The organism is Rubrivivax sp. A210 (assembly GCF_904426505.1).
Taxonomy (GTDB): domain Bacteria; phylum Pseudomonadota; class Gammaproteobacteria; order Burkholderiales; family Burkholderiaceae_C; genus Rubrivivax.
The window spans coordinates 57,672-113,537 of record NZ_CAJGBN010000005.1 but is presented as its reverse complement, the minus strand read 5'-3'; the positions used below and the strand labels follow the sequence as shown (position 1 = coordinate 113,537).

At 69.6% G+C, this 55,866-nt stretch carries 53 protein-coding genes (2 of these 53 running past the window's edge); 30 read left to right on the top strand and 23 right to left on the bottom strand.

The features are described from left to right. From JMV16_RS06090 to JMV16_RS06050, 9 genes are all read right to left on the bottom strand, one after another. Positions 1–623: the 5' portion of a glycosyltransferase family 4 protein gene (locus JMV16_RS06090; protein ID WP_201493293.1), read on the bottom strand. Its footprint begins 559 nt before the window's first position; 623 of the gene's 1,182 nt are visible here — the first part of the coding sequence; it begins with the start codon at positions 621–623; the stop codon falls past the left edge of the window. Beyond that, positions 620–2,584: an asparagine synthase (glutamine-hydrolyzing) gene (gene asnB, locus JMV16_RS06085; protein WP_201493292.1), complete on the bottom strand. Its 1,965-nt coding sequence runs from the start codon at positions 2,582–2,584 to the stop codon at positions 620–622. Before asnB ends, JMV16_RS06090 begins: the two co-directional genes overlap by 4 nt. A gap of 2 nt (positions 2,585–2,586) precedes the next feature. Further along, positions 2,587–3,654, bottom strand: a complete 1,068-nt coding sequence (locus tag JMV16_RS06080; RefSeq protein WP_201493291.1) for a glycosyltransferase family 4 protein — start codon at positions 3,652–3,654, stop codon at positions 2,587–2,589. A 3-nt stretch (positions 3,655–3,657) separates the two neighbouring features. Beyond that, positions 3,658–4,269, bottom strand: coding sequence for a methyltransferase domain-containing protein (locus JMV16_RS06075; protein WP_201493290.1), 612 nt, complete (start codon positions 4,267–4,269; stop codon positions 3,658–3,660). After that, on the bottom strand, positions 4,269–5,216 hold the full coding sequence (locus tag JMV16_RS06070) for a glycosyltransferase family 2 protein (protein ID WP_201493289.1): 948 nt from the start codon (positions 5,214–5,216) through the stop codon (positions 4,269–4,271). Before JMV16_RS06070 ends, JMV16_RS06075 begins: the two co-directional genes overlap by 1 nt. After that, on the bottom strand, positions 5,213–6,448 hold the full coding sequence (locus JMV16_RS06065; RefSeq protein ID WP_201493288.1) for an O-antigen polymerase: 1,236 nt from the start codon (positions 6,446–6,448) through the stop codon (positions 5,213–5,215). The genes JMV16_RS06070 and JMV16_RS06065 overlap by 4 nt, the downstream gene beginning before the upstream one ends. Further along, positions 6,445–7,755, bottom strand: coding sequence for an oligosaccharide flippase family protein (locus tag JMV16_RS06060; RefSeq protein ID WP_201493287.1), 1,311 nt, complete (start codon positions 7,753–7,755; stop codon positions 6,445–6,447). Before JMV16_RS06060 ends, JMV16_RS06065 begins: the two co-directional genes overlap by 4 nt. 48 nt (positions 7,756–7,803) lie before the next feature. After that, positions 7,804–9,018: a Wzz/FepE/Etk N-terminal domain-containing protein gene (locus JMV16_RS06055; protein ID WP_236580382.1), complete on the bottom strand. Its 1,215-nt coding sequence runs from the start codon at positions 9,016–9,018 to the stop codon at positions 7,804–7,806. A gap of 169 nt (positions 9,019–9,187) precedes the next feature. After that, a complete protein-coding gene (locus JMV16_RS06050) occupies positions 9,188–11,602 on the bottom strand; it encodes a polysaccharide biosynthesis/export family protein (protein WP_201493286.1) in 2,415 nt (804 codons plus the stop codon). Positions 11,603–11,821: 219 nt separating this feature from the next. Here JMV16_RS06050 and JMV16_RS06045 point away from each other — a divergent pair, with 219 nt between their 5' ends. Both JMV16_RS06045 and JMV16_RS06040 read left to right on the top strand, forming a co-directional pair. Further along, entirely contained in the window at positions 11,822–12,943 is a 1,122-nt protein-coding gene (locus JMV16_RS06045) for an MraY family glycosyltransferase (RefSeq protein WP_201493285.1), read from the top strand. Between the two features lie 9 nt (positions 12,944–12,952). After that, complete coding sequence (locus JMV16_RS06040; RefSeq protein WP_201493284.1) at positions 12,953–14,428, top strand: DEAD/DEAH box helicase; 1,476 nt, start codon at positions 12,953–12,955, stop codon at positions 14,426–14,428. A 10-nt stretch (positions 14,429–14,438) separates the two neighbouring features. On the opposite strand, the gene JMV16_RS06035 is transcribed toward JMV16_RS06040, so the two are convergent. Together JMV16_RS06035 and JMV16_RS06030 are read right to left on the bottom strand one after the other, a co-directional pair. Beyond that, positions 14,439–15,200 carry an SAM-dependent methyltransferase gene (locus JMV16_RS06035; protein WP_201493283.1) on the bottom strand — a complete coding sequence of 254 codons (762 nt, stop codon included), beginning with the start codon at positions 15,198–15,200 and terminating at the stop codon, positions 14,439–14,441. Then, entirely contained in the window at positions 15,197–15,799 is a 603-nt protein-coding gene (locus tag JMV16_RS06030; protein ID WP_201493282.1) for a Maf family nucleotide pyrophosphatase, read from the bottom strand. Before JMV16_RS06030 ends, JMV16_RS06035 begins: the two co-directional genes overlap by 4 nt. Before the next feature lie 40 nt (positions 15,800–15,839). Here JMV16_RS06030 and JMV16_RS06025 point away from each other — a divergent pair, with 40 nt between their 5' ends. From JMV16_RS06025 to nagZ, 23 genes are all read left to right on the top strand, one after another. Beyond that, on the top strand, positions 15,840–16,469 hold the full coding sequence (locus JMV16_RS06025) for a glutathione S-transferase family protein (protein WP_201493281.1): 630 nt from the start codon (positions 15,840–15,842) through the stop codon (positions 16,467–16,469). Between the two features lie 5 nt (positions 16,470–16,474). Further along, complete coding sequence (locus JMV16_RS06020; protein ID WP_201493280.1) at positions 16,475–17,038, top strand: YceD family protein; 564 nt, start codon at positions 16,475–16,477, stop codon at positions 17,036–17,038. Between the two features lie 207 nt (positions 17,039–17,245). After that, entirely contained in the window at positions 17,246–17,428 is a 183-nt protein-coding gene (gene rpmF / locus JMV16_RS06015; RefSeq protein WP_201493279.1) for a 50S ribosomal protein L32, read from the top strand. A gap of 153 nt (positions 17,429–17,581) precedes the next feature. After that, on the top strand, positions 17,582–18,628 hold the full coding sequence (plsX, locus tag JMV16_RS06010; RefSeq protein ID WP_411565011.1) for a phosphate acyltransferase PlsX: 1,047 nt from the start codon (positions 17,582–17,584) through the stop codon (positions 18,626–18,628). After that, entirely contained in the window at positions 18,625–19,623 is a 999-nt protein-coding gene (locus tag JMV16_RS06005) for a beta-ketoacyl-ACP synthase III (RefSeq protein WP_201493278.1), read from the top strand. Before plsX ends, JMV16_RS06005 begins: the two co-directional genes overlap by 4 nt. A 20-nt stretch (positions 19,624–19,643) precedes the next feature. Continuing rightward, positions 19,644–20,582: an ACP S-malonyltransferase gene (gene fabD, locus JMV16_RS06000; RefSeq protein ID WP_201493277.1), complete on the top strand. Its 939-nt coding sequence runs from the start codon at positions 19,644–19,646 to the stop codon at positions 20,580–20,582. Continuing rightward, complete coding sequence (gene fabG, locus JMV16_RS05995; protein ID WP_201493276.1) at positions 20,579–21,334, top strand: 3-oxoacyl-ACP reductase FabG; 756 nt, start codon at positions 20,579–20,581, stop codon at positions 21,332–21,334. Before fabD ends, fabG begins: the two co-directional genes overlap by 4 nt. Before the next feature lie 84 nt (positions 21,335–21,418). After that, the gene (gene acpP / locus JMV16_RS05990; RefSeq protein WP_201493275.1) at positions 21,419–21,658 is read left to right on the top strand and encodes an acyl carrier protein; all 240 of its coding nucleotides are present in this window, start codon (positions 21,419–21,421) and stop codon (positions 21,656–21,658) included. 7 nt (positions 21,659–21,665) lie between these two features. Continuing rightward, the gene (fabF, locus tag JMV16_RS05985) at positions 21,666–22,910 is read left to right on the top strand and encodes a beta-ketoacyl-ACP synthase II (RefSeq protein WP_201493274.1); all 1,245 of its coding nucleotides are present in this window, start codon (positions 21,666–21,668) and stop codon (positions 22,908–22,910) included. Between the two features lie 3 nt (positions 22,911–22,913). Continuing rightward, on the top strand, positions 22,914–23,333 hold the full coding sequence (locus JMV16_RS05980; protein ID WP_201493273.1) for a hypothetical protein: 420 nt from the start codon (positions 22,914–22,916) through the stop codon (positions 23,331–23,333). Further along, entirely contained in the window at positions 23,326–23,934 is a 609-nt protein-coding gene (gene rpoE / locus JMV16_RS05975) for an RNA polymerase sigma factor RpoE (RefSeq protein WP_201493272.1), read from the top strand. Before JMV16_RS05980 ends, rpoE begins: the two co-directional genes overlap by 8 nt. A gap of 42 nt (positions 23,935–23,976) precedes the next feature. Then, positions 23,977–24,648 (top strand): sigma-E factor negative regulatory protein, encoded by a 672-nt coding sequence (locus tag JMV16_RS05970; protein WP_201493271.1) that lies wholly within the window; start codon positions 23,977–23,979, stop codon positions 24,646–24,648. Then, positions 24,648–25,670 carry a MucB/RseB C-terminal domain-containing protein gene (locus JMV16_RS05965; RefSeq protein WP_201493270.1) on the top strand — a complete coding sequence of 341 codons (1,023 nt, stop codon included), beginning with the start codon at positions 24,648–24,650 and terminating at the stop codon, positions 25,668–25,670. The genes JMV16_RS05970 and JMV16_RS05965 overlap by 1 nt, the downstream gene beginning before the upstream one ends. Positions 25,671–25,712: 42 nt before the next feature. Next, positions 25,713–27,185 (top strand): DegQ family serine endoprotease, encoded by a 1,473-nt coding sequence (locus JMV16_RS05960; protein WP_236580380.1) that lies wholly within the window; start codon positions 25,713–25,715, stop codon positions 27,183–27,185. 525 nt (positions 27,186–27,710) lie between these two features. Next, entirely contained in the window at positions 27,711–29,519 is a 1,809-nt protein-coding gene (lepA, locus tag JMV16_RS05955; protein WP_201493269.1) for a translation elongation factor 4, read from the top strand. Between the two features lie 8 nt (positions 29,520–29,527). Further along, positions 29,528–30,496, top strand: coding sequence for a signal peptidase I (lepB, locus tag JMV16_RS05950; protein ID WP_201493268.1), 969 nt, complete (start codon positions 29,528–29,530; stop codon positions 30,494–30,496). A 35-nt stretch (positions 30,497–30,531) separates the two neighbouring features. Further along, positions 30,532–30,897 (top strand): DUF4845 domain-containing protein, encoded by a 366-nt coding sequence (locus JMV16_RS05945; protein WP_236580379.1) that lies wholly within the window; start codon positions 30,532–30,534, stop codon positions 30,895–30,897. Between the two features lie 5 nt (positions 30,898–30,902). Beyond that, a complete protein-coding gene (gene rnc, locus JMV16_RS05940; RefSeq protein ID WP_201493266.1) occupies positions 30,903–31,607 on the top strand; it encodes a ribonuclease III in 705 nt (234 codons plus the stop codon). A gap of 10 nt (positions 31,608–31,617) precedes the next feature. Then, positions 31,618–32,538 carry a GTPase Era gene (gene era / locus JMV16_RS05935; protein ID WP_236580378.1) on the top strand — a complete coding sequence of 307 codons (921 nt, stop codon included), beginning with the start codon at positions 31,618–31,620 and terminating at the stop codon, positions 32,536–32,538. Further along, positions 32,525–33,307: a DNA repair protein RecO gene (gene recO, locus JMV16_RS05930; protein WP_201493264.1), complete on the top strand. Its 783-nt coding sequence runs from the start codon at positions 32,525–32,527 to the stop codon at positions 33,305–33,307. The genes era and recO overlap by 14 nt, the downstream gene beginning before the upstream one ends. An 81-nt stretch (positions 33,308–33,388) precedes the next feature. Continuing rightward, positions 33,389–34,213, top strand: coding sequence for a pyridoxine 5'-phosphate synthase (locus JMV16_RS05925; protein WP_201493263.1), 825 nt, complete (start codon positions 33,389–33,391; stop codon positions 34,211–34,213). Then, complete coding sequence (gene acpS, locus JMV16_RS05920) at positions 34,210–34,626, top strand: holo-ACP synthase (protein WP_201493262.1); 417 nt, start codon at positions 34,210–34,212, stop codon at positions 34,624–34,626. The genes JMV16_RS05925 and acpS overlap by 4 nt, the downstream gene beginning before the upstream one ends. After that, a complete protein-coding gene (gene nagZ, locus JMV16_RS05915) occupies positions 34,623–35,690 on the top strand; it encodes a beta-N-acetylhexosaminidase (protein ID WP_201493261.1) in 1,068 nt (355 codons plus the stop codon). The genes acpS and nagZ overlap by 4 nt, the downstream gene beginning before the upstream one ends. 72 nt (positions 35,691–35,762) lie before the next feature. Here nagZ and JMV16_RS05910 read toward each other — a convergent pair whose 3' ends face one another. Next, positions 35,763–38,756: a ribonuclease E/G gene (locus JMV16_RS05910; protein ID WP_201493260.1), complete on the bottom strand. Its 2,994-nt coding sequence runs from the start codon at positions 38,754–38,756 to the stop codon at positions 35,763–35,765. Between the two features lie 621 nt (positions 38,757–39,377). On the opposite strand from JMV16_RS05910, the gene JMV16_RS05905 reads away from it, so the two are divergent. The 5 genes from JMV16_RS05905 to asd all read left to right on the top strand — a co-directional run bounded on the left by JMV16_RS05905 (position 39,378) and on the right by asd (position 43,336). Continuing rightward, the gene (locus JMV16_RS05905) at positions 39,378–40,295 is read left to right on the top strand and encodes an RluA family pseudouridine synthase (protein ID WP_236580385.1); all 918 of its coding nucleotides are present in this window, start codon (positions 39,378–39,380) and stop codon (positions 40,293–40,295) included. A 7-nt stretch (positions 40,296–40,302) separates the two neighbouring features. Next, the gene (locus JMV16_RS05900; RefSeq protein WP_201493258.1) at positions 40,303–40,965 is read left to right on the top strand and encodes an HAD family hydrolase; all 663 of its coding nucleotides are present in this window, start codon (positions 40,303–40,305) and stop codon (positions 40,963–40,965) included. After that, positions 40,958–41,392: a Rieske (2Fe-2S) protein gene (locus JMV16_RS05895; protein WP_201493257.1), complete on the top strand. Its 435-nt coding sequence runs from the start codon at positions 40,958–40,960 to the stop codon at positions 41,390–41,392. Before JMV16_RS05900 ends, JMV16_RS05895 begins: the two co-directional genes overlap by 8 nt. A 3-nt stretch (positions 41,393–41,395) precedes the next feature. Further along, positions 41,396–42,400: a S49 family peptidase gene (locus tag JMV16_RS05890; RefSeq protein ID WP_201493256.1), complete on the top strand. Its 1,005-nt coding sequence runs from the start codon at positions 41,396–41,398 to the stop codon at positions 42,398–42,400. Positions 42,401–42,487: 87 nt separating this feature from the next. Continuing rightward, positions 42,488–43,336 (top strand): archaetidylserine decarboxylase, encoded by an 849-nt coding sequence (gene asd / locus JMV16_RS05885; protein WP_201493300.1) that lies wholly within the window; start codon positions 42,488–42,490, stop codon positions 43,334–43,336. 61 nt (positions 43,337–43,397) lie between these two features. On the opposite strand, the gene JMV16_RS05880 is transcribed toward asd, so the two are convergent. The 11 genes from JMV16_RS05880 to JMV16_RS05830 form a co-directional block, all read right to left on the bottom strand. Then, complete coding sequence (locus JMV16_RS05880) at positions 43,398–44,414, bottom strand: hypothetical protein (protein ID WP_201493255.1); 1,017 nt, start codon at positions 44,412–44,414, stop codon at positions 43,398–43,400. A 174-nt stretch (positions 44,415–44,588) separates the two neighbouring features. After that, positions 44,589–47,948 (bottom strand): BTAD domain-containing putative transcriptional regulator, encoded by a 3,360-nt coding sequence (locus tag JMV16_RS05875; RefSeq protein WP_201493254.1) that lies wholly within the window; start codon positions 47,946–47,948, stop codon positions 44,589–44,591. A gap of 156 nt (positions 47,949–48,104) precedes the next feature. Then, on the bottom strand, positions 48,105–48,767 hold the full coding sequence (gene ureG, locus JMV16_RS05870) for an urease accessory protein UreG (protein WP_201493253.1): 663 nt from the start codon (positions 48,765–48,767) through the stop codon (positions 48,105–48,107). Between the two features lie 40 nt (positions 48,768–48,807). Continuing rightward, a complete protein-coding gene (locus tag JMV16_RS05865; RefSeq protein ID WP_201493252.1) occupies positions 48,808–49,293 on the bottom strand; it encodes a hypothetical protein in 486 nt (161 codons plus the stop codon). Between the two features lie 99 nt (positions 49,294–49,392). After that, positions 49,393–50,082: an urease accessory protein UreF gene (locus JMV16_RS05860; protein ID WP_201493251.1), complete on the bottom strand. Its 690-nt coding sequence runs from the start codon at positions 50,080–50,082 to the stop codon at positions 49,393–49,395. Beyond that, positions 50,083–50,709 carry an urease accessory protein UreE gene (ureE, locus tag JMV16_RS05855; RefSeq protein WP_201493250.1) on the bottom strand — a complete coding sequence of 209 codons (627 nt, stop codon included), beginning with the start codon at positions 50,707–50,709 and terminating at the stop codon, positions 50,083–50,085. Between the two features lie 29 nt (positions 50,710–50,738). Beyond that, a complete protein-coding gene (locus tag JMV16_RS05850) occupies positions 50,739–51,461 on the bottom strand; it encodes a phosphatase PAP2 family protein (RefSeq protein WP_201493249.1) in 723 nt (240 codons plus the stop codon). Beyond that, entirely contained in the window at positions 51,458–53,011 is a 1,554-nt protein-coding gene (locus JMV16_RS05845; RefSeq protein ID WP_201493248.1) for an ArnT family glycosyltransferase, read from the bottom strand. Before JMV16_RS05845 ends, JMV16_RS05850 begins: the two co-directional genes overlap by 4 nt. Continuing rightward, entirely contained in the window at positions 53,008–54,615 is a 1,608-nt protein-coding gene (locus tag JMV16_RS05840; RefSeq protein ID WP_201493247.1) for an ArnT family glycosyltransferase, read from the bottom strand. Before JMV16_RS05840 ends, JMV16_RS05845 begins: the two co-directional genes overlap by 4 nt. Next, positions 54,615–55,655, bottom strand: coding sequence for a glycosyltransferase family 2 protein (locus JMV16_RS05835; protein WP_201493246.1), 1,041 nt, complete (start codon positions 55,653–55,655; stop codon positions 54,615–54,617). Before JMV16_RS05835 ends, JMV16_RS05840 begins: the two co-directional genes overlap by 1 nt. Next, positions 55,652–55,866, bottom strand: the 3' end of a protein-coding gene (locus JMV16_RS05830) for a lysylphosphatidylglycerol synthase domain-containing protein (RefSeq protein ID WP_201493245.1). The gene runs 727 nt beyond the window's last position; only the last 215 of its 942 coding nucleotides appear in the window; its start codon lies beyond the right edge, outside the window; the stop codon is at positions 55,652–55,654. The genes JMV16_RS05835 and JMV16_RS05830 overlap by 4 nt, the downstream gene beginning before the upstream one ends.

Sequence of the window (55,866 nt, the reverse complement as noted above, 5' to 3'; positions counted from 1 at the left end):
CGGTCGCCAAGCGCCGCACCCAGTTCGCCGGACAGAGACAGCCGCGCGTCCTGCACCGCCGCGGGCGATGGCAGGTCGAACTCCTCGAGATCGACGCCCGACCCGTTGGTCAGGATGGCCTTGGCCGGGTTGACGATGCCGTTGTCGACGAAGTAGGCCAGATCGTCCGGGTTTTGGAAGAAGACGTGGTGTGCGAAACGCAGCGCGAAGCGGTACTGGGTGACCAGCGCGAAGCGCAGAATGCGCGATTTCAAGTCGTGGTTGGTGAACAGCGTGCCCAGGCCGGTGATGGTCACCAGACGCGCCCGCACACCGGCCATGCGGGCGGCGAGGGTGCCGTAGATCGCCGGCTTGTGTGTGAAGCTGTGGACGACGTCGGGCGCTTGGCGGCGCAACGCCTGCCGCAGCGCCCACAGCAACCTCAGGTTGCTGCCCAGGCCGACACTGTGGCGCCCGAAGTCCAGCGCTTCGGGCACCATTCCCAGGCCCTCCAGCTTCTCGAAATAGCGGCTGCGGTCGGCGATGGCATGGACCTGGTGACCACGCGCGACGGCGGCTTGGACGATGGGCTTGCGGAACACGTAGAGCGCACCGTCGGTGTTGCAGATCATGCAGATCTTCATGCGACCAGCGCCTTGTGGCTGCGCACCCACTCCTGCAGCATCAGCAGGTTCCACAGCGATAGCGAATGGTTGCGCGTGCCGCTCAGGTGCTCGGACCACAGGCGCTGCACCGGTGCCGGTTCGAGCAGGCCGTCGCGGCGCAGCGCTACCGGGTCGAGCAGGGCATCGGCCCAGGGCTTGAGCGGGCCGCGCAGCCAGGCATCGATGGGGATGCTGAAGCCGCGCTTGGGCCTTTCGAGCAGCGCCCTGGGCACATGGCGTTCGCACAGGCGGCGCAGCGCCCACTTGGTCTGGCCGTCGCGCAGCTTGCAGTCCAGTGGCAGGCGCCAGGCGTATTCGTAGACACGGTGGTCGAGGTAGGGCGCGCGCGTCTCCAGCGATACGGCCATGCTGGCGCGGTCGACCTTGGCCATGATGTCATCGGGCAGGTAGCCCACGGCGTCCAGCGCCATCATCATGGGCACGGCTTCCATCGCTGCGAGTTCGGCCTGGGGCTGGCTGAAGAGGGTGGGGTGCTCGCGCCCGCCCACAACGTAGGCCTCGGGATGCTGCTCGGTCGAGACCAGGCGGCGGAACAACTCGTCGGCGCTGGGACTGTCCATCGCCACCGCACCCTTGTGGACCTTGTCGCCGAAGCCGGCGAAATGGCGCGCGCCCGGGATGAAGGCGCGCAACCGGTCCCAGCCGGCCGGCGATACCGCGCCCAGCGCTGCACCGGCGGCCCGGCGCAGCGGCCGAGGAATGCGGCTCAGGCGGCGCCACATCGACGCCGTGACACGGTAGCGTGTGTAGCCGCCGAAAAGCTCGTCGGCGCCGTCACCCGACAGCGCCACCGTCACCTGCTGGCGCGCCAGACCGCTGACCAGCAGCGTGGGGATCTGCGACGAATCGGCGAAGGGTTCGCAGTAGGCGCTGGCCAGCCGGGGCACGGTGGCCAGCGCATCGGCGGCGGTGACGCGCAGTGCGGTGTGGTCGGTTCCGAGGTGGCGGGCCACCGCCGCAGCGTGCTCCGATTCATCGTAGCGCGCATCGTCGGAACCGATGGTGAAGGTGCGCACCGGCCTGCTGCTGAGCGACTGCATCAGCGCCACCACCGTGGTCGAGTCGATGCCGCCCGAAAGAAAGGCGCCCAGCGGCACATCGGCCATCATCTGGCCCGAGATGCTGCGCCTGAGCACCTGTTCCAGCCCGTCCACCGCCTCGACGGGCGTGACACCCAGCGGCTGCTGCGACGCCGTGCGCGCCACCTCCAGCGCGTTCCAGTAGCGCCGCGGTGGCGTCTCGGCCCCGGCGGCGGTGACGCGAAGGATGCTCCCGGGCAACAGCTTGCTCACGCCCAGGTTGATCGACCATGGCGCTGGGATGTACGAGTGGCGCAGCAGCAGGCAGACCGAGCTGCGGTCGATTTCGCCGGCGAAGGCGGGATGCGCGGCCAGCGCCTTGAGCTCGGAGCCGAACAGGAAGGTCCTGCCCGCCCCCGACCCTTGCCAGCCGTAGTACAGCGGCTTCTCGCCAAGCCTGTCGCGCACCAGCGCAAGTTCGCGGCGCTGGCGATCCCAGACGGCCAGCGCGAACATCCCCACCGTGCGTTCGATGGCGGCGTCCAGTCCCCAGGCGTCGATGGCGGCCAGCAAGCTCTCGGTGTCGGAGTGGCCGCGCCACGCCGGGGCCTGGCCTAGCGCCTGCAACTCCGCACGCATCTCCAGGTGGTTGTAGATCTCGCCATTCAGCACCATCGTGTAGCGCCCACTGGCGGCGACCATGGGCTGGGCACCCGCAGGCGAGAGGTCGACCACCGACAGCCGCCGATGGCCCAGGCCGATGCGGTGCTCGAGGTCGAACCAGACGCCGCTGGAATCGGGCCCGCGGTGGGCGATGCGGGTGGCCATGCGCTCGAGCAACTGTGAGCAGGCCTCGGCCCCCATCGGAGCGCCGCCCAGAAAGCCGGTGATGCCGCACACGGTCAGGCCTCCCCAGCACGCTTGAGCAGTTCGCCCAACCTGGGCCCCACCGCCTGCAGCGAGTAGTCCCGGGCCACGCGGTTCCTGCCCGCCGCACCCAGGCGGTCGCGCAGCGCTGGGTCGACGATGAGGCGCTCGAGGGCGACGGCCCACTCGGTGGCGCTGGAGACCAGGAAGCCGGTCTCGCCTTGTACCGTGACGTTCACGTTGGCCCCTATGGCGGAGGCCACGGTCGGCAGACCGCAGGCCATGTACTGGATGAGCTTGTAGGCGCACTTGCCGCGCTCCCACGGGCTGTCGAAGAGGGGCATGACGCCGATGTCGCAATCGCCGATGGCTTGCGCCTCGGTCTCGGCCGACCAGGGCAGGGCCTCCACCGGCACACCCGGCAGGTCGACCGGATGGGCGCCGATCACGCGCAGCACAAAGCGGTGCCGCGTGGCCAGGCTCGCCAGCGGCGCGGCCAGCAGCGACAGGTATTGCCCGGTCGAGGGTGAGCCGATCCAGACGATGCGCAGCGGCCCCGGGTCTTCCGGCGCCCGCGGCGCGCGCGCTGGATAGCGGTCGAGGTCGACCACCGTGGGCAGGGTCTCGACCCAGCGTGCGCCAGCCGCGCGGGCGCGGTCGCCCAGGTATTCGTTGCCCACCACGACCAGGTGCGCCCGTGCCATCAACTTGTCGACGCGGCGGCCGAACAGGCGGCGCACCCAGGCCGAACCGTGGCGGTCGTAGTTGTGGAAGATCGCGTCGTCGAAATCGAGCACGTAGGGCCGGCGCATCAGGGTCAGTTCCAGCCAGGCCGGCAACCAGGGCAGGGCTTCCTTCTCGATCCACAGGAGTTCCTGCCCGCGGCGGCCCAGCAGGGCGATGCTGCGTCGCAGGTAGGCGCGCAGCAGGGTCAGCGTGCCATAGCCCGCACCGGCGTACTTGCGGCGCAGCAACTCGTCGTCGATGAGCGGGTTGACGCGGCAGTGCAGGCCCTGCGCCTGCAACTGCGGCAGGAACTGCAGCATGCGCAGGCGCGACGAGGCGCCGAGCCGGTCAAAGCGGGGCAGTACCAGGAGGTTCATCGTTCACTCGCGGACCAGCAGGTACCGAACCTCGTAGCAGGGAAAGAGGTAGCAGAAGTTCTCTTCGTACAGCTCGCGCATGTAGTTGCACGAGTTGAACAGGCTGCCGACCAGGCGCTTGATACCCCAGCGGACCGGAAAGCTGCGTGACGACTTGAAGATCAGGTCGACCCGCCTCACGGCCATGGTCGACTGATAGCCGTAGGTGGGTACCTGGCGCGTAAAGGGCGAGCGCTTGGCGTAGTAGGCGAAGGTGTAGAGCCCGAAAAAGCTGCGGTGCGTGGGGTCGGAATAGAAATAGGGGTTCGAGAAATGCGGTGCGACGAACTCGATCGTGCCGACGGGCCTGACCACGCGCGACAGCTCGGCGAGCAGCCGCTCGACGTCCGGCACATGCTCGATGAAGTGATAGGCATAGACGCCCTCCACGCTGCGGTCGGGCAGCGCCGCCAGCGCCTCGTAGACGTCACCGACGAGGTCCACGCCGGGGTAGTCGAGCAAGTCGATGCCGATCGCGTTGGGGTTCTTCTTGCCGTTGCCGCACCCCAGTTCCAGCGTCACGGGGGCGGTGGCCGATGCGCGCCCGAGCACGCCGCGTTTGTCGAACAATGGCATCAGGTCCTCCGCAGGCAATCGGCAAGCAGCCGCCCGTAGGCCACGGCCGTGTTCTCGATGTCGCTCCAGGAGCGGCGCAGCAGGCCCTGCGTCAGACGCAGCGGCAGTTCCACGGCCGTGAGCAGCAGCACGGCCGCCACCTCGGGTGCGCTGAAGTGCTTGCGTGCGTACAGGAAGCGGCTGCGCAGCGAATAGAACAGGCGCGCCGCCTTCACCCGCTCGGAAGAGCCGCCGCCCTTGTGGAAGGCGCTTGCCGTGGCCAGGAAGTACGAGGCATGGCCAAGTTGACGTGCGCGCAGCGACAGGTCCACCTCCTCGAAGTAGACGAAGAAGCGCTCGTCGAAGCCGGCGCAGCGCTTGAACAGGTCGCGGCGGATCAGGAAGAAGGCGCCGATGACCTGATCCACGGGCCCGCTGCCGCCAAGCTCTGCGGCGTCATGTAGGTGGGCCGGAAACGCGCGTGGCCAGAAGCGCGAGATTCGCAGCACGCTTCCCACCATCACGCGCAGTGTCGGGAAGCGCGCCGCCGAGGTCGACGGCAGGCCGGCCTCGTCCACCAGGCGCACGCCGCAGATGCCCACGTCGGCGTGGATCGGATCCTGCATGAAGCGCATTGGCTCGACCAGAGACGACCCGAACAGCCGGGTGTCGGGGTTCAGGAACAGCAAGTAGTCTGCCTTTAGCCCAGCGGCGCCCTGGTTGCAGGCGGCAGCGAAGCCGCGGTTGGCGGCATTGCGCTGCACGCGCAGGGGCAGGCCACAGGCCTCTATGCCTTGCATCGAGTCGTCGCTGGATGCGTTGTCGACCACGACCACGTCTTCCAGGGCGAAGTCCGGGGTCACGGCCGGGCTGATCGAGGCCAGGCACTCCCGCAGTTGGTTGCGGGTGTTCCAGTTGACGATGACGATGGCCAGCGAGGGGGGACGGGTGGGAGGCGGCGGCATCATGAGGGGGAAATGGCCGGTGGCTGGCGGCGGGTCAGCATCAGGCAGATGAGGAACAACTGGATCCAGGTGGCCACGGTCGAGAAGTGCGTTTCCTGGAATCCGACCTGCAGCAGCGGCAGGTAGGAGATGACCAGCAGGATCAGGAGGAACTCGCGTCGCCGGTCGGCCGCGGCCGCGCGGAACAGCCAGCCATGCACGGCGCCTAGGAACATCGGCAGCAGCACCACACCTGCCCAGCCGAAATCGAGGATGTAGTGCAGATAGATCGTGTAGAGATTCGTCAGGTGTGGGACCGGTATGAATTCCTGTACCAGGCTCGGCGGTGGAGGGCTCATGCCCAGGGCGGCGGCGACCGCGTGGAAGATGCGGAAGGTGTTGCTGCCGTGTTCTTCCCCGAAGGGCGAGACCGGATTGTCGGCGATGAACACCGAGAGGGCCGGAATCGAACTGAACAGGTAGTCGGCCAGGTTTAGCAGTGCCTCGCCGGCGTCGTCGTCGGCCTTGCCCAGCGCTCGGCCCATGATCCAGAAGACCGCGAACATCAGCGCCGTGATCGATGCCAGCAGCGTGGCCAGGCGCCGGCGCTGGCCGGCCGGCGGCCCGGCCAGGACATAGGCCATGCCCGTGAGCAGGAAGACGAAGACCACGGGCCCCCGCCCGGTGGACAGCACGGCCATAGCCAACGAGGCGATCAGGAAGAACACGCACAGCAGCTTGTGTTTGAGGCTGGCGTGACCGCGGATCCACAGTACCTGCAGCGCGAGCAGGCCGCTGAGCGCCAGCGGGCTGCCGTACTTAGACAGTCCGTAGATATCCTCGCCGTCGATCGAGATCAGCTTCCTGGCATAGACGAGCCCGATGTCGAAGTCGAGCCCGGCGGTCAAAGTGGAAAAAACGTTGTGTTGCGCCCACAGTGAGAGGGCGACGACAACGGCGACGATTTCGAACCGGCGCGTGCCGACGGGAATGCTCCGCGGCGCGGCGCTTGGCCGCGGCGCAGCATACGCCGCGAACCGGATATGCGTCCCCGTCGTGAATGCCAGGCAGCCCAAGATGACGACGGTCATCGCCTCCAGTGACAACGGCACGAACCGTTCCGAGAAGAACAACAGTCCCGTGATCTGAAACAGCCATATTCCTGAATAGACCACCGCCGGGTGCAGCACGCTGCGCGAGACCAGATAGCTCGTCAGCGTCCACGCGAGGACGACGGCCCAGACGGCAGGGATCATGGGTGCCCCCCCGGCCGGGGTTCGCCTGCCATGGCCATGTCCGGCGGGGCGAGTGCCAGCAGCAAGGCGTCCAGCACCATGCGGCCTGACCAAGTCATGGCCGCACCCAGTACGCCGTACTGCCCTATCAGAAGGTACAGCGTGATCACGAAAAGTGGAAGCTCGACGACGTGCAACTTGGCGGTGACGTCGGCGCGGCCCTTGGCGTGGAGCCGCGCGTAGTACATGGACCCGATCGAGTTGGCAAAGACGCCGATGCACAGGATCTGGCCCACGAGGACGGACTCGGCAGGCAGCCGCGGGCCAATCCACAGCGGCAGCACCGTGGGCAGGGCGAGCGCGATCACCACGGTGATTGCCAGCATCAGTGTCACCACCCGCCGCAGCCAAACCCTGAACACCACTGCGGCCTCGGCGGGGGCCGACTGGTAGAGCGCCGACAGGTTCGGGAAGGCGACGCTGGAAATGGCTCCGGTGACCACGAGCGACTGTGTCACCACCTCGAACGGGATGGTGTATGTCGCGACCGCCTGTGTCGAGATCAGGTTGCCTATGAAGAAGCGATCTGACTGCGTAATCAACGGGCTGACGATGCAACTTAGCGTAAACCAACCCCCGAAAGAAAGCATCTGCCGCCGGAGATCGACCGCCGCGGCGAGATCGGCGCTGGGATCGATGACGGCCAAGTGCCTTTTCAGGTGGGCATTGGCCAGCCTTCGGTAGGCGTAGAGTGCGAGCAACCTCGACAGCAGCAGGCTGCCGACGAGCGCGGCCAGATGTTGCGTGTAGAGGGCGATGCAAAAGGGCCCCAGGAAGTTGGCGACGCCCAGTCCGATGCGCACGAGGCTGATGCCGCGAAACTGTTCGAATGCCTCGTTGACGCCCCTGTAAGTGGCCATCACCACCTGCGCCGGGATGGTCAGCGCCAGCAAGCATGCCGACAGCGTGACCTCCGCGTCTAACGCCGTAGGGTATCGGATGTGGCGGTGCAGGCCCGAGGCCACCGCAAGGGCCAGCAGGGCGGTGCCGACCAGTCCGGCGCGCAACGACATCCTCAGCGCGATGCGCAGCACCAGCGGCACCTGGTCTGTCCGCCCGCCGCCTCTCATGCGGGCGATGGTCAGGGTGGCGGCGCGTCCGATGCCAAGGTCGAACAGCCCGGCGAATCCCATCAGGCCCCAGGCCAGTCCGAGTAAGCCGAAGCGATCCATACCGATGGCTTCGATCAGCGCTGGCAGGGTCAATGCCGCCACTGCTAGCGGCGCCACCAGACCGGCCAGGCTCCAGGCGACGTTACTCGGGCGCATGGCTCGTGCCTGCGGTCCGGGAGGTTGAGGCGAAGACGCCGGCCCGCATCACCCGGGCCGCTGCCCCTGCAAGCGCATGGAGGCACGGATGCGCGTCATCTTCTCCGCGTTGGCCGTGTCGGCCGCTGCGCGGCGCCAGAGATGCCGCGCTACCAGATAGCCGAGCGTCAGCATCAAGGTCGCCAGTGTTACGGTCACGGCCGTCAACGCGCGCTTGGGGCGGCTCTTGCGTTCGGGCGGCCGCGCGGCATCGATAACCTGTATCAGCGGGCCCTCGCGGCTCTCGTCCACGCGCGCTGTCTCGAACTGCCGGGCCATCAACTCGAAAAGGGTCTCCTCGTACTTGAACTCCCGGTACTTGCTGACGTAATCGGGGCCCGACTGGGGCGTGCCAACCTGCTCCACCTGGGCTAATTGCGTCCGCAGGCCTTGCAAGGCCGAAGACTGGAGTTGGACCTCGCGCGCACCCTCCTTGAGATAGCTACGCAGCACCGTGAGATTGACTTCCGCTGCCGCGATCTCAGCTCTCAGGCGTGCAAAACTGTCGGCCGCAGCCTTGGGTTCCGTCTTGATGGCGCCCTGTGAAAAGCCGCTGGCTTGCAGGGCCTGCTGTGCAACAACGAGGCGCTGCTTGCTGCGCTCGAGTTGCTCGCCGAAGAACTTGCGCCGCTGCTGGGCCTCGGTAAGGGCGAGTTCGGTGCTGACGCGCCTGAGTTCGTCGACGTGGGCATTGGCCAGGTCGGCTGCCCGCTTGGGGTCTTCGTCTTCCACGTCGACCGTTATCAGACCGTCCTTCTTGCCAAGCGCGATCTGTACGCTCTTCAGGAGCTTTTCACGCACCTGGTATTGGTAGTCGCGCCGGTAGACCTGCTTGAGATTGAACTTCTCGATCAGGCGGTCCATCACATTGCTGCTTTGCAGCAGGGTCGCGTAGAGGTCTGCTGGGCTCTTGAGGCCGCCACTCCCGCCGGCGATGCCGGCCAGCGCGCCCAGCGACAGCAGGGCCGAGGCCGAGGCGCTCTGCTGCTGCTGCGGGGGCAGGAAGCTGGTTCGCGCGGTGAAGGTGGGCGTGATGGCGTAGGTGGCCAGCAGCGCCGCGATGCCGGCGAGCAACGGCAAGACGATCAGCAGCTTCCAGTTCTCGGCCAGCAGCAGCAGCAGGTCGAGGATTGATATCTCGGCCGGTTCGGGCTCGCCGGCTGGCGCCGCGTCTGTTGGGGAAGGGGTGTCATTCATGGCATGGCTCGCGGCCTTCGGGCCCATCGATTTGTCGCCCCTTTTGTTCGGGGCCTGTCATGGGGCTGCGGCCCTTGGGCGGCGGTGAATGTGGGCTGCGCTTCTGCCCGGCGCAACGACTGGGGAACCGTCGACACGCCGGCCTTCAAGCCGCATGCGTGTGGTGCAGCCTGTCCGCATGCCCGTGCAAGCTGCCTCATCTCCCCAGCGTGTGGATCGCGGCCGCGGTGAGGCCGAAGTTCGAGAGCACCAGGGTCCAGTCCTTCAAACCGCGGACGAAGGCGCTCCAGGGCGTCTCCAGATCGAGCTTCTCGGGCACGATGATGGTATCGCCCTGAGCCAGTTCCATCGATTCGAAGCTGCGCGACAGCCAGCTTTCGTCGCGGTGGTGGACGATGCTGCCGTCGGCGCGGAAGACGAAGGCGTTGTCGGCGTCGGCGACCGGCTCCAGCCCCGCCGCCAGCAGGTACTGGTTGACCGTGCGACCGGGCCGCCACAGCAGCGCGTTGCTGTTCAGAACCGCGCCCACGGTGTAGACGAAGCCGGAGGCGACGGGAACGTGGATGCGGTCGCCGTCCTCGAGCGGTAGATCGGGCATCTTGTCGATGGAATCTATCGAAGGCACCAGCTCGAGCGCGATGCGGCCGCTGGGCTCCAGGTTACGCAGGCGGGCCAGCTGAGTCTGCCGATTCTGTTCTTGCGCCGCAAGCAGGCGCTGGGCCGAACCGTTGTCGTTGGTCGTGGCCATGTTCGCGGCGCTGCGGTTGGCGGCGCGGGCGAGCGTGGATTCGAGCCGCAAGACCGCGTCGTTCAGTGACTGACGCTGCATCGCGCGGGTCGATTCCCGCGTGAACACGGTGCCGAACAAATAGGCCTGGGGCGTCAGCCCGCCAGCGCGTTGCAGCGCCGAGCGCAGTGTTTCATTGGGCCCGATCTGGTAGACGCCGGCGACGTTCACCTCGCCCGAGACGCGGACCAACCGAGTCGCCTTCTCGCGGGGCACGGGGATGTCCTTGACGCCGAAGACCGTGACCACGTCACCCGGCTTGAGTTCGAGGTTATGTTCAGGGTCGCGTGCCAGCACGGCCCGCCCGAGGTTGAAGGGCAGCAGCACGGTGCGCAACGCGGCAGCGTCCAGGCGCTCGACGACGGCGTAGTCCCAGTTGATCTCGGAAAGCAGGTTCTTGACGTCGCCGGCGGCCCGGTCCAGGCTGATGTTGGTGCCCGACTCGAACTGCACCAGCATGTTCTTGCGAATGAAGTAGTCCTGCTGGATGAGCGCTTCGCGTTCCGGAATCAGGTCGGAGATGCGCATCTCCGGCCGATAAGCGTGGCGAAGAGGGGCCGCCACGTTGCCACGCAGGGTGACGGCATTGGCGAACTGCGGCTTGATCTTGAACAGGGTGACGATGTCACCGTCGCGCAACGGTGTTTCCAAGCCGGCTGCATCCAGGGCCCTTTCCTCGATGGTTCGGGGCCGTAACCGTTCGGCACTGTCCACGCGCTCGAGCTGCACCTTGTGCAGGCTGGTCATCGCGCGCAAGTTTCCCGCGTAGGCGAGCACGCGCGAAAGAGGCTCCTGTGCGCTGGCGAGTTCATAGATACCGGGCTGGTCGGTGCTTCCCAGCAGGGCGATGCGAGGGCCCGCCGGCGGAATGACGATCACGTCGCCCGGCAACAGGCGAGCGTCGCCCGTCTTGTCGCCATCGGCAATGAAGCGGTAGAGGTCCAGTGTGGACACCAGCGTGCCGTTGCGGCGCAACTGGATGCCGCGCAGGCTGCCGGTGATGGCAGGCCCCCCCACCTCGAACAGCGCGCTCAGCAGCGTCGACAGGCTGGACACCGTGTAGCTGCCGGGGCGCCTGGCTTGGCCGACGACGAAGATCTGCATCGAGCGCAGTGCTCCAAGCGTGGCGCTGAGTTCGAAGTTCTTGTAGACGCGCGCCACGCGCTGGCGCAGGACCGATTCGAGGTCTGCAGCGCGTGTGCCGGCGACCCGGAAGGTGCCGACGCGGGGCAGGAAGATCTGGCCGTTGCGGTCGACCACGGGCCGCAGTTCGCCATCGACGGCGCCCCAGATCTGCACCAGCAACTCGTCGCCGGGGCCGATCACATAGTCCACCGGGACGGGAACATTGGTGAGCGGGGGATACCGGCGTGCGCTGAAGAGGTCGTAGCCGTGCAGGGACGGCCTCTGGCCACTCGCTTCCAGGACGAAGCGCTGGAATTCGGTGAGCTTGGTGTCGTTTGGCTCGGGCTCGGCCCGGGTGGGTGCCGGACTTTCACCCTGATCGGCCTGCGGTTCGGCCTCGGGCGCAGGTCTCTCCTGATTGGCGCGGCGGCGCGGCGACTCGAGGCGGAATGCGCCCGGTGCAACACGGGTTGGGCCTTCCGCAAAGGCTCCATTCATCGACGAAGCAGCACCGATCTGATCCAGGGGAGCCTGTTCCCTGGCCGGAGATGGCGACTGCGTCAGTGCAACGGAAGTCTGTGCCGAAGCTGCAGCGGCAATGGCGAGCAGCAGGCCACAGCACAGGTTGAGAGGAGTCTGCATCCTGGTGCGTTGGGATTGGCGGGACGAAGCGAATGAAGTTGGGCCGGAGGCGGCCATGACCGGGTGCAGTCGCCCGGCAGGCAAGGGACGCGCAACCTAACAGTCGGCGGGTTGGCTCTTGCCGGTGAAGTGCATCAGAGTATATCGAACGGCCCGCCCGCCCCCGCCCGCCAGAGCCGCCGGGCATGCACCCGCCGTGGCGGGCCGGCGGCTAAGCTTTCAATCCTTGATCAGACGCAGGTATTTAGCAATGTCGCGTCGCTACAATCGCGCCCCGTGCAAACCCTGATCGTCGCTTTCTTCATCTCGGCCCTGCTGACCGGCTGGGTCGTGCATGCCCTGGGCCGGGCCGACAGCGCGACGCTCGACCACGATGTCAGCGGCCCGCAGAAGTTCCACGTCCGCGTCGTGCCCCGCGTCGGCGGTGTCGGCATCCTCTGCGGCCTGTTGGCAGGGGTGCTGCTGCTTGCGTGGCAAGTACCGGGCGCGTTGCAGGTGGGTGCGCTGCTGCTCGTCTGCGCGGGCCCGGCCTTCCTGGCCGGCCTGATCGAAGACCTCACCAAGCGGGTGACGCCGCGCCAGCGCCTGCTGGCCACCGCCGTCTCTGCCGCGCTGGCCTTCTGGCTGCTTGGCGCCCAGATCACGCGCAGCGACATCCCGGGGCTCGATGTCGTGCTGGCCCTGACGGTGGGCGCCTTCGCGGTCACGCTGGTGGCGGTGGCCGGCATCGCCAACTCGGTGAACATCATCGACGGCTTCAACGGTCTGGCTTCGATGTGCGTGGTCATCATGCTGGCGGCCATTGCCTATGTGGCCTTCCAAGTCGACGACGTCGTCGTCGGCACGCTGGCTCTGGCCGGCATCGGCGCCGTGCTCGGCTTCTTCGTCTGGAATTTCCCCGCCGGGCTCATCTTCCTGGGCGACGGTGGGGCCTATTTCCTCGGCTTCTACGTCGCCGAACTCTCAATTCTGTTGCTTACGCGCAACCCCGAGGTCTCGCCGCTGTTCCCGCTGCTGGTCTGCATCTACCCGGTCTTCGAGACCCTGTTCTCCATCTACCGGCGGCGCTTCATCCGCGCCGTGCCGCCGAGCATGCCCGACGGCATCCATCTGCATTCGCTGATCTATCGCCGCCTGCTGCGCTGGGCCGTGGGTGACCGCAGTGCCAAGGCGCTGACGCGCCGCAACTCGATGACCTCGCCCTTCCTCTGGGCGCTGTGCATGATCTCGGTCGTGCCCGCGGTGCTGTTCTGGGACAGCTCGGCAGTGATGGCGCTGGCGTTGGCGGTTTTTGCCATTGGCTACGTGGCACTGTACTGGCGCATCGTGCGCTTCCGGTCGCCGCGCTGGCTGCGCCGACTGGCCAGCCGGCCCATGCCCCTGGCGCCGCGGCGATAATCGCGGCACATGACCGAAACCCCCACCGAAGCCGAAGCGGCACCCGTCGAGCAGCCTGCGCCGCTGTTCAACACCCTGGCGCTGGACGCCAAACTCCTGCGTGCGGTGGCCGAATCCGGCTATACCGCGATGACGCCGATCCAGGCCAAGGCCATCCCCCTGGTACTGGACGGCCGCGACATCATGGGCGCGGCCCAGACCGGCACCGGCAAGACCGCTGCCTTCACGCTGCCGCTGCTGCAGAAGATGCTGCGCCACGAGAACGCCAGCATGTCGCCGGCCCGCCACCCTGTGCGCGCCCTGGTGCTGGCGCCGACGCGCGAACTGGCCGACCAGGTGGCCGACAACGTCGCCAAGTACGCCAAGTACACGCAGCTGCGTTCCACCGTCGTCTTCGGCGGCATCGACATGAAGCCGCAGACGCTGCAGCTCAAGGCCGGCGTCGAGGTGCTGATCGCCACGCCGGGCCGCCTGCTCGACCACATCGAGGCCAAGAATGCGGTGCTCAACCAGGTCGAGTACGTGGTGCTCGACGAAGCCGACCGCATGCTCGACATCGGCTTCCTGCCCGATCTGCAGCGCATCCTGTCCTTCCTGCCCAAGGAGCGCCAGACGCTGCTGTTCAGCGCCACCTTCTCGCCCGAGATCAAGCGCCTGGCCAACAGCTACCTGCAGAACCCGCTGCTGGTGGAGGTGGCACGGCCCAACGCCACGGCCACCAATGTCGAGCAGCGCTTCTACAGCGTCACCGACGACGACAAGCGCGCCATCGTGCGCCAGATCCTGCGCACCCGTGCGTTGACCCAGGCCCTGGTCTTCGTCAACTCCAAGCTGGGTGCGGCGCGCCTGGCGCGTTCCTTCGAGCGCGACGGCCTCAAGACGCAGGCCCTGCACGGTGACAAGAGCCAGGACGAGCGGCTCAAGGCGCTGTCGGCCTTCAAGGCCGGCGAGGTCGACCTGCTGGTGGCCACCGACGTGGCGGCGCGTGGCCTCGACATCACCGACCTGCCGGCGGTCTTCAATTTCGACGTGCCCTTCCACGCCGAAGACTATGTGCACCGCATCGGCCGCACCGGCCGCGCCGGCGCCTCGGGCCTGGCGGTGACGTTGGTGACGCGCGACGATGCGCGCATGGTGGGCGACATCGAGCGCCTGATCAAGAAGAAGATCGATCTTGAGCCTTTCGAGCTGGAAGATGATCGCCCGCTGCGCCGTCCGCCGCGCCGGCGTGACGACGAAGAGGCCGAGCGCGCCCCGGTGCGCGACCGCGATACGCCGGTCTATGTCGCCGAGCGCCCCCCGCGCCGCGCCACGCCCGCCTCCGATCCCTTCTTCGACAAGCCCTATGAGCCGCCCGCGGCCGGCGGCGATGCGCCCGCCTGGGAAGCCACGGTGCGCGCCCCGGTGCCGGCGCCGACGCGCGGGCTCTCACCCAATATCCGGCCCAAGAAGAAGGTGGCCTCGCTGCTGGGCGGCGGGCACTAGCCTTTCTGGTCTAGCCGGCGAGAAGGCAGAACACCGCCGGCAGCTTGTCCGGCAGGGCCTGGGGCCGTGCCCGCCAGGCCGAGACGCGATCACTTCGCGTCCAGCCCGCTACCAGCGTCAGGCCGCAGCTGATGGACAGGCGAGTGGCCGGCGCCAGCGCTTCCAGCGCCGTGGCCAGCAACGCCGCGTTGCGATAGGGCGTCTCGATCAGGATCTGGGTCTGGCCCAGCCGGCGCGACAGCGCCTCCAGCTCGCGCAACCTGAGCGCGCGTGCAGCCGGCTCCTGGGGCAGATAGCCGACGAAGGCAAAGCTCTGCCCGTTCATGCCGCTGGCGGCCAGGGCCAGCAGCAGTGAACTCGGCCCCGGCAGCGGCAGCACCGTGAGGCCGGCCTCGTGCGCCGCTGCCACCAGCAGGGCGCCAGGGTCGGCCACCGCGGGCAGGCCGGCCTCGGAGACAAGGCCGATGTCGTGGCCGTCCAGCGCCGGCTGCAGCAGCGCCGCCCATTCGGCCGCCGGCACCGCCTCGCGGCTGCCCTTGCGCGGGCGCGGCAGCTCCTTGATCGCGATCTGCTGCAAGGGCAGGGCGAGCGGAAAGTGGGCGCCGACGCGCTTGAGCAGGGCGCGGGCGCTGCGCGCGTCCTCGGCCACCCAGTGCGCGAGCGCCGCCGCGCGCTGCATCACGCCGGCGGGCAGGATGTCGGCCAGCGGCACCTCGTCGGCGCCGAGGTCCAGCGCATTGGGCATCAGCACCAGGTTGCCGCGGCTCGTCATGGCTGCGTCGCCTGCAACGGGTCAAGCCCGGCTTCGCGCAGCAGCTGACAGGTGCGTATCAGCGGCAGGCCCACCAGGGCCGTGGGGTCGTCGCTCTCGATGGCTTCGAGCAAGGCGATGCCCAGGGTCTCGCACTTGGCGCTGCCGGCGCAGTCATAGGGTTGCTCCAGGCGCAGGTAGGTTTCGATCTCGGCATCGGTCAGTTCGCGAAAGCGCACCGCCACCGGGGCCAGCAGCACCCGGCTATAGCCGGAGTCGCCCTGCACCACGGCCACCGCAGTCTGGAAGCTCACCTTGCGGCCGCGCATCAGGCGCAGCTGCGCGGTGGCGCGCTCGTGCGTGCCCGGCTTGCCTATGGGCCGGCCATCGAGCTCGGCCACCTGGTCGGAACCGATCACCACGGCCTCGGGCCGCTGGGCCGCCACCGCCTGCGCCTTCGCCAAGGCCAGGCGCAGGGCCAGCGCTGCCGGGGCTTCCCCCGCCAGCGGTGTCTCGTCGACCTGGGGCGAGACCACCTCGAAGGGCAGGCGCAGGCGTTCGAGAAGTTCGCGCCGGTAGCGCGAGGTCGAGGCCAGGATGAGGGGCGGGGATGTCGGCATCACCGGATTGTCAACGGATCGGCTCGCTACACTGCCAGGCATGTGGACCTTGTACGGATCGAACGGCTCGGGCTCGGCAGCGGTGGAGATGGCGCTGCAGCGCTGCGGCGTGGCCTGGCGCCTGATGCATGCCTCGAGCTGGGAAGATGCCTCGGCGCGTGGCGAGTTGCGCGCCGCCAATCCGCTGGAGCAGATCCCGACCCTGGTGGCCGACGGCGGCGCCGCGCTCACCGAGAGTGCCGCCATCCTCATCCACCTGGGCCTGGCCTACCCGGCCTCGGGCCTGTTGCCTGCCGACGCGACCGCGCGTGCCCAGGCCCTGCGCGGCCTGGTCTTCATCGCCGCCAACTGCTATGCCGCCATCGGCGTGATCGACTACCCCGAGCGCTGGTGCCTGGACGGCGATGCGCCGCTTCACGACAAGGTGCGTGCCGGCGCCCGTGCGCGCCTGCATCGCTACTGGGAGATGTTCGCCGATCTGTTCGGCGCCGAGCCCTTCCTCGGCGGCCCCGAGCCGGGTGCGCTGGACCTGCTGGCGGCGGTGGTCTCGCGCTGGTCAGGTGCGCGTGCGCATCTGAAGGCACAGAGGCCGGCCTTCCACGCGACGCTGGCCCGCATCGAATCGCATCCGGCGCTGGCGCCTGTCGTCCAGCGCCACTGGCCGGGCTGAACACCATGAGAGATCGCCGCGACCCCACCGCGCTGGACATTGCCGCGCTCTGCCGCGAAGGCGAGGCCCTGGAAGGCCGCCTGGCGCTGACGCCGCTCGAGCGCCTGACCGGCAGCCTGTTCGGCGCCGTGGCGCCAGGCGCCGAGGCGGCCTGGTCGGCCCAGGCGAGCCAGGAGCCGGTGGCCGGCGGCGAGCCCGAGCGCTGGCTGCACCTGCAGGCGCGGGCCGAGGTGCGTCTGCAATGCCAGCGCTGCCTCGAGGCGCTGCAGCAGCCGCTGGAGGTGGACCGCCGCTACCGTTTCGTGCGCGACGACAAGCTGGCCGAGCAGCTTGACGAGGAGATCGAGGACGATGTGCTGGCGCTGCCGCCGCGGCTGGATCTGCTGGAGCTGATCGAGGACGAGCTGATCCTCGCCCTGCCCATCGTGCCGCGCCACGAAGGCGAATGCCCGCGCCCGCTGCCGCAACCGGCGGCGGTGGCCGAAGTGGCGGCGCCCAACCCCTTTGCCAAGCTGGCCGAACTGCGCCGCCCCGCACCTGCCGCCGATTCCGACGACGGGGCAAAGTGAGCCGCCCTGCCTGCCGGTGCTATACTGGTGGGCTTTGCGAAGGACGCGGCCGGCTGGCCTGCAGTTTCTTTTCGCATCCACCAGCGTTGGGTCGGCGTGTTCCCCTGTCGCTGCAGGCACCGATTGCGGCCGGCCACCGGCCGCGCTACTGTCGGCCCCGTCCTGCGGCGCACCGTCGTCAGCGCGCCCAGACTCCAGGAGATTTTCATGGCCGTCCAGCAGAACAAGAAGTCGCCTTCCAAGCGTGGCATGCACCGCTCGCACAATGCCGTGGCTGCGCCCGGCACCGCGGTCGAGTCGACCACCGGCGAAGTGCATCTGCGCCACCACATCAGCCCCACCGGCTTCTACCGCGGCCGCAAGGTTCTCAAGACCAAGGTCGACGCCTGAGCGGCAGCAGCGCTTGCGCGTTGATGGCTGCTGCAGTCGCGCGCATGCAGGCCTGGGCCTTCGGGCCCCTGCAGGTCGCGCTGATTGCCCCGAGCACTGAACACCGTGGCCGTTGACTTGGCGCGGGACGCGGGCACCTTGCCCCTGTCCACGGTGCGCATCGCCGTCGACGTGATGGGCGGCGACCACGGCGCACCCGTCGTGCTGCCGGCCTGCCTGGCCTTCCTTGAAAAGCATCCCCAGGCCGAATTGGTGCTGGTCGGCTCGGCGGCCGTGCTGGCGCCGACGCAGACCTGGGCGCGCTGCACCACGGTCATCACGACCGAGGTCGTGGCCATGGACGACCCGGTCGAGGTGGCGCTGCGCAAGAAGCGCGATTCCTCGATGCGCGTGGCCATCAACCAACTCAAGAGCGGTGCTCACGCCTGCGTCTCGGCCGGCAACACCGGCGCGCTGATGGCGCTGGCGCGCTTTCTGCTGAAGACGCTGGACGGCATCGACCGCCCGGCCATCGCCACCGTGCTGCCCAACCGACTCGACGGCCACACCACGGTGCTCGACCTCGGTGCCAATGTCGACTGCACGCCCGAGCACCTGCTGCAGTTCGCCATCATGGGCAGTGCCCTGGTGGCGGCGGTCGAGGGCATGGCCGAGCCCAAGGTGGGCCTGCTCAATATCGGCGAAGAGGCCATCAAGGGCAGCGAGACCATCAAGCGCGCCGGCGAACTGCTGCGCGAGGCGGGCGAGCAAGGCCTCATCAATTTCGTCGGCAACGTCGAAGGCAATGACATCTTCAAGGGCACGGCCGATGTCGTGGTCTGCGACGGCTTCGTCGGCAACGTCATGCTCAAGACCACCGAGGGACTGGCCTCGATGCTGAGCGACTTCATCAAGCAGGAGTTCATGCGCGGCCCGCTGTCCAAGCTGGCGGCCGTGATTGCGTTGCCGGTGCTCAATCGATTCAAGCGCCGCGTCGACCCGCGCCGCTACAACGGTGCTGCATTGCTGGGTCTGCGCGGACTGGTCTTCAAGAGCCACGGTTCGGCCGACGCGCTGGCCTTCGAGAACGCCTTGGCGCGGGCGTATGATGCCGCGCGCAACCGGCTGCTCGACCGCGTCCATGACCGCATCGGCGCGGCCCTGCAGTCCCGTCCGCGGGACGCCACGCCGGGTGACACCGGCGCTCAACAAGCCGCATGAACCAGCCCTCGCCCACCGCGCCCCGCTACGCCCGCATCACCGGCACCGGCAGTTACCTGCCGCCGCGGCGGCTGAGCAATGCCGACATGACGGCCCTGCTGGCCGAACGCGGCGTCGAGACCAGCGACGAATGGATCGTCGAGCGCACCGGCATCCGCGCCCGCCACTTTGCAGCCGCCGGCGTGTGCAGCAGCGACCTCGCCGTGCATGCCTGCCGCCACGCGCTCGAAGCCGCCGGCCGCAGCGCCGACGATGTCGACCTCATCATCGTTGCCACGTCGACGCCGGACATGGTGTTCCCGTCCACCGCCTGCTTCCTGCAGCACAAGCTCGGCATCAGCGGGTGCCCCGCCTTCGACCTGCAGGCAGTGTGTGCCGGCTTCGTCTACGCGCTCACGGTGGCCGACGCCATGGTCCGCGCCGGCAGCGCCCGCTGTGCGCTGGTGGTGGGTGCCGAGGTCTTCTCGCGCATCCTCGACTTCAATGACCGCGGCACCTGCGTGCTCTTTGGCGACGGCGCCGGCGCCGTCGTGCTCGAAGCCAGCGACGAGCCTGGCATCGTCGCCACCGACCTTCATGCCGACGGCCGCCACAGCGGCATCCTGTGCGTGCCGGGCACGGTTTCCGGTGGCCAGGTGCTGGGCGATCCGCTGCTCAAGATGGACGGGCAGGCGGTGTTCAAGCTCGCCGTGGGCGTGCTCGAAAGCGCGGCCCGTGCGGTGCTCGAGAAATCCGGCCGCAGCGAGGCCGACATCGACTGGCTGATCCCGCACCAGGCCAATATCCGCATCATGCAGGGCACGGCGCGCAAGCTGAAGCTGCCGCTGGAGCGCGTCGTCGTCACCGTGCACGAGCATGGCAACACCTCGGCTGCCTCGGTGCCGCTGGCGCTGGATGCGGCGGTGCGTGCCGGCCGCGTCAAGAAGGGTGAGACCCTGCTGCTCGAAGGCGTGGGCGGCGGCTTCACCTGGGGCGCGGTGCTGGTCGACTTCTGAGCCCACTCCCGTTCAAAGCCATGCATCCATTCGCTTTCGTCTTTCCCGGCCAGGGCTCGCAGTCCGTCGGCATGCTCGACGCCTGGGGTGACCACCCGGCCGTCGTCCAGACCCTGGCCGAGGCCGCTGCCGCCTTGGGCGAAGACATCGCCGGCCTCATCCGCCAGGGCCCGAAAGAGGCGCTCGAACTCACCACCAACACCCAGCCGGTGATGCTGACCGCGGCCATCGCCTGCTGGCGCGCCTGGCGGGCCGAGGGCGGCCCTGAGCCGGCTGCGGTGGCCGGCCATTCGCTGGGCGAGTACAGCGCCCTGGTCGCCGCGGGTGCGCTGACGCTGGCCGACGCGCTGCCCCTGGTGCGGCTGCGCGCCCAGGCCATGCAGCAGGCGGTGCCGGTGGGCGCAGGCGCCATGGCCGCCATCCTGGGCCTGGACGCGGCCCAGGTGCGCGCCGGCTGTGCCGAGGTCGCGGCGGCCACCGGCGAGGTCGTCGAGCCGGCCAATTTCAATGATCCCAAGCAGACCGTCATCGCCGGCAGCAAGGCCGGTGTCGATGCCGCCTGCGACAAGCTCAAGGCCATGGGCGCCAAGCGGGCGCTGCCGCTGGCGGTGTCGGCGCCCTTCCATTCGTCGCTGATGAAGCCGGCGGCCGAGGTGCTGCGCGAGCGTCTGGTGGCGGTGGCCATCGCCACGCCGCGCATCCCGGTCGTCAACAACGTCGATGTCGCCGCGCCAGCCGAACCCGACGCCATCCGCGATGCGCTCTACCGCCAGGCCTATGGGCCCGTGCGCTGGGTTGAACTGACGCAGGCGCTGCGAGCGCGCGGCCTGGCCCACATCTTCGAGTGCGGACCGGGCAAGGTGCTCTCGGGCCTGGTCAAGCGTGTCGATGCCAGCATCGTCTCGACCACCGTGCTCGATCCGGCCAGTCTGCAGCAGGCCAAGGAGTTGCTGGCATGAGCGAGGTGCAGGCAGTTCAACCCGCCCAGGTGGCCCTGGTCACTGGCGCCTCGCGCGGCATCGGTCGCGCCATCGCCAAGGCGCTGGCCGAGGCCGGCCTGCGTGTCGTCGGCACGGCCACCAGCGAGAGCGGCGCCGCCGGCATCGGCGAGGCGCTGGCCGCCTTTGCGGGCTGCCGCGGCATCGTGCTCGACGTGACCGACGCCGCCGCGCTCGACGCCACGATAGAAGGCATCGCCAAGGAAATGGGCGGCCTGCATGTGCTGGTCAACAACGCCGGCATCACGCGCGACACGCTGTCCATGCGCATGAAGGACGAGGACTGGGACGCGGTGGTCGACACCAACCTCAAGGCCGTGTTCCGCGCCTGCCGCGCCGCCACCAAGCCGATGATGCGCCAGCGTTACGGCCGCATCGTCAACATCACCTCGGTGGTGGGCGTGAGCGGCAATGCCGGCCAGGCCAATTACGCCGCGGCCAAGGCCGGCGTGGCCGGCATGACGCGCTCGATGGCGCGCGAACTCGGCGCGCGCAACATCACCGTCAACTGTGTTGCGCCCGGCTTCATCGCCACCGACATGACCGAAGGCCTGCCCGAAGCCGCCCGCGCCGCGATGCTGGCCAGCATCCCGCTCGGCCGCCTCGGCAGCGCCGAGGAAGTGGCGCACGCGGTCGCCTTCCTGGTGTCACCCAGGGCGGCCTACATTACCGGCACCGAGTTGCACGTCAACGGCGGCATGGTCATGAGCTGAGCGCCGCGAGGTGCCAAGTTTTCCGGCGCCCGCCCGGCCGGTAGAATCCCGGGCTGTTTTTCCGATCCCACTCCTGGAGGAGTCATGAGCGATATCGAAGCGCGAGTCAAGAAGATCATTGCCGAACAACTCGGCGTTCCCGAGTCCGACGTCACCAACGAGAAGGCCTTCGTGGCCGACCTCGGTGCCGACTCGCTGGACACCGTCGAGCTGGTGATGGCCCTCGAGGACGAGTTCGGGATCGAAATCCCCGACGAAGAGGCCGAGAAGATCACCACCGTGCAGTTGGCGATCGACTACGCGGTCAACAACCAGAAGGCCTGATCCCGCGATGACCAGGCGGCGCGTCGTCGTCACCGGCCTGGGCCTCATCAGCCCGGTCGGCAATTCCGTGGCCGAGGGCTGGGCCAATGTGCTCGCCGGGCGCAGCGGCATAGCCCCCATCACCAAGTTCGATGCGACGGCCTTTTCGTGCCGCTTCGCGGGCGAGGTCAGGGATTTCAAGATCGAGGACTACATCCCGGTCAAGGAAGCCCGCCACATGGATGCCTTCATCCATTTCGGCATGGCCGCCGCGATCCAGGCGGTGCAAGATGCCGGCCTGCCCAGCGGTGATGCGCTCGACGAGCCGCAGGCCGAGCGCATCGGCGTGATGGTCGGCTCGGGCATCGGCGGCTTGCCACTGATCGAGCAGACCGCGGGCGAGTACCTTGAGCGCGGCCCGCGCCGCATCTCGCCGTTTTTCGTGCCGGCCTCGATCATCAACATGATCTCGGGCCACATCTCGATCAAGTACGGCTTCACCGGCCCCAATCTGGCGGTGGTGACGGCCTGCACGACCGGGCTGCACTGCATAGGCCAGGCCGGGCGTTTGATCGAGTACGGCGACGCCGACGTGATGATCGCTGGCGGCGCTGAGAGCACGGTCTCGCCGCTGGGCGTGGGCGGCTTCGCGGCGGCGCGCGCTCTGTCCACGCGCAACGACGATCCCACCACGGCCTCGCGGCCCTGGGACAAGGGGCGTGACGGCTTCGTGCTCGGCGAAGGCGCCGGCGTGGTGGTGCTAGAAGAATACGAGCACGCCAAGAAGCGCGGCGCGAAGATCTACGCCGAGCTGGTCGGCTTCGGCATGGGCGCCGATGCCCACCACATGACGGCGCCCAATGTCGACGGCCCCAAGCGCTCGATGAAGGGTGCGCTGCGCAGTGCCGGGCTCGACCCGTCTGCGGTGCAGTACCTCAATGCCCATGGCACCAGCACGCCGCTGGGCGATGTCAACGAGACCAATGCCATCAAGCTGGCCTTCGGCGACCACGCCAAGCGCCTGGTTGTCAATTCCACCAAGTCGATGACCGGCCACCTGCTCGGCGGCGCCGGCGGCATCGAGAGTCTGTTCACCGTGCTGGCCATCCACCACCAGGTGTCACCGCCCACGATCAACATCTTCGACCAGGATCCCGAGTGCGACCTGGACTACTGCGCCAACCAGGCGCGCGAGATGAAGATCGAATACGGCATGAAGAACAATTTCGGCTTCGGTGGCACCAACGGCACCTTGATCTTCCGGCGCGTCTGAGCCGTGTACGCGGCGCCCCCGGTCAGCGTGCATGGCACCGGCGGGCCTGCGTGGCGTGCGCTCAGGGTGGGGCTGCCGGCGCTGGCCGCCGGCGTGTTCTGTGCCTGGGCCCTGGCGCATGCCGAGCTGCCTCCGCTGTGGGCCGCGCCTGTGGCCTTGGCGGTGGCCGTGCTGGCCTGGTGGCGCACCGCTCCCGTGAGCCGCAGCCTGGCCTGGGATGGCAGCCAATGGCTCGTCGATGGCCATGCGGTTGAACTGCAACTGATGATCGATCTCGACCGCTGGCTGCTGCTGCGCGTGCGTGCAGCGGATTCGGGCGCGCGCTGGATGGCCTGCACCGCAGGAGAGGTCGGCGCGCACTGGCCGCTGCTGCGTGCGGCGCTGCATGCGCGCTTGAGCCCGGTGCCGGCTGCGCATGTCTGAGTCGGATGCCGATGCCCTGCTGGTCGAGCGCGTCAAGCTCGGCGATGTGCGGGCCTTCGAGATGCTGGTCGTCAAGTACCAGCGCCGCATCGAGCGCCTGATCGGCCGCATGGTGCGCGATGTCGACCTGGTGCAGGACATCGCCCAGGAGAGCTTCATCCGCGCCTACCGCGCGCTGCCGCAGTTCCGCGGTGAGAGCGCCTTCTACACCTGGCTCTACCGCATCGCCGTCAATACCGCCAAGAAGGCGTTGATGGACATGAAGCGCGACCCGCTGGTGTCGGAATCGGCCCTGCGTTCCGATGACGAAAGCGATGAAACTTCACGCGTCGAGAATGAACTAAGCGACGGCGAGACACCCGAAGCCCTGCTCGCCAGCAAAGAAGTGGCTGCCGCCGTGAACGCGGCCATCGAAGCCTTGTCCGATGACCTGCGGCAGGCGATCACGCTGCGCGAGATCGAAGGCCTCAGCTACGAAGAGATCGCCGAACTGATGAACTGCCCGATAGGAACCGTGCGCTCGCGCATCTTCCGCGCCCGTGAAGCGATAGCCGCCCGCCTGCGGCCCTTGCTCGACACGCGCGGCGGCGAACGCTGGTGAAGTCCTGCCATCCTGCCTTGCCCTCTGCCGAACTGCATCGCCATGAAGTCCACGCCCAAGAGTCAAACGACCACCGCCGACGCGCCGCATGAGGTGATCCCTGCTGGCGAAGACCGCCAGTTGCTCTCGGCACTGGCCGATGGCGAGGCTGCGGCCCTGCAGCGTGCCTGCGCCCTGTGGAAGGGCGACGCCCAGGCGCGCCAGACCTGGCATGCCTACCACCTGATCGGCGATGTGATGCGCAGCGAAGAGCTGTCCTCCAGCCCGGCGCGCGACGCTGCCTTCCTCGAGGCCTTGCGGGGCCGCCTGGCGAAGGAGCCGGTCTTCATCGCGCCGGCCGAGGCCGGCGTGGTGCTGGTCAACCGCGGCGCCGCGGCGCCGCGGCGCCAGCGCTGGCTGCTGCCGCTGGCTGCGGCGGCCGGCTTCGTGGCCGTGGCCGGCGTGCTGGTGGTGGTGCGCATGGCGGGCAGCGAAGGGCAGGGCGTTGCGCCGACGATGGCCGCGGCGCCGCCCAGCGGTGCCACGCTGGTCAGCGCCGATGCGCAGCGCGCGCCGACCCTGCCGAATGCCGGCGGCGCGACAGTGATCCGCGATCCTCGCCTCGACGAATTCCTGCGCGCCCACCAGTGGGCGCGCGGCGGCATGGCGGTGGCCGCACCCGGTGGCGCGCTGCGCCGCGTGGAGGCCGTGGGCAATCCCGTCGTCGACCGTTGATGCGCCTGCACCTTCTTCGCGGGCTGCTCTGCCTGGCCTGCACGGCCGGCTTGTTGCCAGCAGCCTGGGCCCAGCAGGGCGGCACTGTGGCCGCCCAGGCGTCGGCCCCCGCAGCGGACGCGCGGGTTTGGCTCGCGCGCATGCAGAGGGCCGCCAGCACCGCCAACTACCAGGGAACGATGGTCTTCAGCAGCGGCAGCCAGTTGTCGAGTTCGCGTGTCTGGCACTTCCGCCTGGGTGAACAGACTTTCGAGCGGCTGGAGGCGCTGGACGGGCGCCTGCAGCATGTGCTGCGCCACAACGACCAGGTCCAGACGATCTGGCCGCAGACGCGCGTCACCGTGCTCGAAAGGCGGGAGACGATTGCCGGCTGGACGACCACGCCACAGGCCGTGGACCCCCAGGCCATGGAACAGTACGAGGTCAGGCGCCAGGGCCAGTCGCGCATCGCCGGGCGCGATGCCGCCGTGCTGCTGCTGGAGCCGCGCGACGCGCTGCGCTATGCGCAACGCCTGTGGGCCGATCTGGCCAGTGGCCTGATGCTGCGCGCCGATGTGCTGGGCAATGGCATGCCGCGGCCGGTGCTCGAATCCACCGCCTATTCCGAGGTCGAGATCGGCGTCAGGCCCCAGCCCGAACTGGTGCTGGGTGCGGCGCGGCGGCTCGAGGGCTACCGCGTGCTCAAGCCGATGATCCAGCGCACCACGCTGGAAGCCGAAGGCTGGGCGGTGGTGCGGCCGGTGGCGGGCTTCAAGCTCGCCGGTTGCGTGCGCCGCGGCCTGGCGCCGGCCGGCGGCGAGGAATCGGTGCTGCAGGCCGTCTTCACCGACGGCCTCACCCATGTCTCGGTCTTCGTCGAGCCCATGCAGCCGCAGCCCAACCGCAGCGAATCGCAGGCCCAGCAGGGCGCCACCGCCACCATCGCCACCCAGCGCGGCGAGCACTGGATCACCGCCGTCGGCGACGTGCCGCCGGCCACGCTCAAGCTTTTCGCCGACGCCCTCGAGCGCCGCCGCCCCTGACCCTCCCGCTGCCCCAATCCGTTTCGCCATCGAGTCCATCGCATGAAGCCTACTGTTGCTCTGTCCAAGAACTCTCCCTGGGCCCGCCGCGGGGCCCTGATGCTGGCCGCGCTGCTGCTGGCGGCCACGGCCCTGCTGTCGCTGCCCGGCCATGCCCAGACCGTGCAGTTGCCCGATTTCACCGAGCTGGTCGAACGCGTCGGGCCCTCGGTCGTCAATATCCGCACCACCGAGAAGCGCGCCGGCGGCAATGCCGCCGGCGAGACCGACCCCAACATCGAGGAGTTCTTCCGCCGCTTCGGCATCCCGATGCCGGGCCGCCCCGACCCGCGCCGTGGCAACCCGCGCAACAACGAAGAAGAAGCGCCCCAGCAGCGCGGCGTCGGCTCGGGCTTCATCCTCAGCGCCGACGGCTACATCATGACCAATGCCCATGTGGTGGATGGCGCCGATGAGGTGATCGTCACCCTCACCGACAAGCGCGAGCTCAAGGCGCGCATCATCGGCGCCGACAAGCGCAGCGATGTCGCCGTGGTCAAGGTCGAGGCCAGCGGCCTGCCCTTCGTGAAGATCGGCGACGTCAACCGGCTCAAGGTCGGCGAGTGGGTGATGGCCATAGGCTCGCCCTTCGGCCTGGACAACACCGTCACCGCCGGCATCGTCAGCGCCAAGCAGCGCGACACCGGCGACTTCCTGCCGCTGATCCAGACCGATGTCGCCATCAACCCGGGCAACTCGGGCGGGCCGCTGATCAATCTGCGCGGCGAAGTGGTCGGCATCAATTCGCAGATCTACAGCCGCTCGGGCGGCTTCATGGGCATCAGCTTCGCGATCCCCATCGACGAAGCCCAGCGCGTGTCCGAACAACTGCGCGCCAACGGGCGCGTCATCCGCGGTCGCATCGGGGTGCAGATCGGCCCCGTCAGCAAGGAAGTGGCCGAGTCCATTGGGCTGGGCCAGCCGCGCGGTGCGCTCGTCAACAGCGTCGAAAAGGACGGCCCGGCCGACAAGGCCGGCGTCGAGGCCGGCGACATCATCGTCAAGGTCGACGGCCGCGCGGTCGAGAAGTCGGGTGACCTGCCGCGCATCATCGGCGGCCTCAAGCCGGGCTCCAAGGCCACGCTGCAGATCTTCCGCCGCGGCGCCGCCAAGGATCTGGGCGTCGGCATCGCCGAGTTCGAGGCCGACCGGCCGAACCGCCGCGCCGCCGCCGACCCCGCCACCCCGCCGGCCACCGCCAAGAGCGTGCTCGGCCTGACGGTTTCCGACCTGACCGATGCGCAGAAGAAGGAGTTGCGCGTTCGAGGCGGCGTGCGCATCGATGCCGTCGACGGCGCCGCGGCCCGCGCCGGCCTGCGCGAGGGCGACGTGATCCTGTCGCTGGACAACGCCGACGTCGTCGACAGCCGCCAGTTCGCCGCCGCCACCGCCAAGGTCGAGAAGGCCAAGTCGGTCAGCGTGCTGGTGCGGCGTGGCGAGTGGACCAACTACTTCGTCATCAGGCCGGGCAAGTAAGGCCGTTCCGACCCGGCGTCGCAAGTTGACTGCGGCGTCGGGTCTTTCCACCTGGCGGGATGACGGCTTGTCATATTGCTGCGACGCAGCATGCAAATCCTGATGGCAAAGTTGGTGATCACTAGCTTCAAATCGGTGACTCGCTGGATTACCTTCCGGGCCGTCTAGAATCGCCGCCGGCGGCCCCATTTTCCGTTGTTGCTTGAAGCAAGTCGGGGTTCGCAAGTCCTGCGCCAGGTTGGTGTCAGCCTGTTGACAATCTGTTGATAACTTCCGCCTGTCTGATTGCTGCAACGGCCGGAAATCAAGCAATGACGCGGCTTCCCGGCCGATGCTTTGTTCTACAATGGGTGCCCAACAAGCAGTTGCCAAACGTTCTGTTGGAAGGCGCGTCACCCATTTGGACGCGCCTTTTTTTTAGCCTCGGCGCGGCCTCTCGGGCCCCCGCATTGCCTTGCGATGCGGGCCTGCGCCGAAGCGGCTGAGCCTCCTGGCCGGCCACCCGTTGCCTAGTCTGATCACGCCGTGAACCACATCCGCAATTTCTCCATCATCGCCCACATCGACCACGGCAAGAGCACGTTGGCCGATCGCATCATCCAGCGCTGCGGCGGCCTGAGCGACCGCGAGATGGAGGCCCAGGTGCTCGACTCGATGGACATCGAGCGCGAGCGCGGCATCACGATCAAGGCCCAGACCGCGGCGCTGAACTACACCGCGCTCGATGGCCAGACCTACCAGCTCAACCTCATCGACACGCCCGGGCACGTCGACTTCAGCTACGAGGTGAGCCGCTCGCTCTCGGCCTGCGAAGGCGCGCTGCTGGTGGTCGATGCCTCGCAGGGTGTCGAGGCGCAGACGGTGGCCAACTGCTACACCGCGCTCGAACTCGGCGTCGAGGTCGTGCCGGTGCTCAACAAGATGGACCTGCCGCAGGCCGACCCCGAAAACGCCAAGCGCGAGATCGAGGACGTGATCGGCATCGACGCCGAGAACGCCATCCCCTGCTCGGCCAAGACCGGCATGGGCCTGGACGAGATCATCGAGGCCGTCATTGCGCGCATGCCAGCGCCGCGCGGCAAGCCCGACGGGCCGCCGCGGGCGATGATCATCGACAGCTGGTTCGACAACTACGTCGGCGTCGTGATGCTGGTGCGGGTGGTCGACGGTTCGCTCAGCCGCGGCGAGCGCATCCGCATGATGGCCACCAACACCGTCTACGGCATCGAGCAGATGGGCGTGTTCACGCCCAAGAGCCAGGCGCGCGAATCGCTCAAGGCTGGCGAGGTGGGCTTCGTGATCTGCGGCATCAAGGAGCTGCAGGCGGCCAAGGTGGGCGACACGCTCACGCTCGAGAAGAAGCTGCCCAACAACGCCGGCCCGGCCAGCGAGCCGCTGCCCGGCTTCAAGGAAATCCAGCCCCAGGTCTTTGCCGGCCTCTACCCGACCGAAGCGAGCGAGTACGACCAGCTGCGCGACGCGCTCGAGAAGCTCAAGCTCAACGATAGCAGCCTGCGCTACGAGCCCGAAGTGAGCCAGGCCCTGGGCTTCGGCTTCCGCTGCGGCTTTCTCGGCCTGCTGCACATGGAGATCGTGCAGGAGCGGCTGGAGCGCGAGTTCGACCAGGATCTCATCACCACCGCGCCCAGCGTCGTCTACGAGGTCGAGCTGAACGACGGTACGGTGCTGATGGTGGAGAACCCGAGCAAGATGCCCGACCTTGGCCGCATTCGCGAAATCCGCGAGCCCATCGTCACCGTACACCTGTACATGCCGCAGGACAGCGTGGGCCCGGTGATGACGCTGTGCAACCAGAAACGCGGCGTGCAGCTCAACATGAGCTACCACGGCCGCCAGGTTCACCTCACCTACGAGCTGCCGCTGGCCGAGATCGTGCTGGACTTCTTCGACAAGTTGAAGAGCGTCTCGCGCGGCTATGCCAGCATGGACTACGAGTTCAAGGAAAACCGCGCCGCCGATGTCGTGAAGGTCGACCTGATGATCAACGGCGACCGCGTCGATGCGCTGTCCATCATCGTCCACAAGGCGCAGAGTGTGTTCCGTGGCCGCGCGGTGGCGTCCAAGATGCGCCAGCAGATACCGCGCCAGATGTACGACGTCGCCATCCAGGCTGCCATCGGCGCCAACGTGATCGCACGCGAGGACGTCAAGGCGCTGCGCAAGAACGTGCTGGCAAAATGCTACGGTGGCGACATCACCCGCAAGAAGAAGCTTCTCGAAAAGCAGAAGGCGGGCAAGAAGCGCATGAAGCAGATCGGCACCGTCGAAGTGCCGCAAGAGGCCTTCCTCGCCATTCTCCAGGTGGACGATTGAACCCCGCAATGAGCACCCTCACCGCCGCGCTGTACGGCGCCCTGGCCGTCTACCTGGGCGGCTGGTTCCTGAACTACTGGACCGGCAACTTCTCGCTGCTGCTCTTCATGCTGACGCTGGTCACCAGCTTCTTCTGGCTGGCCGAGCGCTTCCGCTTCCGGCCGGCACGCCTGGCGGCGGCGGATCAGCTGGAGCAGAACGACAGCGCGCGCCGCGCCGAACTGGCGCGGCTGGGCATCGAGAAGGTCGACGGAGATGTCGCGCAGGCGCGCGAGAAGCTGCTGATGCAGCCCTGGTGGCTGGATTGGACGGCCGGGCTCTTTCCGGTGATCCTGGTCGTCTTCATCCTGCGCTCCTTCCTCTTCGAGCCCTTCAAGATTCCCTCGGGCTCGATGGTGCCGACGCTGCTGGTGGGCGACCTCATCCTCGTCAACAAGTTCCACTACGGCGTGCGGCTGCCGGTGATCAACAAGAAGATCATCGACAACAACGCGGTCAAGCGCGGCGACGTGATGGTCTTCCGCTACCCGGTGGACCCGCGGCTGGACTACATCAAGCGCGTCGTCGGCCTGCCCGGCGACGAGGTGGCCTACCTCAACCAGAAGCTCAGCATCAACGGCAAGCTGGTCGAGACCGTGGCGCAGGGCGAGCACTACGACGACGACAGCCTGAGCTACAGCCCGATGTACCTCGAGAAGCTGGGCGAGGCAGAGCACAAGGTTCGCGTCGACACCAGCCGCAGCGCCTGGTACGGCCCCGATCCCAAGCGCTTCCCGATGGCCGAGAACTGCCGCTACTCGCCCGAGGGCGTGGTCTGCAAGGTGCCGCCCGGCCATTACTTCATGATGGGTGACAACCGCGACAATTCGCAGGATTCGCGCTTCTGGGGCTTCGTGCCCGACGAGAATATCGTCGGCCGGGCCTTCTTCGTCTGGATGAACTTCGGCAATCCGGGCCGCATCGGCCCCTTCCATTGACCCGGCGGGCGCCCGCTTCCATGAAACGCAACCCGATGGCAAAGCACTCCCTGCGGCACGGCCAGCGCGGCATCACGCTGTTCGGCCTGATGTTCTGGGCCTTTCTGGTGGCCTTCTTCGCCTATTTGCTGGTGCGCACGCTGCCCACGGTGAACGAGTATGTCACCGTCCAGCGCCTGGTCGAGAAGATCGCCGCCAGCCAGCCGTCCACGGTGGCCGAGGCGCGGGCTGCCTTCGACAAGCAGCGCGATGTCGAATACTCCATCGCCTCCCTCACCGGCAAGGACTTGCTGATCACCAAGGAGAACGACCGCGTCGTGATCAGCTACGCCTACGACAAGGAGATCCCCATCTACGGATCGGTCTACCTGCTCATCAAGTATGAAGGGCGGTCGAAGTAGGCACCATGGACAAGCGCCTCGATGCGCTGCAACAGCGCCTGGGCTATCGCTTCGGCCAGGCCGGGCTGCTGCAGCGCGCGCTCACCCACCGCAGCTGGGGCGCCGAGCACAACGAGCGGCTCGAGTTCCTCGGCGACGCGGTGCTGAGCCTGGCGGTCTCGGGCCTGCTCTACGAACGCTTCTCGGGCAGTGACGAAGGTGATCTGACGCGCGTGCGCGCCCACCTGGTGCGCGAGGACAGCCTGCACCGCGCGGCGCTGATGCTGGGCCTGCCCGAGGTGCTGCGCCTGTCCGAGGGCGAGGCGCGCGGTGGCGGCGCCCAGCGGCCGTCCATCCTGGCCGACGCGCTCGAGGCCATCATTGGCGCTGTCTTCATCGATGGCGGCTGGGAGCCGGCGCGCTCGCTGGTGCAGCAGGTCTTCGGCGAGATCATCCAGGCCACCGAGGCCGAGAGCTGGACCAAGGACGCCAAGACCGAGCTGCAGGAATGGCTGCAGGCCCGCCGCATCGCGGTGCCGGCCTACCGCATCGTCGCCACACGCGGCCAGGCGCATGCCCAGACCTTCGAGGTCGAGTGCGCGGTGGCCGCGCTGGCGCTCACCGAGACCGGCGAGGGGCGCTCGCGCCGCGCCGCCGAGCAGGAAGCGGCGCGACGCCTGCTCGATGCGCTCAAGGCCAGCGACCGCCCCGGCGGCCCGCTGCGCTCCTGACGAGGCAAGCATGAACGACACCACTCCCGCCGCCGGCGCCCCCCAGCGCTGCGGCCTCGTCGCCATCGTCGGCCGCCCCAATGTCGGCAAGAGCACGCTGATGAATGCGCTGGTGGGGCAGAAGATCAGCATCACCAGCAACAAGGCCCAGACCACGCGGCACCGCATCACCGGCATCCGCACGCGGGGCCCGGCGCAATTCGTCTTCGTCGACACGCCGGGCTTCCAGGACAAGCACGCCGCGGCGCTGAACCGGACGCTCAACCGCACCGTGCTGTCCTCTCTCGGCGATGTCGACGTCGTGCTCTTCGTCGTCGAGGCCGGCCGCTTCGGCCAGCCCGACGCCAAGGTGCTGGCGCTGCTGCAGGCCGAGTCCATGCAGGGCAAGCCGGTGCTGCTGGTGGCCAACAAGCTCGACACGCTGGCGCGGCGCCAGGACGTGCTGCCTTGGCTGAAGCAGATGCAGGAGCGCCAGGCCTTCGCCGAGTTCGTGCCGATGTCGGCCACACGCGAGGCCGATGTCGAACGCCTGCTGGGCATCGTCGAGCCCTACCTGCCGCAGCAGCCCTGGCTGTACGAGGAAGACGCGCTCACCGACCGCAGCGAGCGCTTCCTGGCCGGCGAGCTGATCCGCGAGAAGCTGTTCCGTCTCACCGGCGACGAGCTGCCCTATGCCTGCACCGTGGTGATCGAGAAGTTCGAAGAGGAAGGCAACTTGCGCCGCATCGCCGCCAGCATCGTGGTCGAGCGCGACGCCCACAAGGGCATGGTCATCGGCGAGGGCGGCGAGCGCCTCAAGCGTATCGGCAGCGAGGCGCGGCAGGAGCTCGAGCGCCTGTGGGACGCCAAGGTCTTTCTCGAGCTGTGGGTCAAGGTGCGCTCGGGCTGGGCCGACGACGAGGCCCATCTGCGCAGCTATGGCTACGAGTAGGGCGGCGCCGCAGCTGCTGTCCTATGTGCTGCACCAGCACGACTGGAGCGAATCGAGCCTGATCGTCGAGCTGTTCACGCGCGAGCGCGGCCGCGTCGTCGTGGCCGCCAAGGGCGCCAAGCGGCCGACCTCCAACTTCCGCGCCGTGCTGCTGCCCTTCCAGCCGCTGCACGCGCTGCTGGGCCGCACGCCGGCCGACGAGCAATCCGAGGTGCACACGCTGCGCGGCGCCGAATGGGCCGGCGGGCGCCCGTTGCTGGGCGCGGCGGCGATGTTCTCGGCCTACTACCTGAACGAGCTGCTGTTGCAGCTGCTGGTGCGCCAGGACGCCCACCCGGCGCTCTTCGACGCCTATGCCGACACGCTGGCGGCGCTGGCCACGCGCGCCGAAAGCGGCGAAGAGGCGGCGGTGCTGCGCGCCTTCGAGCTGATCCTGCTGCGCGAGCTGGGCTGGCTGCCCGAGCTGGCGCTGACCACCCAGACCGCCGAGCCGCTGCGCCCCGCCGGCCGCTACAGCCTGCACCCCGAGGCCGGGGTCTGCGCGGCTGCCAACGCCGGCGGCCTGGCCGGCGCCGACTGGGTGCTACTGGAAGCGGCCCTGGCCCACGGCAGCGGCGAGACGCTGCGCCAGGCCTGCGCCCCCGTGGCCGGCGCGCTGCGCGCGCCGCTGCGCGAACTGCTCCACCACCACCTCGGCCACGACAGGCTGCGCACGCGCCAGGTGTGGCGCGGCGTGCAGCGCCTCAACGAGATTCCTCGACCCGCCTGAAATGACACGACCCCCACGCTCACTTCGTTCGCTGCCCCCCGAGGGGGCGATCAGTACCCTCGGAACGGCCGGGCGGTACTGATGAATCCCCTGATCGCCCCCGAATCCGGCGCCGGACATCGCAGCGGACGCTGCGCGCTCTCGGTCAATCTCAACAAGGTGGCCTCGTTGCGCAACACGCGCCACCTGGGCATCCCCAGCGTGTTGCGCGCCGCCACGCTGTGCCTGGAGGCCGGCGCCGACGGCATCACCGTCCACCCGCGGCCCGACGAACGCCACATCCGCGCCGGTGATGTGTACGAGGTGGCGGCGCTGCTGCGCCAGTGGCCGCAGGCGGAATACAACATCGAGGGCAACCCCTTCCACAACCTGATGGACTTCGTGCGCGCGGTGAGGCCGCAGCAGTGCACCTTCGTGCCCGACAGCGAAGGCCAGTTCACCAGCGACCACGGCTGGGATCTCGCCGCCGACGGCGAACGCCTGCGCCCGCTGATCGAAGAAGCCCACGCACTGGGCGTGCGCGTCAGCCTCTTCATGGACCCGCTGCCCGCGGCGATGGTGCTGGTGCGGGCGGTCGGGGCCGACCGCGTGGAGCTCTACACCGAGCCTTACGCGGCGGCGCATGCCGCTGCACTCCACGGAACGGCCGCCCATGGCCAGCCGGGGCAAGGCGAGCAGCTGGCGGGTTTCGCCGCCGCCGCCGCCGCCGCCCAGGCCCAGGGCCTGGGCGTCAACGCCGGCCACGACCTCAATCGCGACAACCTGGCCGACTTCCTGCGCGCCGTGCCGGGCGTGCTCGAGGTCTCCATCGGCCACGCGCTGGTGGCCGACGCGCTCGAGCTCGGCCTGCCCGCGACCGTGCGCGACTACCTGCGCTGCATCCGCCAAGGCCAGGGGCCGGCGTGATCGTCGGCATCGGCACCGACCTCTGCGACGTGCGCCGCATCCAGGCCACGCTGGAGCGCCGCGGCGAGCGCTTTCCCGAGCGCGTGCTGGGCCCGGCCGAGTTGCGCGTCTTCCAGGCCCGGCGCGAGCGCACGCCGGCGCGCGGCGTTCGCTTCCTGGCCACGCGCTTCTCGGCCAAGGAGGCTTTTTCCAAGGCCATCGGCCTGGGCATACGCAGCCCCATGCAGTGGCGCGCCTGCGAGATCCTCAACGAGCCCAGCGGCAAGCCCTTCATCCGCCTGCACGGCGAACTGGCGGCCTGGTTCGAGGCGCGCGGCCTCGTCGCCCATGTCAGCGTCACCGACGAGACCGACTACGCCTCGTCCTTCGTCGTCGTCGAAACCCGCCCCGCAACCCCCGAGGCCATTCCATGACCGAACACGCCTCACACGCGCCCGTGGTGCTGGACATCGCCGGCACCAGCCTCAGCGCCGCCGACAAACGCCGGCTGCGCCACCCGCTCACCGGCGGTCTGATCCTGTTTGCGCGCAACTGGGAGAACCGGCGCCAGCTCACCGCGTTGACGGCCTCCATCAAGAAGCTGCGGCCCGATGTGCTGGTGTGCGTCGACCACGAAGGCGGCCGCGTGCAGCGCTTTCGCAGCGACGGCTTCACCGCGCTGCCGGCCATGCGCGTGCTGGGCGAGATGTGGATGAGCGACCCGCTGGCCGCCACCGATGCCGCCAGCGCCGCCGGCCATGTGCTGGCTTCTGAGCTGCGCGCCTGCGGCGTCGACCTCAGCTTCACGCCGGTGCTCGACCTCGACCACGGCGGCAGCAGCGTCATCGGCGACCGCGCCTTCCACCGCGATGCCCGTGTCGCCGCGCTGCTGGCCAAGAGCCTGATGCACGGCCTGCTGCGTGCCGGCATGGGCAATTGCGGCAAGCACTTCCCCGGCCACGGCCACGTCAAGGCCGACAGCCATGTCGCGGTTCCGGTGGACCGGCGCGGCCTCGCTACCCTGCTGGCTGATGACGCCCGGCCCTATGAATGGCTGAGCACCACGCTCACCGCGGTGATGCCGGCTCATGTGGTCTACCCCAAGGTTGACGGCCGGCCGGCCGGCTTCTCGGCGCGCTGGCTGAAGGAAATCCTGCGCGGGCGGCTGGGCTTCACGGGCGCCGTCTTCAGCGACGATCTGGGCATGGAAGCGGCCCGCCATCTCGAAGGCAGCGCACTCAGCCACGCCGAGGCTGGCGCGCTGGCGCTGGACGCCGGCTGCGACCTGGTGCTGCTGTGCAATCAGTCGCTGGACAAGGGTGCCCTGCTCGACGATTTCCTGGTCGACCTGGAGGCCCTGGCCGCCGCCGGCCATTGGCAGGCCGATCCCGACAGCGAGCAGCGCCGCCTGGCCCTGCTGCCACAGACGCCGCCGCTGGCCTGGGACGACCTGATGCACGACCCGGTCTACCAGCGCGCGCTGGAGCGGCTGCCGTAGCGCGGCCGATATCGGCCCGGCAATGAAAAAGGCCCCGCGAGCGGGGCCTTTCGCATGGCGCGCCAGGCGCGGTCAGTGCGGCGAGGTCGAGGCCGCCTCGAAGGGCAGTTTCATCTGCGACAAGTCCTTGCGCGTCTCGACCAGGACCAGCGGGCCCTCGTCGGCCAGCACATGGCGGCGCGGTTCGCGCGGCACGCGGATCTGCGGCGGCTCGGCCGCCATCGCGGCCTGCACCGCGCTGATCTTGCCGGCGTCGGACTGCACCCACTCCAGCCCGGCCGAAGCCGCCAGCGCGCCGAGTTCGGCGGTCGGCAGCTGGTAGGGCTCGATGCGGGCCGGCGCGGGCTCCGGGCGCGGGGCCGGCGCGGGGGCCGCGACCGCCACCGGCGCGGGGGCCTGGATCACCGCCTCGGCCGCGGCCGTCGGCGCAGGGGCTTCGGCAGGCGCTGGCTCGGCCGCGCTCTGCAGGGGTTGCAGCGGCTGCAGCTCCTGCAGGGGCTGGATCGGCACGCTTTCGCCACCTTCGGCGCTTGCACTCGGCTCGGCGCCTTCGCGTGCGTCCGGCTGGCCTTCGCGGCCACCCTCGCGCCCGCCGTCGCGCTCGCGGTCACGCCCGCGGCCACGGCCACGTCGGCCACGTTCGCGCTCGCCACCCTCGGCGGCGGGGGCGGCCTCGCTGCCGCCTTCGGCAGCCGGCGCGTCCTGGGCATTGACGGCCGCGATTTCGGCTTCCGACACGCCTTGCAGCGCCTGACCCTCGTCACCGCGGCCTTCACCACGGTCACGGCCACCACGCCGGCGGCGGCGGCGGCCGTCGCGGGCCTCGCCCTCGCCACCGGCAGCGCCTTCGGCGCCCGGGGCGCTGTCGGCAAAGGCCTGTTGCGGCACGGCCTGCGCGTCGGCGCTCTCGTCGGGACGCGGCGCACGCTCGGGCCGCGGGCCGCGGCGGCTGTCGTCACGCGGCGGGCGGTCCTCGCGCGGCGGACGGTCCTCACGGGGGGCCGCGGCGTCGCCGGGCTGGGCCTCGGGGCGCGGGCCCCGGCCGCGGTTGTCGCCACGGCCTTCGCCTCGGCTTTCACCGCGGCCGTCACGGCCTTCGCCGCGTCCTTCGCCACGGCCACCGCGTGCGCCGCGGTCGCCACGATCCCCGCGCTCGCCACGCGGGCCGCGGTCGCCGCCACGCTCGCCGCCGCGCTCAGGGCGGCGGCCTTCTCGCTTGTCGGTCGTGGGGACGGTGATCGTCGTCTCGTTGACGGGGGCAGGGGCCACGACCAGGGTCGCGGGCGCCGGTGCCGGGCTGCCGCCCAGCAGGCGCTTGACCCAGCCGAAGAAGCCCGAGCCGGCGGCCGGTGCGGGCGCAGCGGGTGCCGCAGCCGGCGGCGGCGGCGCCACGGGTGCCGGGGCGGGCGCGGCGGCCACCGGCTTGGGCGCGGGCGGCGGGGCCGGCGGCGCCGGCTGGTCGGGCAGCACGCCCTTGATCACCGGGGTCTGCTTGGGCTTGGCGCGGTCGTCCGAGCTGCGGCGGCGCGTGATGCCGACCTCGTCCTCGGGCTCCTCGATCATCGTGTAGCTGGCCTGCAGGCCTTCCAGCCGCGGGTCATCGTGGCGCAGGCGTTCGAGCTTGTAGTTGGGCGTCTCGAGGTGCTTGTTGGGCACCAGCAGCACGGTCACGCGCTGCTTCAGTTCGATCTTGGTGATCTCGGTGCGTTTCTCGTTGAGCAGGAAGCTCGTCACCTCCACCGGCACCTGCACATGCACGGCGGCGGTGTTTTCCTTCATCGACTCTTCCTGCACCATGCGCAGGATCTGCAGCGCGCTGCTTTCGGTGTCGCGGATGTGGCCGGTGCCGTTGCAGCGCGGGCAGGTGATGTGGTTGCCCTCGCTGAGCGCCGGGCGCAGGCGTTGGCGGCTCAGTTCCAGCAGGCCGAACTTGCTGATGCTGCTGAACTGCACGCGGGCGCGGTCGAAGCGCAGGCCGTCGCGCAGGCGCTGCTCGACCTCGCGGCGGTTCTTGCTCTCCTCCATGTCGATGAAGTCGACCACGATGAGGCCGCCGAGGTCGCGCAGCCGCATCTGGCGCGCGATTTCATCCGCGGCTTCCAGGTTGGTGCGGGTGGCGGTTTCCTCGATGTCGCTGCCGCGCGTGGCGCGGGCGCTGTTCACGTCCACCGAGACCAGGGCCTCGGTGTGGTCGATCACGATGGCGCCGCCGCTGGGCAGGTTGACGGTGCGGCTGAAGGCCGTCTCGATCTGGTGCTCGATCTGGAAGCGGCTGAACAGCGGCGCGTCGTCGCGGTAGCGCTTCACGCGATTGGCCGTCTCCGGCATCACGTGGTTCATGAACTGCTGGGCCTGATCGAAGATGTCGTCGGTGTCGATCAGGATCTCGCCGATGTCCGCGGTGAAGTAGTCGCGGATGGCGCGGATGACCAGGCTCGATTCCTGGTAGATCAGGAAGGCGCCCTTGCCCGCCTTGGAGGCGCCGTCGATGGCGTCCCAGAGCTTGAGCATGTAGTTCAGGTCCCACTGCAGCTCGGCGGCGCTGCGGCCGATGCCGGCGGTGCGCGCGATCAGGCTCATGCCCTTGGGGTAGTCGAGCTGCTCGAGGTTTTCCTTCAGTTCCTCACGGTCCTCGCCCTCGATGCGCCGGCTCACGCCACCGCCGCGCGGGTTGTTGGGCATCAGCACCAGGTAGCGCCCGGCCAGGCTGACGAAGGTGGTCAGCGCCGCGCCCTTGTTGCCGCGCTCTTCCTTTTCGACCTGCACCAGCAGGTTGTCGCCCTCGCGCACCGCATCCTGGATGCGCGCGTTCTTGACCTCGGTGCCCTCGCGGAAGTAATTGCGCGAGATTTCCTTGAACGGCAGGAAACCGTGTCTATCTTCGCCGTAATCCACGAAACAGGCTTCGAGCGAAGGCTCGACCCGCGTGATCACGGCCTTGTAGATATTGCCCTTGCGCTGTTCGCGCCCCTCGATTTCGGTTTCGAAGTCGAGCAGCTTTTGCCCGTCCACGATCGCCAGGCGCCGTTCTTCCGGCTGCGTGGCATTGATCAGCATGCGTTTCATCTGCACTCCAGTGCGGGGCTGCCATGGCGGCGGCCCCGAGCCTTAGACCGATGCACGAGAAACGCGACAGAACCGTTGGCGCGAAATGCCCTGGACTGCGTGGCCCCCCGACGGATCGGGGGCCCTTAGCGGCGCAGCGTTGGCGCGTGCGTGCCGGCCGGGGTTGCAGCGTCTGCCGGCGCCCGCCCGCTGCGCCGCGGATCGCGCGGCGCGGCCTGCACCCGGGCGCAGGCGGGGAGCCTGCGGCGGTCGGGGTCTGGGTGGGTGAAGGGGATCGACATGGACTGCAACGGCGTGCCGGACGCGGAACCCAGGCGCGGACTGGCCCCGCCTGGATTCTTTGAATTTTCGGTGCTTCGCCTGCGCGAAGCGGGGCTCTCTTGCGACTCTCTTCCGCCTGCCACCACACCCCGCCGGGTCACTTGGGGACCACGGCCATGGCGCTGCCGGCAGGCGTTGCATCAACTGCAGCGGTACACGAGCTGCGTGTGCCACTGCTTCTGCTGCGTCGGTGGTGCCCGGGTAAACTCCGGTAGATCAAGCACTTGCAACGCAGAGCCGGTGAGTATAGCGGGCAATAAGCAACCCCCGGGCCCGCTCGACGACGAAGCGGCGGCCGCGGTGCGCCAGCTCACCGTCGACGAAGAGTCCGCCGGCCAGCGCCTGGACAACTACCTGCTGCGCCTGCTCAAGGGCGTGCCCAAGACCCACGTCTACCGCGTCATCCGCTCGGGCGAGGTGCGCGTCAACAAGGGCCGCGCCGGCGCCGACACCCGCATCGCCGCCGGCGACCGCGTGCGCGTGCCGCCAATGCGCATCGCCCAGCGCGCCAGCGCGCCGGCGGCGCCGCCGCGCGAGTTTCCGGTGCTGCTGGAGGACGATCACCTGCTGGCCATCGCCAAGCCGGCCGGCGTGGCGGTGCATGGCGGCAGCGGCGTCAGCCATGGCGTGATCGAGCAGCTGCGGCAGTCGCGGCCGCAGGCGCGCTACCTGGAACTCGTGCACCGGCTCGACAAGGAAACCAGCGGCGTGCTGCTGCTGGCCAAGAAGCGCAGCGCGCTCACGGCGCTGCAAGACCAGTTCCGCAGCCGCGAGACGCACAAGATCTACGCCGCTCTCGTCTTCGGCGCCTGGCCCGACAAGCTCAAGCTCATCGACCAGGCGCTGCACAAGACACTGGACGCCGCCGGCGAGCGCCATGTGCGCGTGGTCTCGCCGGCGCACGAGGACGGCAAGCGCGCCATCACCCTGGTGCAGGTGGCGCAGCGCCTGGCCGAGACGACGCTGCTGCGCGTGACGCTCAAGACCGGCCGCACGCACCAGATCCGCGTCCACCTGGCGCACGCCGGCCACCCCATCGTCGGCGACCCCAAGTACGGCGATTTCGCCCGCAACAAGGCCTGGGCGCGCCAGCAGGGCGTGGCGCGCATGTTCCTGCACGCGGCCGAGCTGGGCTTCGACCACCCGGCCGGCGGCGAGCGCGTCACCCTGAAAGCGCCGCTGCCGCCGGAGTTTGCGACACTGCGCGACCCTTCATGACCCCGCCATGACCGCCACCCGACGCTTCGACCTCATCGCCTTCGACTGGGACGGCACCCTCTTCGACAGCACCACGCTCATCGTGCGCAGCATCCAGGCCGCCTGCCGTGACATCGAGGTGCCGGTGCCCAGCGATACGGCCGCGGCCTACGTCATCGGCCTGGGCCTGCACGACGCGCTCAAGCACGCCGTGCCCGGCCTGCCGTCCGAGCGCTATCCCGAACTGGGCAGGCGCTATGCCCACCACTACTTCGCCAGCCAGCATGAGCTGGTGCTGTTCCCGTGCGCGCTCGCGATGCTGGCCGACCTCAAGCGCCGCCAGCACCTGCTGGCCGTGGCCACCGGCAAGAGCCGCCGCGGCCTGGACGAGGCCCTGGCCCATGCCCAGCTGCAGGGCGTGTTCGACGCCACGCGCACCGCCGACGAGACCGCCAGCAAGCCCCACCCGCTGATGCTGCAGGAGCTGATGGCCGAGCTGGGCGTGGGCCCGGCGCGCACGCTGATGATCGGCGACACCACGCACGACCTGCTGCTGGCGCGCAATGCCGGCGCGGCGCGCGTGGCGGTGAGCTATGGCGCCCACGAGCGCGAGGCCTTCGCCGAGCACGAGCCGCTCTTCGTGGCGCACAGCACGCGCGAGCTGCACGACTGGCTGATCGCCCATGGCTGACGAGGCCGGCAGGCACGACGAGGGCGACGCCTTTGCTTCCGGCGGGCGCGAGACGGTCTGCGCCTCCGACGACCTGGCCGAGCGCGGCCGCGCCTGGGTCTGGGACGTGCTGCAGTACGGGCGTCCGGCGCGCGCCTTCGCGCTGCGCTTCGACGGCGTGGTGCGCGCCTACCTCAACCGCTGCGTCCATGTGCCCACCGAGATGGACTGGCAGGAGGGCGAGTTTCTCGACATGGACAGGCGCTGGATCCTCTGCTCCATCCACGGCGCCATGTACGAGCCCGAGGACGGGCGCTGCGTCGGCGGCCCCTGCGGCCGTGGCCGCCTTACCGCCATTGACGTGAAGGAAGAGGGCGGCCGGGTCTATTGGTATCCTTCCCGCGACATCAGGCCGGTGGCTTTCGACGCCCCGGCCCAGGAAAACTGAAGCATGAGCACCGAAGATCTGGCGCCCCCCGCGGGCGCTGCCTCACCCACGCCCGCCGCGCCGGCCGCGTTGCCAGCGCCCAAGGCCGGCGGCCTGGAGTCGGCGCTCGAGCGCGTCGCCAACGAGTTGCTCAGGCAGCAGCGCAGCGAGCGCCGCTGGCGCATCTTCTTCCGCCTTGCCTGGCTGGGCCTGGCGCTGGTCGTGGTGCTGGCGACGCTGCCCCACCGTGGCGCTGCCACCACCTCGGCGACGCCGCACACGGCCCTGGTGGAACTGCGCGGCGAGATCAGCGCCGAATCCGACGCCAGCGCCGAGGCCCTGGTGGGCGCGCTCAAGGCCGCCTTCGAGGACGCCGGCTCGCAGGCCGTGGTGCTGCGCATCAACTCGCCCGGCGGCAGCCCGGTGCAGGCCGGCATCGTCTACGACGAGCTCAAGCGCTTGAAGGCCAAGCACGGCAAGAAGGTCTATGCCGTGGTCGAGGAAGTTTGCGCCTCGGGCGCCTATTACATCGCCGCCGGTGCCGACGAGATCTATGTCGACAAGGCCAGCATCGTCGGCAGCATCGGCGTGCTGATGGACGGCTTCGGCTTTGCCGGCCTGATGGAAAAGCTGGGCGTCGAGCGCCGCCTGCTCACCGCCGGCAGCAACAAGGCCATGCTCGACCCCTTCGGCCCCGTCAACCCGCGCCACCAGCAGCTGGCCCAGGCCATGCTGGACCAGATTCACCAGCAGTTCATCGCGGTCGTCAAGGAAGGCCGCGGTGACCGCCTGAAGGAAACGCCCGATACCTTCTCGGGCCTGTTCTGGAACGGTGAAGAGGCGGTGCGCCTGGGCCTGGCCGACCACACTGGCAACCTCGACTATGTTGCGCGCGAGGTCGTCAAGGCCGAGGAGGTGGTTGACTACACGCCGCACGAGAACGTTGCCGAACGCCTGGCCAAGCGCTTCGGCGCCAGCGTCGGTGCCGGGGCCGTCAAGGCCTTGCGCGAACTGTCGCCGCTGAAATGAAGCCCCCACGCTCTCTTCGTTCGCTGCCCCCCGTGGGGGCTCTCAGCACCTTCGGAGCGGCCGGGCGGTGCTGAGGTGAGCGCGCCGCTGGGCGAACGCGTGGCCGTGGCCGCGCAGTACCTGCTGCCCAAGCAGGCGCTTACCCAACTGGCCGGCGCGCTGGCGCGCCACCAGGGCGGGGCCGTCACCCACGCCGTGATCCGCTGGTTCGTAGGCCGTTACGGTGTGGACATGGCCGAGGCGGCCGACCCCGACATCGCGCACTACGCCAGCTTCAACGACTTCTTCACCCGCGCGCTCAAGCCCGGCGCAAGGCCGCTGGCCAAGGCCGACTGGATCTGCCCGGTGGACGGCGCGATCAGCCAGTTCGGGCCGCTGCGCGAGGGGCGCCTCGTCCAGGCCAAGGGCCACGAGTACACGGCCACGGCCCTGGTGGGCGGCGACGCGGAGTTGGCACGCCATTTCAACGGCGGCCATTTCGCGACCATCTACCTGAGCCCGCGCGACTACCACCGCATCCACATGCCGGCCGGCGGACGACTGCGCCGCATGATCCATGTGCCGGGGGCGCTGTTCTCGGTCAACCCGGCCACCGCGCGTGGCGTGCCGGGGCTGTTTGCGCGCAACGAGCGCGTGGTCTGCGTCTTCGACGGCGCGCAAGGGCCCTGGGTGCTGGTGCTGGTGGGTGCCACCATCGTCGGCAGCATGGCCACGGTCTGGCACGGCGTCGTCAACCCGCCGCGGCCGGGCCGGGTGCGCGAATGGCACTACGACGGCGATGCCGCGCCGCTGCTGGCCCAGGGCGACGAGATGGGCCGCTTCCTGCTGGGCTCGACCGTGGTGCTGCTGTTCCCGCCCGGGCCGCTGCACTTCAACCCGGCCTGGGCGCCGGGCGGCGCGGTGCGCCTGGGGCAGGTGATGGCGCAGCGCGGCTGAGCGCAGCGCGCTTGGCCCCACTCCACCGCCGGTCAGCCCGGCGCACGCTGCGCGTCACCCTTCAAGGCAGGGATTTCCGGGTCGCGGCCCCGCGCCCCCGCAGACGAAGCGTCAGCGCAGCCAGGCCCAGCAGGGACAAGGCCGCCGTACCGGGCTCCGGCACCGCTGACATCACGGCGGGCACGGTGCCTGCAAACACACCCGAGCTCGATGTGGTGATCGACGAGGCGGGCCCGCGGTACGAGGTCGTCACGGTGTGCGAAAAATCGGATACCGAGGCACCCAGGCCCTGGTTGATGAAGGCGGTCGCCCAGAGTTCCAGGGTCCAGTCGAAGTCGCCGCCAGGGTTGAAGCTGGCTTCAAGGTCGTAGCCGCCGCCACTCAGGCTGCCGGTGGTGGAGTGGGCAATCTGCACCGGTGAAGTGCTGTTGTCAGTGCCCGCGCGCAGGGTCGTGACGCCAGTGACCGCATTCGTGCTGCTGTTCCAGCCGACTGCCCCCAATTTCTGACTGGCGTCGTAGCGGCTGGTGCCTACCGTGCCGGGTCGGTACAGCGTCAGAAAGAGATTGAACGAGGGTGGCGAAACGCCGGGGTCGTTGAAGAGTCGGCCGTCCAGGTGCATGCCGAAGCTGAGGTTGCCGCCGCTGGCCCAGTCAAAGGGGGCGTTGTTGGCCCCTTGGACGTGGAAGCTGTCGCCGAACAAAGCTGCGCCAAAGGCCACAGCTGCGAAGGGCCGAAGCGGCGTGTTGACGGCGTTGAAGGCGCTTGCGGAGGCTCTCAGTGTGCCGGTGGCCAAGTCGGCCGCTGCATATGAATCCGCCGTTCGCCCGCTCACACCCCGGTGCGGGCCGTTGATGGCTTCTGCCTGGGTGTTTGATCGACCATTGCTGACCAGCGTATTGCCGTCCTGCACGCTGAACGCCCACGGTTGGATATCGACATAGCTGCTGCCTTGCAGTTCACGCACGGCGGCGTTTGCGGTGGCGCCGGCAATGTGGCCCGCCTGCGCCGCCGGAAGCCAGTTCGTCATGACGGCGAGCGCGAGTACCCATCGGCTCGGAGTCCGGTAGTTGGTCATTGCATCCCTCTCGATGTGGGGTTCGCCTGCGTGGCGCGAGATTGCGCAACGGCGAAGGAGCAGACTAGGCAGCGGCCGTGATCCAGGCGTGATTGGCGAAGTCGTGCAGGCCCCCTGGACGGGGGGTGGCCAGCTGCGTCGGCGAGTGCCGCCGCTGCAATCGCGGCCGGCCGCCTACGGCGCTGAGGCCGTTGCCCAGGCGCGCTGGATCGCCGCGTTGATCAAGTTGCGTTGCAGGAAGCTGGTCTTGAACGGCTGGGGCACCTGGTGGCTGTGCGCGCGCTCGATCCAGCGCCAGGCTTGCGCCAGAGCCTGCTGCGCCAGAGCGGGGCTGTCGCCGCCTCGGAGTGCCAGATGCACTTCCCACATGGCCTCGGGCCAGTGGCAGGTGTTCGGCATGCTCTGTTGCAAGCGCTGCTGGACCTGCATTGCCAGACTGCAGGCCGCCTGCGGCTGCAGGCTCGTCAGGGGTCGCAGTTGCAGCACGCGGGCCAGCAAGGCCTGGCCAGGCATCGAATGGTCCTCGAAGTGACGCTCGAGTTCTTCGAGCCGCACCAGGCGCGCCTCGCTCGGCAGTTCGCGCGCCAGGATCAGGTGCGCGCTACCGTTCACGCTGAGGTCGGGGCATTGGCCGGCGTCGGCTGGAGGTGGCCCCGGTGGACGCGTGCCGCACAGACGGTGCATCTCCGCCCGGATGGTCCAGCGGCGCAGTCGATGCACCAAGGTCAATTCGGTCGTGTCGGACTCCAGCATGCGCAGTGCACGCTCCGGTTGCCCCAGCACCGTCCACAGCCAAGCCAGATGGTTTTGCGCCGTCGCCACGAGGCGCGGCAATTGCAGCTTTGCAATGTCTGCCAGGCACCGTTCCAGTTCGATGATCGCTTCGTCGTACTTGCCCAGGCTGCAGGCCAGCAGGCCCACATGCATGCGAGCGTTGGCGCCGGTCATGCTCGAGTCCTCCCCCAGCGCTTGCGCCAGACGCAGGGCCTGCGTTGCCCGCTCGTGAGCCTGCCCTTGTCGGGCCAGCAGGTTGAGCATGGCGGCGCTGTTGCTCAGCAGGATCATCTGCGCCGAGCGCGCCTCGGGCCTGTCTGCCCACTCGATGCACCGTTCGTTCTCAGCCAGTGCTGCTTCAACGCGGCCCAAACGCTGCAACGCCATGCAGGTCACGGACCGCCTGGAAATGGCCCTTTGCCAGTCCGTCCCTTCGAAGGGCAAGCGCTGATCCTCTGCCAGACATTCGTCAGCCAATGCCGTCTGATTGAGGGCCGCTGCGGCCCAGGAGCGCAGCACAACCACGTCGGCGATGAGCTGACTGTCCCCAGTGACCTTGGCTTCAGCGTGCGCCAAGGTCGATGCCTCCAGGCCACGTTCAAAATTGGCTCCATAGAGCAGGGCCAGAGCACGCAGCCGGTGCGCCTGCGCCCTTTGATGCGGTGTCGACGCCATGCCGACCAGGTCTTGCGCCCGCTCCAGTCCGCAGGCGACGTCGCCGCCAACGATGAGTTGGTCAGCCTCTTCCGCACTTGCCCTGAACGCCCTGTCCCCGTTGCCTGCCTGTTGCCAGCAACGCGCGGCCTCAGCCCAGTGGGCAATTTGTTCGTTGCGCCTGGACAGCCTGGCGGCGACGCCTGCGGCCGCTTCATGGCTCGAGGCTGCCAGCGCGCGTTCACCGGCCGCGGCCCAGTGTGCGGCAACGCTGGCAGGCGGGGCGCCGTTGGCTTGCAGATGCCGCGCAATGATTGCGTGCAGGGCCATCGCGCCAGGCGTGGTCAGCGTAGCGCGCACGGCCTCAAGGACCAGGTCATGCAGCACACCCTGCGCACTCATCAGGCCGACGTCTTGCAGTTCCTGCCAGGGAGCCCCAAGCTCCGCCAGTGGCCGCGCCAGTGCCATCGCGCTGAGTTCCGGGCTGAAGGCGGAGCCGGCCAGGCAGGCTACCTGGGCCACTTGCAGTGCGCCCGCGGACAAGGTGTCAAGGCGCTGCCGCACCAGCTGCAGCACCTGCGGCGGTGTGGGCAGCGACGAGGGTGGTGCGCCCAGGGTTTCACCGTCGGGCAGGGCAAGCAGCACCGCGCGCAGCGTTTCCAGCACCAGCAAGGGGTGACCGCCCGTGTGCCGCCACAGCAGGGGTGCCCAGATCCGGGTCTCGCAAACGGGCACGGCCACATCCAGAAGCAGTTCGTGGACGGTGGCCTCGTGCCAGGGTTGAAGCTGCAGGCGGGTGACGTCGTGGCCGGCCTGATCGAGCCAGGCCTGAAGCGACTGTGGCAACTCGGCCGTGCGGCTGGCCAGCAGGCTGCAGCGCATGGGCTGCAGCGTGCTGGGCAGCAGCTCCAGGCTGGCGATGTCGGCGAAGTGCAGGTCGTCCAGCAGCACCGATTCCTGTTCGGCGTTCAGCAGCGCCAGCGCCTGGGTCAGATGCAGTATCGACAGCGGGCCGGGCGCCGGCTGGCCCAGAGCCGGAGTCAGGCGCGCCAGTTCCGAGCGCGCCCATGATGGCAGGGCCAAGGCTTGCGGCTGCCGTTCACCCACCCAGCGTGCAAGCAGGGAGAAGGGCACTGCGGCGTCGCCCGGTCGGGCCTGCAGGCGCAGCGAGATGCCCGCACTGTCGGCAAAGTCGTGCAGCAGCCGACTCTTGCCAATGCCGGCTTGTCCCAGCACCAGGGTCACCCCGCCTCGCTGCCAGTTGCGGTTCAGTTCGTTCCACTCGGACTGGCGCTGCAGCAGGCGGGGCGGACGCATCAATGCGGCCCCGGTGGCCGCTGCCTGCGCCGAAGGTGCTCTGGGCGCGCTGCCTTTGTCGCTGGTGGGCGGCGAGGCCCCGGTCACAGTGGCCGGCGGCGTGCCGCGCTCGATCAACTGCGCCAGGGCCTGGGTTTGGGCGTCGGGAGCACTGCCCACTTGCTGGCGCAAGGTGTCAGCAAGGCGGCGGTACACAGCCAGCGCAGCACCCCGATCGCCGCGTTGGTAGTGCAGACCCATCAGGCGCCGGTGAGCGTGCTCAAGCAGCGGCGATTCGTCCACCAGGCGCTGCGCGTAGGGCAAGGCATCCTGCAAGCGCCGGGATTGTTCCAGCACTTCGGCACGAGAACTTAGCACCTGCTGCCGCTGCGCCTGCACCCGGCTGCGGGCCCGAGCCAGCCACTCGCTCGCCGCCGCGTTGCTCGGGAACTCGAACGTGCCCAGCAATGCCCCGCTGGCCGCCTGAGGATCGGCTTGCAAGGCGGCCGGCATGTCCGCCAGATCGTGGCCCACCTGAGCGCCCAGGGCCAGCTGGGTGCCATGCAGCGACAGCAGTTCACCTTGGGTGCTGTCCTGGAGGCGCTTGACCCGCTGCCGCAGGTTGGCGCGGGCACTGGCGGAGGGGTTGTCGGGCCACAGCCACCGGGCCAGGGCGTCGCGCGGCATGGCACCATCGATGGTCAGCAGGGCCAGCAGCAGGGCGTCATTGGCCGGGAGGAGCTGTGGCAGCCCCTCCTCGACGCAAAGCGCCGGAGCCGCGAGAAGTCTCAGTCGAAGGGCCAGCGCCATCGTGTTCGAGTGACTGGATGAAATTGGGCAGCCTACGCGCCCTGGTTCGGCCTTTTGGCAGCCCTGCGTGGCTGAGTCGAAATCCTAGGCGGAATCTGTGTCACCCGGACCGTGCCTTGGCACGGGTGCTCCGGATGTGGGCGGCTGGACGGTCAGTCAGTCGACCAGCATCCCGCGCGTCTCGATGAAGCTCACCACCGCGTCCAGCCCCTCGCGCGTGCGCAGGTTCGTCATCACATAGGGCCGGCGGTCTTGCCAGCCCGGGCGCATGCGGCGGGTGTCGGCCTCCATCACCGCCAGGCTGGCGCCCACATGGGGGGCGAGGTCGGTCTTGTTGATGACGAAGAGGTCGCTCTTGGTGATGCCGGGGCCGCCCTTGCGCGGGATCTTCTCGCCGGCGGCGACGTCGATGACGTAGATCGTCAGGTCGCTCAGCTCGGGGCTGAAGGTGGCGGCCAGGTTGTCGCCGCCGGATTCGATGAAGACGATGTCGGCGTCGGGAAACTTCTCGAGCAGGCGGTCGACCGCCTCGAGGTTGATCGAGGCGTCTTCGCGGATCGCGGTGTGGGGGCAGCCGCCGGTCTCGACGCCGACGATGCGCTCGGGGTCCAGCGCGCCGGCCACCGTGAGCAGGCGCTGGTCTTCCTTGGTGTAGATGTCGTTGGTGACGACGACCAGGTCCCAGCGCTCGCGCATGGTCTTGCACAGCAGCTCGACCAGGGTGGTCTTGCCCGATCCGACCGGGCCGCCCACGCCCACGCGCAAGGGGGGCAGGGGGCGCTGGCGGCCGGGGATGTGGTGCAGCTTGGCGTGCGTCATGCCGGGCATGATGCACGAAGCGTGCGCGGCTCCGGGTCGGCTACTTCAGCGTATAGCCGCGTGCGTCCATGCAGGCCTCGACGGCGCGCTTGAAGACCGCGGCATCGGCCAGCGCTGCCGGCTGCGTGGTGGCCCAGCGGTCGCAGGCCTGGCGGTCGGCCTCGGTCTGCGTGCCGTCCTGGCCGTTGCGCGGGTAGACCACGGGGTCGGCGCGGCTGGGCGCCGGCGCGGCCGGCGGCGTTGGTGGCGCCTGCACCACCACGATAGGCGGCTCATAGACCACCGGCGGCCAGTAGATCGGCCCGCCGAACACCACGCCACCGCCGTAGTAGCCGCGGTGGCGCCAGCCGCCGCCGTGGCCGAGGTGGACGCCGATGCTGCCCACCGGTGCGCCATAGGCACCGATGATGGGCAGGCCGAGGTCGATGCCGACCGAGACGCGGCCCGCCTGGGCCGCGGCGACGCTGCCCAGCAGCACGGCCGCCAGGGCCAGCGGGCGCAGGGCACGGTGTGACGGGTGAAGCATGGAAACACCTCCGGATCAAGGTCCGATCATCGCGCGGCCGTGGCGCACGCGCATGGCGGATGTGCAAAGTATCGTGAACCGGGCGCCGCCGCCCTCCGCTCAGGAGCGGAAGAGACGCGAGTACTGGCTTTCATGTTGGGCGCTGAGGATGGCCAGCATGGGCGTGTGGGCCTGGCGTTCGGCCACGGGCAGGGCCAGGGCCTGTTCGACGGCCGGCGGGATGGCCGCGGCCAGCCGGCCCAGCATGCGCTGGGCCGCGGCCTGCCCCAGCGGCACGGCCTTCATCGCTGCCTGGGCCTGGTTCTCGGCCCAGCCCCAGGCATAGGCCAGCAGCGCGTGGCGCGGCGTGGCGCCGGCCAGGGTGGCGGCCAGGGCCTGGGCCGTGGGCCACAGCGGCGCCGGTGCCAGCGCCGCCAGGGTGGCGATGCGCGCGTCGGCGGCGTCGCCGCCGTTGCGCAGCCAGTCGAGCATGGAGCGCCCCATCTGCAGCGATTGCGCCCGCAGTTCGGCTGTTTCGCGCGTCTGCAGCAGCCAGTCGTTGAGTTCGCCCACCGCCGCCGCGTCGTGGGCCTGCCAGGCCTGGCAGAGGGCGGCCAAGGCTGGCAGCTCGCTGCGCGCCAGGCCCAGTTGCAACTGCGCCAGCAGCCAGTCTCCCGCGGCCGCCTCGTCGGGCAGCAAGCCGGCCTCGACCGCCGCTTCCAGGCCCTCGGAATAGCTGAAGCCTCCCACCGGCAGCGCCGGCGAGGCCAGCCACATCAACTGCAGCAGCGTGGCCGGGGGCGTGGCCATTCAGTGGTCGTGCTTGCAGCCGGGGCCGTGGACATGGCCCTTGTCGCTGCCGTGATCGTGGCCATGGTCATGACCGTGGTCGTGGGAGTGGTCGTGGGAGTGGTCGGGCCCATGGGCGTGGTCGTGGTCATGTCCATGCTCATGGCCGTGGTGATCATGCCCACCCTCGTGCCCACCCTGGTAGGCGCCGCCCTCGGGCTCGAAGGCCGCGGCCTCCTCGCTGACGATCAGGTGCATGCGGCGCAGCATCTCGGTCAGCACATGGTCGGGTTCGAGCTTGAGGTGGTCGTCCCTCACCTCCACCGCGACATGGCGGTTGCCCAGGTGGTAGGCGGCGCGCGCCAGGTCGATGGGCGCGCCGTGCTGGCTGCAGTGGCGCACCACCAGCACCGGCTGGGCGGCGGCCTTGACGCTGACCAGCGAGCCGTCCTCGGCCACCAGCACGTCGCCGCCGCGCAGCACGCTGCCGCGCGGCAGGAAGACGCCGAGCACGCGGCCCGTCGAGTCGACGGCGTCGAATCGGCTCTTCTGGCGCTGGTCCCAGCCGAGTTCGACGCTGGCGGCGCGCTTGAGCAGCGGGGCGGCCAGGCCCTGGCCGCGCGGGATGAGCTTGTTGACGATGAGCATGGGGCTCCCTGGGCGGATGGTGTTGGTGTTCAGTGTACGGAGCGGCGCCGCTGCCGCGCCTTGATGCGCAGCCAGGCCTCGCGGATGGCGGCGCTGGCCAGCCACAGCACGAGGCCGCTGAAGAGCACGTCGCTGAGGAAGTGGCCGCCCTGGGCCATGCGACCGCCGCCCACCAGCAGGCCGGCGGCGGCGCCTATCAGCAGCCACCGCCGGCGTGTGGCCGGCGCGCCCAGCAGGCCCACGGCCAGCAGCGTGAAGCCGGTGGCGCTGTGGCCGCTGACGAAGCTGCAATTGGTGCGGCACTGCTTGGCCGGGCGCAAAGCCGGCGTGAAGTGGGCCGGGCCGCCGAACTCCTGCACCGCCACCGGCCGCGCCCGCCCCCAGCCTTCCTTGAGCGCGCCGTTGACCAGGGCGCCGGTGCCCAGCCACATCGCCAGCGCCAGCAGCATGCTGCGCCGCCACCAGCGCACGCCCAGCAGCGCGGGGGGGCGCTTCCACCAGATCAAGGCGATGACCAGGCCGGCCAGGCCGGCAGCGCGGCCGAACCAGGGTACGGCCACGTAGACGGCGCGCACCCAACTCAGACCGTTGCCGACGAAGCCGCCGTCCGCCTGGCGGAATAGCGCTGCCGCCCACAGGTCCAGCCCGGGCCAGGCGCTGAAGACGATGCAGGCCAGCGAGAAGGCGCCGGCCAGCCAGGCCCATTCGCGTTCGCGTGCGCGCCAGGGCCGCGGGGTGGGCGGGGCGTTCATCGGCAGAAGGCTTGTTCACCGCTGGCTGGCGGCAGCGCCCGCGGGCGCGACAGGCGCAGGGCTATGACGCCGGTGGACGAGCGCCGCACCGCCACCGCGGCCACGGTCTCCAGCCCGCCCAGGGCAGCGGCCAGGTCGGCCGGCGGCTCGCCCTCGGACAACACCCACCAGGGGCCGGCGCCACCACCGCCGCGCCAGGGGCAGCTCAGCTCATAGTGGCTGTTGGCCACGCTGCCGGGCCGCCAGACGGCGCGCAGCAGCGCTCGATCACGCCACTGGTAGGCGGCCTGGGCCAGCACGGTGCGCGAGGTGCCCAGCAGGTGGATCGGCCCCTCGGCCGGCAGCGCCCGCGCCAGCTCGGCATAGGCCGCCGGCCAGCCGCGCATGCGGCCCCAGGCGTCCAGCGTTGCCGGCAGCATGCGGCCCGGCGCCAGCGCGCGCTGGACGATGGGCGCACCGGCCAGCAGCGTGACCAGGACCAGCTGCGCCGCCAGCAGGCCGGCCCAGCGGCGCTGGCCGTCGGCCGGTCGCGGCGCCAGCGCCAGCGCCAGGGCCAGGGCCGCGGCCAGGTGGACGGGCGCGATCCAGTTGATCTCGGCATGGCTGCGCGCCGCCTGCAGCAGGCCCACCGCGGCCAGCGGCAGCGAGGTCCAGCCCAGCAGCGCCGCGGCCGGCGCCGGCCACTCCGCCGCGCCGCCGCGCCAGCGCCGGCCACGCCAGGCCAGGGCCGGCAGCAGCAGCGGGGCCAGGATCAGCGGCTGGGCCAGCGTGAACGACAGCCACTCGCCGGCCGCCGCGGCGAGGCTTCGCGTCGCCCGCTGCTGCACCGTGATCTCGGCCGTGTGGCGCAGCGTGGGCCAACCGGCTTCGGCGTTCCACAGCAGATTGGGCGCCACGATGAGCAGCGCGCACAGCGCCGCACCGGCAAAGCCCATCCAGGCGCGGCGGTCGCCGGCGCGCCAGACGAAGAGGGCCGCGCCCAGCAGCAGGGCGCCCAGCGTGTACTTGTCAAGCAAGCCGAAACCGCAGGCGAGCGCGAAGCCGACCCAGGCCAGGGCGCTGCGCCCGGCCACCGCCCGCCACAGCGCCCACAGCGCCAGCGCCCAGAAGAGCAGCAGCAACGCGTCGGTGGTGGCCACCAGGCCCAGCAGTCCGGCAATGGGGCTGGCGGCAAAGACCGCCGCGGCCCAGATGCCGACATGGCGGTGCTGGTCCGCCGGCAGGCTGGCCTCGACGTCGCGGCCCAGCGCCCACAGCACGGCGGCGGTGAGCGCATAGCTGGCCATCGCCAGCGCGCGCAGGCCGACCTCGCCGTGGCCGAAGAGCGCGGTCGAGGCGCGGATCAGCACCGCCACCGCAGGCGGCTTGGAGTAATAGCCCCATTGCAATGTGCGCGACCAGTCCCAGTACTGCGCCTCGTCGACGTGCAGCGAGGCGCCGCTGCCGGCCACCAGGGCCAGGCGCAGGCCCAGCAGCGCCAGCAGGGCGGCCCCGAAGGCGGCGAGCGGCCAGCCGAATGGACCCGATGGGCCTGACGGACCGCGGCTCATGGTGCCGTCCCCCGCAGGACCAGGGCGAAGCCGCGGTCGCGCGCCAGCACCCGGTAGGCGCTGCGCTCGTCGGCCGGCAGTGCGTCAAAGCGGTCCTCGCGCACCAGGGCAGCCTCGCCGGGCCGGGGTTCGCGGCGTGGGGCCGGTTCGCCGCGGTAGTAGGCGGCGCTGGGCTGGTGCAGCCGCCACTGCACCAGCGGCAGTTGCTGCTGGCGCGCAGCCAGCGCCAGCGCGCGCACCGGGCCCTGGAGCGCCTGGCCCCACCAGGGCAGGGCGAATTGCGTCCAGCCACAGGCGGCCACCGCGGCGGCAGCGAGCAGCGCCGGCAGGTGCCGCGCCGCGCGCAGCCAGGCCCCGGCGGCCAGGGCGGCGATCAGCGCGCCGCCCAGCGCGATGCCTGGCAGCGACAGCGCCGGCTGGGCCGCGGCGGCGATGAAGCGCGCCGTCCATTGCGGGTCGGCCCGGCCCTGGGCCAGCAGGGCGGCCAGTTGCGGCGAGGCCGCGGCCAGCAGCCACAGCCCCAGCGCGCACGCTGCCAGCGCCAGCGCCATGGTGCGCCCGGCGCCGACCAGGGCGCGTGCCGCCAGCAGCAGCAGCGGCGTGATCGCATAGAGGCCGTAGTGCGGCAGCTTGGTGCCCGAAAGCGAGAAGAAGACGACCACGAAGCCGGCCCACAGCAGCAGGAAGCGCAGCGCCGGATCGGCCCAGCTGGCGCGCAGGCCGCGCAGCAGCGGCAGCAGCAGCGGCGTCCACGGCAGCATCAGCAGCGGCAGCACCAGCAGGTGGTAGGCGCCGCCGCCGCCATGGCCTTCGAGCGGCGCCGAGAAGCGGTCGAGGTTGTGGCGCACCAGGAAGCCGTCGACGAAGTCCTGGCCGTGGCGCTGCAGCGCATAGGCATACCAGGGCAGGGCGACGGCCAGGCCCAGGACCCAGGCGCGGCCGTCGGCCAACAGGGGACGCAGCACGGCCCAGGGCCTGTGCTCGCGCCAGCCGGCCGCGGCCCACAGCAGGAGGGCGGCACCGGGCAGCAGCAGCGCCACCGGGCCCTTGGTGAGCAGGCCCAGCGCCACCCAGAGAAAGGCGCGGCGGCGCGGCGCTGCAGCGGCCGGGTTCTCAAGTGCGCGCCAGAGGTCGAAGAGCGACAGCGCCAGCAGCAGGTTGAGCAAGGCATCCGCTGTCGCTGCGCGGCCTATCAGCAGCGGCCCCAGGCTGGTGGCCAGCATGCCGGCTGCCGCCACCGCGACGCCGCGGCCCCAGCGCGGCGCGGCAAAGGCGGCGGTGGCCAGGCACCAGGCCCAGGCGCACAGGGCCGAGGGCAGGCGGGCAGCGAACTCGGTGGTGCCGAAGAGGGCCAGGCTGGCCGCCTGCAGCCAGTAGACGAGGATGGGCTTGTCGAAGCGGTCTTCGCCGTTGAGCGTGGTGTGGCCCCAGTCGCCGCTGGCCAGCATCTCGCGGCTGGCCTCGGCGAAGGCGCCCTCGTCGACGTCGAAAAGCGGCGCGCTGCCCAGGCCGGCCAGCCACAACAGCAGCAACAGGGCCGCGCCGATGACGGCCAGGCCGCGCTCCTTGCCCGGCGCCGCGGCGCCCGCCATCGCCAGCGCCATCAGTCGCGCTTGCTGTGCCAGGCCTCGTCGGCGGCGGGCTCGCTGCCGGGACGCCGGTGGTAGGCCATGCCGTGGCCGCCTTCGTAGTAGACGCGCATCAGCAGTTCGGCCAGCACGCCGGTGGTCAGGAACTGCAGGCCGCCGACCAGCATGAAGAAACCCAGGGCCAGCATGGGCCGCGTGCCGATGGCCTGGCCCATCAGCTTTTCGACCCCCATCCAGGCCAGGATGAGGCCGCCTATGGTGGACACCAGCAGGCCGACACCGCCAAAGAACTGCCCCGGCCGGGTGCCGAAGTTGAGGAAGAAATACATCGCCAGCAGGTCGGTGAGCACGCGGAAGGTGCGCGACAGGCCGTACTTGCTGGTGCCCATCAGGCGGGCGCGGTGATTCACCGGCTCCTCGGCCATGCGCGAGGGCGAGGTCACCGTGGCCAGCCACGCCGGGATGAAGCGGTGCATCTCGCCGTACAGCCGCACCTGGCGCAGCACGTCGCCGCGGAAGGCCTTGAGGCTGCAGCCCAGGTCCTTGAACTCCAGCCCGGTGGCGCGGCGGATCAGGCGGTTGGCGATCTTCGAGGGCAGCTTGCGCAGCACGAAGCCGTCCTGGCGGTTCTTGCGCCAGCCGGCCACCAGGTCCATGTCCTCGACCAGCAGTCGCGCCACCAGCCGCGGGATGTCGCGCGGGTCGTTCTGCAGGTCGCCGTCCATGGTGACGATGACATCGCCGCGCGCCGCATCGATGCCGGCCTGCATGGCTGCGGTCTGGCGGAAGTTGCGCATCAGGCGCAGCACGCGCACATGGGGGCCCACCTTCGCAGCGTGACGCTCGAGCGCGGCGCCGGTGCCGTCGAGGCTGCCGTCGTCGACGACGATCAGTTCCCAGGGGTGGGGGTAGCTCGCCATCGCCGCCTGCACGTCGTCGATCATCGGCGCGACGTTGTCGATCTCGTTGTACATCGGCACCACGATGGACAGGCGGTGCGGCGGCGCGGTTTCGCTGGCCGCGGCCAGGGGCGTGGGAAGGGTGATGGCGTTCATGAGGTTCGTTGCTGTCCGCGCGGTGTGCCTTGCAGCCCGTGGCTGGCCGCGGCGGCCAGGATGGAGAAGACGATCACGAACAGGTGCATGGTGAAGGCGGCGCCGAGCACCGTGGAGGGGGAAACCGTGGCGCCGGCGAGGCGGGCACCGACCCAGACGCCGGCTTCATAGGTACCGAAGCCGGCCGGCGGCTGGATGGGCAGCACGGCCG

Bases quoted from the DNA above. Each gene is read 5' to 3' on its own strand.
- JMV16_RS06080 (WP_201493291.1), bottom strand. From the start codon at position 3,654: ATGAACCTCCTGGTACTGCCCCGCTTTGACCGGCTCGGCGCCTCGTCG.
- JMV16_RS06065 (WP_201493288.1), bottom strand. From the start codon at position 6,448: ATGATCCCTGCCGTCTGGGCCGTCGTCCTCGCGTGGACGCTGACGAGC.
- JMV16_RS05880 (WP_201493255.1), bottom strand. From the start codon at position 44,414: ATGACCAACTACCGGACTCCGAGCCGATGGGTACTCGCGCTCGCCGTC.
- lepB (WP_201493268.1), top strand. From the start codon at position 29,528: ATGAGCACCCTCACCGCCGCGCTGTACGGCGCCCTGGCCGTCTACCTG.
- JMV16_RS06040 (WP_201493284.1), top strand. From the start codon at position 12,953: ATGACCGAAACCCCCACCGAAGCCGAAGCGGCACCCGTCGAGCAGCCT.
- JMV16_RS06070 (WP_201493289.1), bottom strand. From the start codon at position 5,216: ATGATGCCGCCGCCTCCCACCCGTCCCCCCTCGCTGGCCATCGTCATC.
- JMV16_RS06030 (WP_201493282.1), bottom strand. From the start codon at position 15,799: ATGCCGACATCCCCGCCCCTCATCCTGGCCTCGACCTCGCGCTACCGG.
- ureG (WP_201493253.1), bottom strand. From the start codon at position 48,767: ATGACGCACGCCAAGCTGCACCACATCCCCGGCCGCCAGCGCCCCCTG.
- JMV16_RS05910 (WP_201493260.1), bottom strand. From the start codon at position 38,756: ATGAAACGCATGCTGATCAATGCCACGCAGCCGGAAGAACGGCGCCTG.
- acpP (WP_201493275.1), top strand. From the start codon at position 21,419: ATGAGCGATATCGAAGCGCGAGTCAAGAAGATCATTGCCGAACAACTC.
- JMV16_RS06055 (WP_236580382.1), bottom strand. From the start codon at position 9,018: ATGGGCCCGAAGGCCGCGAGCCATGCCATGAATGACACCCCTTCCCCA.
- recO (WP_201493264.1), top strand. From the start codon at position 32,525: ATGGCTACGAGTAGGGCGGCGCCGCAGCTGCTGTCCTATGTGCTGCAC.
- ureE (WP_201493250.1), bottom strand. From the start codon at position 50,709: ATGCTCATCGTCAACAAGCTCATCCCGCGCGGCCAGGGCCTGGCCGCC.
- rpmF (WP_201493279.1), top strand. From the start codon at position 17,246: ATGGCCGTCCAGCAGAACAAGAAGTCGCCTTCCAAGCGTGGCATGCAC.
- rnc (WP_201493266.1), top strand. From the start codon at position 30,903: ATGGACAAGCGCCTCGATGCGCTGCAACAGCGCCTGGGCTATCGCTTC.
- JMV16_RS05890 (WP_201493256.1), top strand. From the start codon at position 41,396: ATGAGCACCGAAGATCTGGCGCCCCCCGCGGGCGCTGCCTCACCCACG.
- nagZ (WP_201493261.1), top strand. From the start codon at position 34,623: ATGACCGAACACGCCTCACACGCGCCCGTGGTGCTGGACATCGCCGGC.
- era (WP_236580378.1), top strand. From the start codon at position 31,618: ATGAACGACACCACTCCCGCCGCCGGCGCCCCCCAGCGCTGCGGCCTC.
- JMV16_RS06060 (WP_201493287.1), bottom strand. From the start codon at position 7,755: ATGCGCCCGAGTAACGTCGCCTGGAGCCTGGCCGGTCTGGTGGCGCCG.
- JMV16_RS05860 (WP_201493251.1), bottom strand. From the start codon at position 50,082: ATGGCCACGCCCCCGGCCACGCTGCTGCAGTTGATGTGGCTGGCCTCG.
- JMV16_RS05875 (WP_201493254.1), bottom strand. From the start codon at position 47,948: ATGGCGCTGGCCCTTCGACTGAGACTTCTCGCGGCTCCGGCGCTTTGC.
- fabG (WP_201493276.1), top strand. From the start codon at position 20,579: ATGAGCGAGGTGCAGGCAGTTCAACCCGCCCAGGTGGCCCTGGTCACT.
- JMV16_RS05835 (WP_201493246.1), bottom strand. From the start codon at position 55,655: ATGAACGCCATCACCCTTCCCACGCCCCTGGCCGCGGCCAGCGAAACC.
- JMV16_RS05840 (WP_201493247.1), bottom strand. From the start codon at position 54,615: ATGGCGCTGGCGATGGCGGGCGCCGCGGCGCCGGGCAAGGAGCGCGGC.
- JMV16_RS05895 (WP_201493257.1), top strand. From the start codon at position 40,958: ATGGCTGACGAGGCCGGCAGGCACGACGAGGGCGACGCCTTTGCTTCC.
- JMV16_RS05945 (WP_236580379.1), top strand. From the start codon at position 30,532: ATGGCAAAGCACTCCCTGCGGCACGGCCAGCGCGGCATCACGCTGTTC.
- JMV16_RS06020 (WP_201493280.1), top strand. From the start codon at position 16,475: ATGAGAGATCGCCGCGACCCCACCGCGCTGGACATTGCCGCGCTCTGC.
- JMV16_RS05865 (WP_201493252.1), bottom strand. From the start codon at position 49,293: ATGCTTCACCCGTCACACCGTGCCCTGCGCCCGCTGGCCCTGGCGGCC.
- rpoE (WP_201493272.1), top strand. From the start codon at position 23,326: ATGTCTGAGTCGGATGCCGATGCCCTGCTGGTCGAGCGCGTCAAGCTC.
- JMV16_RS06025 (WP_201493281.1), top strand. From the start codon at position 15,840: ATGTGGACCTTGTACGGATCGAACGGCTCGGGCTCGGCAGCGGTGGAG.
- JMV16_RS05970 (WP_201493271.1), top strand. From the start codon at position 23,977: ATGAAGTCCACGCCCAAGAGTCAAACGACCACCGCCGACGCGCCGCAT.
- JMV16_RS05850 (WP_201493249.1), bottom strand. From the start codon at position 51,461: ATGAACGCCCCGCCCACCCCGCGGCCCTGGCGCGCACGCGAACGCGAA.
- JMV16_RS06075 (WP_201493290.1), bottom strand. From the start codon at position 4,269: ATGCCATTGTTCGACAAACGCGGCGTGCTCGGGCGCGCATCGGCCACC.
- JMV16_RS05845 (WP_201493248.1), bottom strand. From the start codon at position 53,011: ATGAGCCGCGGTCCGTCAGGCCCATCGGGTCCATTCGGCTGGCCGCTC.
- JMV16_RS06050 (WP_201493286.1), bottom strand. From the start codon at position 11,602: ATGGCCGCCTCCGGCCCAACTTCATTCGCTTCGTCCCGCCAATCCCAA.
- JMV16_RS05900 (WP_201493258.1), top strand. From the start codon at position 40,303: ATGACCGCCACCCGACGCTTCGACCTCATCGCCTTCGACTGGGACGGC.
- fabF (WP_201493274.1), top strand. From the start codon at position 21,666: ATGACCAGGCGGCGCGTCGTCGTCACCGGCCTGGGCCTCATCAGCCCG.
- JMV16_RS06005 (WP_201493278.1), top strand. From the start codon at position 18,625: ATGAACCAGCCCTCGCCCACCGCGCCCCGCTACGCCCGCATCACCGGC.
- JMV16_RS06035 (WP_201493283.1), bottom strand. From the start codon at position 15,200: ATGACGAGCCGCGGCAACCTGGTGCTGATGCCCAATGCGCTGGACCTC.
- JMV16_RS05965 (WP_201493270.1), top strand. From the start codon at position 24,648: ATGCGCCTGCACCTTCTTCGCGGGCTGCTCTGCCTGGCCTGCACGGCC.
- JMV16_RS05925 (WP_201493263.1), top strand. From the start codon at position 33,389: ATGAATCCCCTGATCGCCCCCGAATCCGGCGCCGGACATCGCAGCGGA.
- JMV16_RS05960 (WP_236580380.1), top strand. From the start codon at position 25,713: ATGAAGCCTACTGTTGCTCTGTCCAAGAACTCTCCCTGGGCCCGCCGC.
- fabD (WP_201493277.1), top strand. From the start codon at position 19,644: ATGCATCCATTCGCTTTCGTCTTTCCCGGCCAGGGCTCGCAGTCCGTC.